Here is a 57,671-nt window from a genome sequence, read left to right on the forward strand (position 1 = left end):
CGACGACCCCGCCGGTGGCCTCGTCGCAGCAGAGCGTGTACTGCGCCCGACCGGGGGCGATCCGGCCCAGGTCGTTGCTGAGGCAGGCGTCGACGAACACGGCCGCGCCCGCCCCGGTGAGGCGCACCTTGCCCAGGTGCGACACGTCGAAGACACCCACCTCGGCGCGGACCGCGGTGTGCTCCTTCAACACGCCGCCGCCGGCGTACTCCAGGGGCATCTCCCAGCCGCCGAAGGAGGCGAACTTGGCGCCGAGAGCGGTGTGCCGCTCGTGCAACGGGGAACGACGCAGCCGGGTCGCGGCCGCGTCGGGGGTCACCTGGGTCATGGTCCAACGCTACCGGCCGCGGCGATCTGGTTAGCATCGGCGGGACCCGTTCCGGCCTGTGGGCCGGACGTGGCCACGCTCCGGCGGGTAGGTTGCGCCGGAGACAAACCCTCCGCCGGTACGCGACGAACCGCGACCGGCCTGGCCCGTCCGGAGTTGCCTTGACATCGTCCAGCACCAACCTGAGCCTGGTCGACACCGACCCCGCCGAACTCCCGGTCGACGCGATCGTGATCGGCCTGCACAGCCAGACCGGCGAGCAGGACGCCACCGACGGCCCCGCCGGCACCCTGCTGCTGGCCAGCGGCGCGGAGAGCATCGCCGCCGCGTTCGACGGCCGGCTCACCGAGACCCTGGCGCTGCTCGGCGCGACCGGTGCCCCCGGTGAGGTGATCAAGCTGGCCACCCTGGGCACGGTCACCGCCCCGCTGGTCGCCGCGGTGGGCCTCGGTGCCGAGCCGACCGGGGCCGCTCCGGCGCCGGAGACGCTGCGGCGGGCCGCCGGCGCGGCCGTCCGGTCGTTGGCCGGTGCGGCGCGGGTGGCGCTCACCCTGCCGCTGCCGGACGACGCCGACGCCCCGGCCGCGCTGCGGGCGGTGGCCGAGGGCGCGCTGCTGGGCGGCTACCGCTTCGCCGGCTACCGCACCCGGCCGCAGCCGAGCCGCCGGGAGCCGGTGGCCGAGGTGCTGGTGGCGGTGCCGGACGCCGGTGACGCCGGCGCCCAGGCGGAGGTCACCCGCGCGCAGGCGGTCGCCGGTGCGGTCCGGCTCACCCGGGACTGGGTGAACACCGCGCCGAACGAGAAGCGTCCGCCGGCCTTCGCCGAGGTGGTCGCCGATGCGGCGCGTTCGGCCGGGCTCGGCGTCGAGGTGCTCGACGAGGCGGCGCTGGCCGCCGGCGGTTACGGCGGCATCGTCGCGGTGGGTCAGGGTTCCGAGGCCCCGCCGCGCCTGGTCAAGCTCACCTACACCCCGGAGCAGGGCGGTTCGGGCAAGCGGGTCGCGCTGGTCGGCAAGGGCATCACCTTCGACACCGGCGGTATCTCCATCAAGCCGTCGCAGGGCATGTGGGAGATGAAGTCGGACATGGCCGGGGCCGCCGCGGTCGGCGCGACCATGCTGGCGGTGGCCGCGCTGAAGCCGGCGGTGGCGGTGACCGGGTACCTGCCGATGGCGGAGAACATGCCCTCGGGCACCTCGTACCGGCCGGGCGACGTGATCACCATGTACAACGGCAAGAAGGTCGAGGTGCTCAACACCGACGCCGAGGGCCGGATGATCCTGGCCGACGCGATGGCGCGGGCCTGCGAGGACGGCTGCGACTACCTCTTCGAGACCTCCACTCTGACCGGCGGTCAGGTGGTGTCGCTCGGCAAGCGGATCTCCGGCGTGATGGGCACCCCGGAGCTGTGCGAGCGGGTCCGCTCCGCCGGCGACGAGGTCGGCGAGCCGGCCTGGCCGATGCCGCTGCCGGACGACGTGCGCAAGGGCATGGACTCCGACGTGGCCGACATCTCCCAGGTCAACGCCGGGATGGACCGGGCCGGGCACATGCTGCAGGGCGGCACGTTCCTGCGCGAGTTCGTCACCGACGAGGTGGCCTGGGCGCACATCGACATCGCCGGGCCGAGCTACCACACCGGCGAGCCGACCGGGCACCTGACCAAGGGCGGCACCGGCGTCCCCGTCCGCACCCTGCTGGCCCTCATCGAGGACGTCGCCACCCACGGCTGACGTGTAAGGAAGGGCCCCTTGTTAACGCCTTCGGTATAGAAGGGTTCCCCTCTCACCCAGAGGTGTTAACAAGGGGCCCTTCCTTACCTCCGGAGGGGGTCAGTAGCGGTCGGGGCGGCGTTTGCGGCGCTCGTTGTAGTCGCGCATCCGCTGCGGGTAGCCCATGATGCGCACGTCGTAGACCGGGATGCCCAGCTGGTACGCGAAGCGTCGGGCGCCGTCCGGCCCGTCGATGCGCCGGCGGGTCCACTCGCCGTCGTCGGCGATGAGGATCACCGTGGTCTCGGTGACGGTCGTCTTCGGCTCGACGAACGCCTCGACCCCCCGCCGGCTGCGGACGAAGTTCGCCAGGTGCTCGAGATCGGCCCGGTCGGCGGTCCGGTCGCGGCTCTCCGGCCTGGCCTGCTTGCGTCGTCGGAACAGCGCCACCGACGGTATCCCTCCCCAGTTCGGTCACCACGGACCGGACCAAGCGTACGTGTCGTGGACGTGTCGTTGGGCACCTCACTACGCGCCCGGCAGCCGGTGGTGACAAGATGACCGAGGCGAGTATGCCCGTTTACCTGGCATGCCCCCTCGTAGCAGCGACGCGACCTGGGAGTTGAGTGTGAGCGAGCCGAACGACGCGACCTTCGACGTTGTCATTCTCGGAGGAGGCAGCGGCGGCTACGCGGCAGCGCTGCGCGCCGCCCAACTGGACCTGAAGGTTGCCCTGATCGAGAAGGGCAAGCTCGGCGGCACCTGCCTGCACAACGGCTGCATCCCGACCAAGGCGCTGCTGCATGCCGCCGAGGTCGCCGACCAGACCCGGGAGTCGGCGCAGTTCGGCGTCCAGGCGGAGCTGGTCGGCATCGACATGGCCGGGGTCAACTCGTACAAGGACGGGGTGGTCTCCCGGCTGTACAAGGGCCTGCAGGGCCTGGTGGGCGGTGCGAAGAACATCACCTTCGTGGCCGGCGCCGGCAAGCTGGTCGGCAAGGACACCGTCGAGGTCGACGGCAAGCGGTACACCGGCCGCAACGTGGTGCTGGCCTCCGGGTCGTACGCCAAGAGCCTGCCGGGCCTGGAGGTGGACGGTGAGCGGATCATCACCAGCGACCACGCGCTGACCCTGGACCGGGTTCCCGCCTCGGCGATCGTGCTCGGCGGCGGCGTGATCGGCGTCGAGTTCGCCAGCGTGTGGAAGTCCTTCGGGGTGGACGTGACGATCGTCGAGGCGCTGCCCCGACTGGTCGCCGCCGAGGACGAGGAGTCCTCGAAGGCGCTGGAGCGGGCCTTCCGCAAGCGGAAGATCAACTTCAAGGTCGGCAAGCCCTTCGAGACCGTCGAGAAGACCGACAAGGGCGTCAAGCTCACCATCAAGGGCGGGGAGACCGTCGAGGCCGAGCTGCTGCTGGTCGCCGTCGGCCGCGGCCCCAACACCGCCGACCTCGGGTACGAGGAGCAGGGCGTCAAGACCGACCGCGGGTACGTGCTGACCGACGAGCGGCTGCGCACCAGCGTGCCGAACGTCTACGCGGTCGGCGACATCGTGCCCGGCCTGCAGCTCGCCCACCGGGGCTTCCAGCAGGGCATCTTCGTCGCCGAGGAGATCGCCGGCAAGACGCCGGCCGTGATCGACGAGGTGGGCATCCCCCGGGTCACCTACTCCGAGCCGGAGCTGGCCTCGGTCGGCCTCACCGAGGCCAAGGCCAAGGAGAAGTACGGCGCTGACAAGATCAAGACCTACAACTACAACCTGGGCGGCAACGGCAAGAGCCAGATCCTCAAGACCGCCGGCTTCGTGAAGCTGGTGGGCGTCGAGGACGGCCCGGTGGTCGGCGTGCACATGGTCGGCGCCCGGGTCGGTGAGCTGATCGGCGAGGCCCAGCTCATCTACAACTGGGAGGCGTACCCGGGCGAGGTCGCGCAGCTCGTGCACGCCCACCCGACGCAGAACGAGGCCCTGGGCGAGGCGCACCTGGCCCTGGCCGGCAAGCCGCTGCACTCGCACGCCTGAACAATGCCAACCCGCGGCGTCCGGCGACGGGCGATGACCCCACCAGGGAACGAAGGAGTCTGAAGGATATGCCGGTATCGGTCACCATGCCCCGGCTCGGCGAGAGCGTCACCGAGGGCACCGTCACCCGCTGGCTCAAGCAGGAGGGCGACACCGTCGAGGTCGACGAGCCCCTGCTCGAGGTCTCGACCGACAAGGTCGACACGGAGATCCCGTCGCCCGCGGCGGGGGTGCTGAGCCGGATCGTGGTCGGTGAGGACGAGACCGCCGAGGTCGGCAGCGAGCTGGCCGTCATCGCCGGTGAGGGCGAGTCCACCGGCGGTGCGCCCGCGCAGCAGGAGGCCCCCGCCGAGCAGGAGGCCCCGGCCGAGCAGGCCGAGGAGGCCGCCGCCGAGCCGCAGGCCGAGGCGGAGCAGCCGGCCGTCGAGGAGCCGGCGGGCCAGGCCGCCCCGGCGCCGTCGGGCGAGGGCACCGCGGTGAAGATGCCGGCCCTGGGCGAGAGCGTCACCGAGGGTACGGTCACCCGCTGGCTCAAGCAGGTAGGCGACTCCGTCGAGGTCGACGAGCCGCTGCTGGAGGTCTCCACCGACAAGGTCGACACGGAGATCCCCTCGCCGGTCGCCGGCACCCTGCTGGAGATCAAGGTCGCCGAGGACGACACCGCCGACGTCGGCGCCGAGCTGGCCGTGATCGGCACCGCCGGTGCCGCCCCCGCCCAGGCGGAGCCCGAGGCCAAGCCCAAGGCGGAGACCAAGCCGGAGCCCGAGGCCAAGCCGGAGCCGAAGCCGGAGCCGGCCGCCGAGAAGCCGGTCGAGGAGCCCACCCCGGGCCTGTCGTACAACGAGCCGTCGGCCGAGGCCGAGACGTCGGCCCAGCCGGCCCAGGCCGAGCAGGCCGCGACCCCGCCCGCCCCGACGCCGGCGAAGACCGCCGGCGGCCAGGGCGGCGACGGCGAGGCCGCCGGTTACGTGACCCCGCTGGTACGCAAGCTCGCCGCCGAGCACGGTGTCGAGCTGTCCTCGCTCAACGGCACCGGCGTGGGTGGCCGGATCCGTAAGCAGGACGTGCTGGAGGCGGCGGAGAAGGCCAAGGCGGCGAAGGCCGCTCCGGCCCCGGCCGCCCAGCCGGCCGCCGCGGCGGCCCCGGCCAAGCCGGCGGCGAAGCCGCAGCCCAGCGCCAAGCGGGGCACCACGGAGAAGCTGCCCCGGATCCGGGCGACCATCGCCAAGCGGATGCAGCAGTCGCTGCACGAGATGGCGCAGCTCACCACCGTGGTCGAGGTGGACGTCACCCGGGTCGCCAAGCTGCGGGCCCAGGCGAAGGCGTCGTTCCAGCAGCGGCACGGCGTCAAGCTGTCGTTCCTGCCGTTCTTCGCTCTCGCGGCCATCGAGGCGCTGCAGACGTACCCGATCGTCAACGCCAGCATGGACCTCGACGCGGGCACGATCACCTACCCCGAGGGCGAGAACCTCGGCATCGCGGTGGACACCGAGCGGGGCCTGATGGTGCCGGTCATCCACGGTGCCGGTGACCTCAACCTGGGTGGTATCGCCAAGCGGATCGCCGACCTGGCCGAGCGGACCCGGACCAACAAGATCAGCCCGGACGAGATCGCCGGGGCGACCTTCACGCTCACCAACACCGGTAGCCGGGGTGCCCTCTTCGACACCCCGATCGTGCCGTCGCCGCAGTCGGCGATGCTCGGCACGGGTGCCGTGGTCAAGCGGCCGGTCGTGGTCAACGACCCGGAGCTCGGTGAGGTCGTCGCCGTCCGGTCGATGGTCTACCTGGCCATGTCCTACGACCACCGGCTGATCGACGGCGCCGACGCGGCCCGGTTCCTGGTCGCGGTCAAGGAGCGGCTGGAGGCCGGCAACTTCGAGGCCGAGCTGGGCCTGTAACACCCACGCACCGCCACGACGGGCGCCCCGGTCACACCGACCGGGGCGCCCGTCGCCGTCGCGGTGGGCCGGCCGGAAACCGCCCCGGAGACGGACCGGTCGCTGACAGACTCGTACGGTGGGCGGCAACCGGGGCTGGCGGAGCCTGGGTCCGGCGGTGGCGATCGCGCCCGGGGCCCGGGTGGACCGCTTCGAGATCTTCTTCGACCTGGTCTTCGTCTTCTCGTTCTTCGTCATCGTCCGCTCCACCGCCACCCACATCAGCGGCCACACCCTCCTGCACGCGCTGCTGGTGCTGGCGGTGCTCTGGTGGTGCTGGGTCATCCACAGCGTGGTCGCCACCCGGGTACGCCTCGGCGAGGGCTTCGTACCGGTGGTCATGGTGGTCGGGATGGCCGCCCTGTTCGCCTTCGCCCTGTCCGTGCCGCAGACCATCGACAACAAGGAGGAGGACGGGCTGGCCGGCCCGCTCACCGTCGCCCTGAGCTACCTGGTCCTGCGGGTCGTCCATCTCTGGGTGCTCTGGCACGTGAGCCGGGGCCAGGCGGCCGAGCGCCGACGCCTGCGGCGGCTCGCTCCGGAGCTGGTGGTCAGCACCGGCCTGCTGCTCGCCGCCGCGCTCGTGCCGCTCTACGTCGACGCATCGGAGACCGGCGGACTGGTCCGCGACGGCCTCTGGGCCACCGTGATCCTCATCCAGTACGGCACCGGCCTGCTGATCGGCACCGCCGGCGCCGGGGTGGCCTCGGCCGAGCACTGGACCGAACGGTACGAACTGATCCTGATGATCGCCCTCGGCGAGTCGGTGATCTCCGTGGGTGTCGGCAGCAACCTGGCCAGCCGGCCGGTCACCTGGCCGGCGATCGTCTCGGCGAGCCTCGGTCTGGTGCTGGCGGCCACGCTCTGGTGGCTGCACTTCGACGTGATCGGTCCGGCGGCCCGGATCGCCCTGCACGCCACCCTGGGACCGCCGCGGGTACGGATGGCCCGGGACGCCTACGTCTACTTCTTCCTGCCGATGATCGCCGGACTGGTGCTCTTCTCCCTCGGCGCCGAGGAGATGCTGAACTGGCTCGCCGCGCCACGCCCCTCACCGATCGGCGAGCCACTGCCCGGACCCGGCGTCCCGCTGCTCTACGGCGGGGTGATCTGCTACCTGGCCGGCAACATGCTCTTCCAGCTGCGTACCCTGCGCACCCTCACCTGGTTGCGGGCCGGCGCGGTAGTCCTGTTGGCGGTGTTGATCCCGGTCGCCGACCGGCTGCCGGCGCTGGCCGCCCTGGTGCTGCTGACCGTCGTCACGGTCGCCCTGGTGGCCCTGGAGGTGGTGACCATGGCCGACTCCCGTACCGCGCTGCGGGAGGCCGTGCTGGCCGAGCGCACCGCCCACGAGGCGCGGGAGGCCGAGTGGCGGCAACGCTGGCACGACGAACAGCGGTAAGGGCTCTGCCGTCGGCAGAAGGTCTGGGCGCTGGCCGCTCGGCGGCGCATGCTGATCCGATGGTCACCTTCTCCCTCCAGGTCAGGCCGGACAACGCCGAGGAACTGCTGACGTCGGCCCGCCGGGCCGAGGCCGCCGGCTTCGACACGCTGCACTGCGCCGACCATCCCGGGGCCATCGCCGCGCCCTTCGTCGCCCTGGCCGCCGCCGCAGCCGTGACCTCCACCATCGGCCTCGGCCCGTACGTGGCCAACACCGGCATCCGGGAGCCGATGCCGCTCGCGGTCGACGTGGCCAGCCTCGACCTCATCTCCGGCGGGCGGGCCCGACTCGGGCTCGGCGCCGGGCACAACCCGGCGGAGTGGCACGCCCTCGGCCGGGAGCGCCCCGACGTGGCCGGCCGGGTCCGCCGCTTCACCGCCGTCACCCGGGCCGTGCGGGAGCTGCTCGACGGCGCGGAGGTCACCGTGGACACCCCCGAGCTGACCGTCCGGGCCGCCCGGCTGACCGCACCGCGCCCGGTGCAGGAGCGCATCCCACTGACCGTGGGCACCAGCAACTCCAGGCTGCTGCGCTGGGCCGGCCGGCACGCCGACGTGGTCGGGCTGAGCGGTGCCGGCCGGACCCGACCCGACGGCTACCAGCACGACGTACGCTGGCGCGAGGCTGACATCGAGGCCCAACTCGCCCTGGTCGCCGAGGGCGCGGCCGGACGGAGCGTACCCCCGGCCATGGAGGCGCTGGTGCAGCTCTGCGCGGTGACCGACGACGCCGAGGCGGCCACCGCCGACTTCGCCCGGGACACCGGGCTGACCGTCGACGAGCTGCTCGCCTGCCCGTACGTCCTGATCGGCACCGAGGACGAGATCCTTTCGGCGGTACGGCGACACGAACGCCGCTGGGGCATCACCCGTTTCGTGGTCCGGGCCGACGCCCTCGACCAGCTCACCCCGCTCCTACCCCGCCTCTGAGCCCTCGGTCAGCGTCGGCGGCCCGAGGTGGCACGGCGCGGCCCGAGGTGCACCGGCAGCGCGATGTCTTCGTGATCGACTCGGTTGAGCCGATATGGCGGCATCAAACGGCCTCGGACACCGCCATTTCTACCCAACCGAGTCGATCAACCCCCGACGTCGACCCCGCCCCGGTCGGGCGGGTCCGGCGAGGGGCGGTCAGGTGTCGGATCGCTCGGCGACGAACACACCGAGCCCGTGCACCCCCTCGACCAACCCTTCGGTCTTCAACACGATCATCGCGTGGTTGACGACCCCGGCCGACACGCCATGCTCCTTGCACAGCTGCGCCGTCGACGGCAACTTGTCGCCGGGATGGAGTTCTCCGGACGCGATCTGCCCACGGATCAACTCCGCGAGCTGCGCCCACTTCGGTTTGGCGGGCATGGCGGCTCCCTGGTCTGCCCCGCCATCTGATCACGATTTCCCTTCTCCCGACAAGTAAGTGGTACTAGGTCGTTGACCTATGAGCAGTACTAAGTATAAGTTGGCTCCAAGCCGGCTCCCTGGTCTGCACACCCGGAGTTGGCCGTCCTGCAGGACGCACCCGGCCGGCCTCACCCCCGGGGTCGGCCGGGTGCCCCATCGACCACCCCGCGGTCCGCCACCCCCGCCCACCTACCCGGCTCCGGCGGCGGACCCGTCCGCGGCCAGGCCGAACGCACCACCCTCAGGCCACACGCACCACCTCAGGCCGAACGCACCACCTTCCGGAGGGAGAGCACCATGCGACCACGTCGGCGGCAGCAACCCGTACTCCTGGCTCCCATCCACCGACAGACCTGGCGGAACTGGCGGCGCTGGTGCTCGTGCGGACTGCGTTGGCGCACCTGCCCCGACCGGCACGCCGCCGTGCCGACCGAGCCACCGACCCCCGCGCCCCGTCCCCGGTGGCACCCGGGCCGGACGCCCCGGACCGGACGCCCGAACGAGGGTCACTGGTGACCGGGCACAACCGAGGGTCGCTGACGACCGGGCGCGCCGACGGAGGCGGGCACCTGCCACTGCGGCCGCTCTGGCTGTGCCGGTCCTGCGCCGCGCCGTGGCCCTGCGCCACCGCCCGCCTCACCCTCAGCCAGGAGTACGCCAGCGACCGGACCGCCCTGATCGTCTACCTGAGCCTGCTGCTGCACGAGGCGGACGAGCAGCTCTACACCCTCGATCCCGCCGGGGCACCCGACCCACGGCACCTCTTCGACCGCTTCGTCGGCTGGGCCCGCCGCCTGCCACCGGTGGCCGCTCCCCCACCGACACCTACCTCCGGAGCCTCGGACCAGCCCACCGACCAGTCCGCCACGCCGTGACAGCCTCGGGGAGCCGGCTCACCCGGCTGACTAAGCTCGGATCATGCTGACCCGGCTGGAGGTTCAGGGCTTCAAGAACCTACTCGACGTGACGATCGAGTTCGGCCCGTTCACCTGCATCGCAGGAGCCAACGGCATGGGCAAGTCGAACATCTTCGACGCTATCGAGTTCCTCAGCTACCTGGCCAGCGACACCCTCGTGGAGGCCTCCCAGCGGGTCCGGGGAGCGTCCGGGCTGCGCGGCGGCGACCCACGGGACCTCTTCTGGGACGGTTACCGCGATCATCAGCACCGGATAACGCTCGCCGCTGAAATGATCGTGCCGGAGCAGGTCGAGGACGATCTGGGCAGCCCGGCGCAGGCCAGCACGACCTTCCTGCGCTACGAGGTGACGCTGGGCTTCGAACCGCCCGCCCGGGAGGGCAGCATCGGCCGGCTGAGCCTTTTCGGCGAAGAACTGCGGCACATCACCCGGGGCGAGGCGCCACGTCACCTCCGTTTCCCGCACAGCGCCGGCAGGTTCCGCAACGCGGTCATTCGCGGCGAACGACGTGGCGGACCGTTCCTCTCCACCGAGTTCCGCGAGTCCGGCACCGTCATCAACGTGCACGGCGACGGTGGCAGTCGCGGCAAACCACAGCCGCGAGCTGCAGCTCGGGCCGGGCGCACCGTGTTGAGCACCGTGACGACGAACGACTACCCCACCATCCTGGCCGCCCGCCGGGAGATGCAGAGTTGGCACCGGTTGGCCCTGGAACCCTCCGCGCTACGGGCTCCGGACAGCTTCTCCGCGCCCCGATCGCTCGGCACCGACGGTGCCCACCTGGCAGCGACGCTGCACCGGATCGCCCAGGAATCCGGTGGCGACGACCAGAAGATCGACCCGGAAGCGGTGTACGCCAGGGTCGCCGACCGGTTGTCGGACCTGGCCGGTGTCGCGGTGGCCGGAGTCACCGTCGAACTCGACCAGATCCGCGAGGTGTTCACGCTCTTTCTCGAAGAACGGGGGGACCTGCGGTTGCCCGCCCGGGCGCTCTCCGAGGGAACGCTTCGTTTCTTGGCGCTCTGCGTGCTGTTGGAGGATCCCCGCTTCACGGGTCTGGTCTGCATGGAGGAGCCGGAGAACGGCATCCACCCCGCCAACGTTCCCGCCATGCTGGACCTGGTCCGCGATCTGGCGGTCGATCCCCGCCGGGCGCCTGGCGGGGACAACCCCTTCCGTCAGGTCATCGTCAACACCCACTCGCCCTGGCTGGTACGTCTCTGCGATCCCGCCGACCTGCTCCTGGCGGACGTGCGGCCGCGGCCCGGTCCGACCGGTCAGGTGACCCGCTCACTCGCGTTGCTCCCGTTCCACGGCACCTGGCGCGCGGCAGCGGACACGGCGACCTTCTCCAAGGCCGACGTCCTCGCGTACCTCGCCGCCCCGGTCGGTGCACAGCTCAGCCTCCCCCTGGACATCGCGGAATGACCGATCGCCCGTACTCCGGACTGTTCGTGTCCGAAGGCACCTCGGACCTGCCCCTGGCCGACCTGGTCGAGTCGCTGTTCGTCGGTGCCGGAGCAAGCGTGCGGCTGAGCAAACCGGACTACTCCCTGCTGCCCAAGGTGTCGAAGGACGTCAGGTCCCGGGTTCAGGCCGGGCTGAAACTGGTAGGTGGGACGGTCGACCTCATCGTCGTGCACCGCGATGCCGACAACGCCGGGCATCATGCCCGGCAGCAGGAGATCCGAACGGCGGTCCAGCCGATCGGTGGTACGGCGGCACTGGTACCGGTCATTCCGGTGCGGATGACCGAAGCGTGGCTCCTGCTCGACGAGACGGCCATTCGCCAGGTGGCCGGCAACCCCCGGGGCAGGGTCGATCTGGGACTGCCGAAGCACCACCAGGTGGAGTCGATCGCGGATCCGAAGGAACTGCTCCGCACCTGCCTGGTCAGGGCGTCGGAGGCCGGTGGAAGACGACGGGAGGCGGTGGGCAAGCGGTTCAACCAGCACCGTCGCCAGTTGTTGGAACGGCTCGACCCCCAGGGTCCGGTGGTACGGCTCGACAGCTGGGCCCGGCTGGTGGACGACGTCGACCGGACCATCAAGACGTGGGACTCGACCGTCCGCTGATCCCGAGCGCCCTCCCCACGGTGGGCATTCGGTCGACGGGGTTGGAGTCGCTGGCGCGGTCGACGCATCCGTCGGCGGTGTCGTGCACGAAGATGGAGACATGCGGATCCTGATGGCCGGTGCGTCCGGCTTCCTCGGCACCCGGCTGGTCGACCGGCTCGGCACGGACGGGCACCAGGTCACCCGGCTGGTCCGGCGGCCGGCCCGGTCCGGTGACGAGCGGCGGTGGAACCCGTCGGCCGGGCAGCTCGACCCGGCGGTGGTGGCCGAGGCGGACGCCGTGGTCAACCTGGCCGGCGCGGGGGTGGGCGACAGGCGCTGGACCGACGACTACCGGCGGCTGATCCGGACCAGCCGGGTGGACAGCACCGGTACGCTGGCCCGCGCCATCGCCGGGCTGCCCGCCGCCGACCGGCCGAAACTGCTGCTGAACGCCTCCGCCGTCGGCTGGTACGGCGACACCGGTGACCGGGTCGTCGAGGAGGACGCCCCGGCGGGTGAGGGCTTCCTGGCCGACGTCTGCCGGGTGTGGGAGGCCGCGACCCGACCGGCCGAGGATGCCGGGGTACGGGTGGTACGGCTGCGTACCGGGCTGCCGCTGCACCGCGACGGTGGCCTGCTCAAGCCACAGCTGCTGCCGTTCAAGCTGGGGGTCGCCGGCCGGTTGGGCAGTGGCCGGCAGTGGCTGCCGTGGATCTCGATGGCCGACTGGCTGGCGGTGGCGGTGTTCCTGCTGGACCGCGACGACCTGGCCGGGCCGGTCAACGGTGTCGGTCCGGCCCCGGTAACCAACGCCGAGTTCACCCGGGAGTTCGCCAGGCAGCTACACCGCCCGGCGATCGTCCCGATCCCCGCCCTGGCACTGAAGGTCGTCCTCGGCGGCTTCGCCCAGGAGGCGCTGACCAGCACCCGGGTCCTGCCCGGGGTGCTCAGCGGCGCCGGCTTCGAGTACCGCCACCCGGACCTCGCCTCGGCCCTGCACGCCGCCCTGCACGACGAGTGACGGTCCAGCCGAGGACGGCGAGGTCCCGGCCGACATCGATCTGAACAGTCAGCCCCGCCCGGACGTAGGGAGATCGTCCGATCATCCGACAGCGGGAGACGACGATGGCCCCACGGCAAGAGTCAGCGGATCGGCAGGAACTGGAAGCGCTCCTGCCGGATTCGGACAGGTACCTGGTCGCCAACCTGGAACCGGGCCAGGCGAGGACTGTCATGCGTGCAATCCTTAGTTTTTATGACCGGTTGACGATTGCCCGAGAAAACCTGGCCAACCTGGAGAACCGGGCCTACCTTGATCCCACGATCCCCTTCCACACCGTGATCGCGGAGCGGGCCGCGGTCGAACAGACCACCCGGCATTTCGTGGATCAGGTCCGCAACGCGATGAGAAACAACAGCATCCCCATCCCCTTCTCCACCGCTGAGGTGGCCGCCGCCAGGGCGAACGTGCCCCCGCCGCCTTCGCCCAACGCGGGACGGGCAGACGCCTGGAGAACCGAACACGGATACGCCTCGGATTCGGATTCGGAAAGCGCCTACCTTTCCGACGGGAACAGCTCACGCGCCGGCACCGAGTACACCGCGGCGTCCTCCACCGCTGGCCGCTACCGAATCGATCCTCAGTACGACGAGCGGCAGACCGAGCCCTCGCCCGCCGCCCAGGCGTTCTATGCGGAGATGGTCTCCTACGCGGTCAGCTCCGCCGGGGTCAGTGAGGAGAACCTGGCGGTGACCGACCCGTCCCGCCGTTCCCACCGACCCGGCGGCTCCTCGCACCGCCCCAGCGGCTCCTCCCACCGACCGGGCAGCTCCTCCCAGCGCCCCGCCGGCCGCCGGTAGGCAACGAGGACGGTCTGCCCGACGGCCACCACGCCACCCGGCTGGCCCTGTCCGCCGGGCAGCGCCGTCGCCACCGGATCGGCCGGGTCTGACCGGGCTGTCCAGCTCCGGTTGGTAACGTCCGCTGCGTGCCGACCTCCCCGTCCCTGGTCACCGACCCGTCGCCGCCGCCGGCCACCAGCACCCGGGACCGGCGGGTCGACCTGCTGGTGGTGCTCGTGGCGGTGGCGCTGGCGCTCTGGGTGACCAGCGGCCTGTGGCGCGGCCCGGACACCCGGGCGGTCACGGTGAACTCCAGCGACCAGGCGTTCTTCGAGTGGCTGCTCTCCTACGGCGCGCACGCGCTGACCCACGGGCAGAACCCGTTCTACACGTACCTGATCAACGTGCCCGACGGGGCCAACCTGGCGGTCAACACCTCGGTCACCGTGTACGCGGTGCTCTTCGCCCCGGTGACGTACCTGCTCGGGCCGTCGGTGTCGTTCCTGGTGATCCTGACGCTCAACCTGGCCGCCACCGCGCTCGCCTGGTACTGGCTGCTCGCCCGGCACCTGGTCGGCAGCCGGCTGGCCGCCGGGGTCGGCGCGCTGTTCATCGCCTACTCCCCCGGCATGGTCTCGCACGCCAACGCCCACCTGAACTGGACCGCCGGATGGCTGGTACCGCTGCTGATCTGGCGGTTGTTCGCGCTGCGGCGGCCGGAGCACCTGCTGCGCAACGGCATCCTCTTCGGCGTCACCGTGGCCGTCGCCTTCTCCATCGCCGCCGAGGGGCTCTTCTTCACCGCCCTGGCGCTGGGCGTCTTCGTCGGCGTCTGGGCGCTGCACCCGGCCCGCCGGGGCGAGGTGCGGATGGCGCTGCCGAACTTCCTACGCGGGCTGGGGATCACCGCCGTCACCGCCGGCGTGCTGCTCTCGTACCCCTTGTGGTTGCACTTCGCCGGGCCGCAGCGGTTCCACGGCACCGGCTTCGACCCGGTGATCCACGCCGAGGACATCGCGGCGTTCGGCGCGTACCCGCAACGGTCGGTGGCCGGCGCGGCCGGGCTGGAGACCGGGCTCGCGCCGAACCCGACCGAGGAGAACTCCTTCTTCGGCGTACCGCTGCTGGTGCTCGCGGTAGCCGCTTTCGTGGCCCTGTGGCGGCGGGCCACCCCGGCCCGGCGGGCCACCCTGACCGCGCTGGGCAGCACCGCCGTGGTCTTCACCGTGCTCTCCTGGGGGCCGCAGATCAAGTTCAACGGCCACCGGTACGACGTACCGCTGCCGTTCGACCTGCTCGGTCGGCTGCCGGTGGTCAACGCCGCGCTGCCGTCCCGGCTGGCCCTGGTGGTGGCCCCGGTGATCGGGCTGCTGCTGGCGTACCTGATCGACCAGCTGCGCACCGACCCCGGCCGGCACCGCTGGACCCGGCCGGCCTGGGCGGTGGGGTACGCGGTCGCGCTGCTGCCGCTGCTGCCCCTGCCGCTGCTGACCATCGAACGGGAGCCGATCCCGACCTTCATCACCGCCGGCACCTGGCGGGAGTACGTCTCCCCCGGCGGGGTGCTCACCCCGATCCCGCTGCCGCTGGACGTCACCCCCGACGGGCAGCGCTGGCAGGCGTACGCGCTGGCCCACCGGCAGGGAGAGTTCGCCCTGCCGGCCGGCTTCTTCCTCGGCCCCGGCGGACCCGACGGCCGGGGCCGGATCGGCCCGCCGCCACGCACCTTCGACACCCTGATGGACCAGGCCGGCCGGACCGGCCTGGTGCCGATCATCACCGAGGGCAGCGTCGAAATGTCCCGCGCCGACCTACGCTACTGGGGGGTGCAGGCGGTGGTGCTGCCCGACCGGGTACACGGCGCGAAGTACCCGATCGACGTGGACGCGCTGCGCCGCACCGCGACGGCACTGCTCGGCAAACCGCAACGCGTAGCCGACGTCTGGCTCTGGCAGGTGTAAGGAAGGGCCCCCTGTTAACGCATTCGGTATAGCGGGGAACCCCTCTCACAGCCGCGCTGCGGCGGGACGGCCGCAGGTGCAGTCGGATTCCCCGGTGGTGAGGCGGCTCACGGGTGGAGCCGGGCAGGTCGCGGACTAGGCTGGGCGGCGTGACCGTGACGTCTTCCGGCCTGACGGCCGTCCGTGTCGGGGAGCTCGACTACCAGGCCGCCTGGGACGAGCAGCGCCGGCTTCACGAGTCCGTGGTGGCCGGCACCAGCGCCGACACGGTGCTGCTGGTGGAGCACCCGAGCGTCTACACCGCCGGCAAGCGCACCGAGCCATGGGACCGACCGATGGACGGCACCCCGGTGGTGGACGTCGACCGGGGCGGCAAGATCACCTGGCACGGTCCCGGGCAGCTGGTCGGGTACCCGATCCTGCGGCTACCCGACCCGGTGGACGTGGTCGCCTACGTACGGCGTACCGAGCAGTTGTTGATCGATGTCTGTGCCGAGTTCGGGCTGGTCACCGACCGGATCGAGGGGCGCAGCGGGGTGTGGGTGCCGGCCGACGGGCGCGGCCCGGCCCGCAAGGTCGCCGCCATCGGCATCCGGGTGGCGCGCGGCGTCACCCTGCACGGTTTCTCGATCAACTGCGACTGCGACCTGACGTACTTCGACCGGATCGTGCCGTGCGGCATCCGGGATGCCGGGGTGACCTCGATCAGCGCCGAGCTGGGCCGCCCGGTCACCATCGCCGACGCGCTGCCGGTGGTCGAGCGTCACCTGCCCACTCTGCTCGCCTGAGCCTCCCCCGGATACCACCCCGCCCGTGCACTCCCCGCCCGTCCGCTGGGACATCCCGGGCGGCATCCGCCCCGCGCCTGTCCGCTAGGGCGTCCGAGGGCCATCCGCCCCCGCCCGCCCCGCGGACGTCCGTCCCCGCTATTCCGCCAGGGACGCCCCACGGACGTCCGCCCCCGCCTGCCCGCCAGGGGCGACTCGCGAACGTCGCCCCCGCCTTCCCGCCAGGGTGCCCCATCGACGTGAGAGGGGTTCCTTTCTCTACTGAATGCGTTAACAGGGGGCCCTTCCTTACTGCTGGGGGGTGGTGGGGGTCACAGGGGGTGGGAGGTGATGGCCGTCGCCCGACGTGCATTGACGGCCGCCGACCGGCGTAGGCTCGGTTTTGTGACGATCTCGCACTCCACGCCGACGACCGAGCAGGCCGCGCGCACCGCGACGGTCGCCCCCGAGGGGCGGCGGATGCTCCGGATCGAGGCACGCAACGCAGAGACCCCGATCGAACGCAAGCCGCCGTGGATCAAGGTCAAGGCGAAGATGGGCCCGGAGTACACCGAGCTGCGCGGGCTGGTCCAGCGCGAGGGGCTGCACACGGTGTGCCAGGAGGCCGGCTGCCCCAACATCTACGAGTGTTGGGAGGACCGGGAGGCCACTTTCCTCATCGGCGGTGACCAGTGCACCCGACGCTGTGACTTCTGCCAGATCGACACCGGCAAGCCGGCCGAGTTCGACGCCGACGAGCCCCGCCGGGTCGCCGAGTCGGTGGCCGCGATGGGTCTGCGGTACGCCACGATCACCGGGGTCGCCCGTGACGACCTGCCCGACGGCGGTGCCTGGTTGTACGCCGAGACCGTCCGGCAGATCCACGCCCTGCGGTCCGGTTGCGGTGTGGAGCTGCTGATCCCGGACTTCAACGCGGTCCCCGAGCAGCTCGCCGAGGTCTTCGGGTCCCGGCCGGAGGTGTTGGCGCACAACGTCGAGACGGTGCCCCGGATCTTCAAGCGGATCCGGCCGGCGTTCCGGTACGAGCGGTCGCTGGACGTGATCCGGCACGCCCGCGCCGACGGGCTGGTCACCAAGAGCAACCTGATCCTGGGCATGGGCGAGGAGCGGGCCGAGATCTCCCAGGCCCTTCGGGACCTGCACTCCGCCGGTTGCGAGCTGATCACCATCACCCAGTACCTGCGCCCCACCCCCCGGCACCACCCGGTGACCCGCTGGGTCAAGCCGGAGGAGTTCGTGGAGCTTCGCGAGGAGGCCGAGGAGATCGGCTTCGCCGGGGTGATGAGCGGGCCGTTGGTGCGCTCGTCGTACCGGGCCGGTCGGCTGTACCGCCAGGCCCTGGACGCCCGCGAGGGCAGCCCGGCCGTCTCCGCCTGAGCACCGCCGGATCCGACCCGCCGGGCGAAGGGACAACCGGGAGACTCACTCCCTGTAATGATCACCCCCATGAGTACGGGGGTACGCCAGCAGGCGTCCGAAGTGTCGTCCGACCGGTGGTCGGCGTACCGGTCGGCGCTGCCGACAGTGCTGGCCCTCGGCGTGGTGGTCGCCGGCCTCGGGTACCGGGTCGGCCTGGTGCTGCACGGGGCACCGCCGACCAACAGCGACGAGGCGACGATGGGCCTGGCCGCGTTGCACATCGGGCAGGGCCGGCACTTCCCGGTGTTCTTCTACGGCCAGGCCTACATGGGCACCCTGGAGGCCTGGCTGGCCGCGCCGCTGCTCGCGCTGACCGGCCCGTCGGTGCTCGCCCTGCGGCTGCCCACCCTGGCGGCGTACCTGCTGCTGCTCGTGCTCCTGTGGCGGCTGACCTGGCGGTTGACCGGTGACCGCTGGTTCGGGGTGCTGGTGTTGGCGCTGCTCGCCCTGGGCTCCGACCGGGCGGTCAAGAACCAGCTGATCGCCGGCGGCGGTTATCCGGAGCTGGGGCCGGCGGTGGCGGCGTTGGCGCTGCTCACCTTCGGTCTGGTCGCCGGGGACACCGGTCGCCGGCTGCCGCGCTGGGCGGCCTGGGGGTTCGTCGCCGGGCTGATGATCTGGGTGGATCCGCTGCTGCTGCCGTACCTGGTGGCCTTCGGGGTGGTCCTGGCGGCCCGCTGCTGGCGGGAGCTGCGCGGGGCGGCCGGCGCGGTGCTGGTCGCCGCCGTGCTGGCCGGTGCCGCGCCGCTGCTTGTCGACAGCGTCCGGGCCGGCCGGAATCCGCTGGCGGCCGTGTTGACCGCCGGCGGCGCCGGTCAGGCCGCCGGCTGGGTCGACCGGCTGCACGGCGGGCTGGTGCTGGGGCCACCGTTGGGCATGGGGTTCTGCTCGCCGGGTCACTGCGCGCCGTGGCAGCTGTGGTGGACGGCGGCCTTCCCGGTGCTGCTGGTGGTCGCCGCGGTCAGCGCCGGCCGTACGCTGCGCCGTGCCGGGGACCCGGCGGTCCGGGCCGCGGCGGCGCTCTGGTTGGCGCTGCTGGCGGGTGCGGTGGGCACCCTGGCGGCGTACACGGTCAGCAGCGCGGCCGGACTGACCCCGGTGGAGAGTTCCCGGTACCTGTCCTGCCTGCTGGTCTCGCTGCCGGCGCTGCTCTGGCCGGTGTGGACCGCGGCCCGCCGCCCCGGCACCCGGAAGGCACGGCGGCCGACCGGCCGGGACACCTGGCGACCAACGGCCGGCCGGGACGTATGGCGGCCGGCGGCCGTCCGCGACGTATGGCGGCCGGCGGCCGTCCGGGGGGTCGCGGTCGTCGTGCTGGGGGCGACCGTGGGTAGCGCGGCGGTGGCCACGGTCGGCGCGGTGGCCACCGTGCCGGCGGCCCGTGCGGAGGCCCGGCGGCACGACCGGCTGGTCGCCACCCTACGGGACCTCGGGGTACGGCACGTCCTCGCGCCGTACTGGACCTGCAACCGGTTGACCTTCGCCACCGGCGAGCAGGTGGTCTGTGCCGTGGTGGCCGACGACCTGTCGCCGGGGATGGACCGTTACCGGCCGTACCGGCGGCTCGTGGCGGCGGCGGCCCGACCCGCCTTCGTCGCCCCGGTCGGCTCGCCGGTCGCGGCGGCCCTGGACCGCCACCTGGCCGACCCGGCGGAATCTGCGGCGAGCCACCCGGCCGGGCGACCGGGCGAGCCGGAGGGGCACCCCGCCGAAGAGCCGGGGCAAGGGCCGGTCGGACCGGCGGGGCGGCTGCGGCTGGTCGAGGTGGACGGATACCGCATCTATCTCAAGATCGCGTGACGCGTCCCACTCCTCGATCTACCGGTTGCCGGCATGTTTCGAAGATGATGAATTTAGTCATGGCCCAGCAACATACCGTCGTCATCGGAGCCGGCCCCGCCGGTCTGACCGCCGCCTACGAGCTGACCCGACGCGACGCCTCGGTCGAGGTGGTCGAGTCGGACGACGTGGTCGGCGGGATCAGTCGGACCGTGGAGCGCGACGGCTGGCGCTTCGACATCGGTGGACACCGGTTCTTCACCAAGGTGCCACAGGTGGCGGCGCTCTGGCACGAGATCCTGGCGGCGGAGGACTTCCTGCTGCGGCCCCGGATGAGCCGGATCCACTACCGGGGGCGGCTGTTCGACTATCCCCTCAAGGCCGGTAACGCCCTGCGCAACCTGGGCGTCGTCGAGGCGACCCGCTGCGTCGGGTCGTACCTCTGGTCCCGGCTGCGGCCCCCGGCGGACCAGAGCCACTTCGAGGGGTGGGTGTCGGCGCGGTTCGGCGCCCGGCTCTACCGGATGTTCTTCAAGACCTACACCGAGAAGGTCTGGGGAATCCCGGCCACCGAGCTGCAGGCCGACTGGGCCGCGCAGCGGATCAAGAACCTGTCGCTGGCCGGCGCGGTACGCAACGCGCTGCTGCCCAGCCGCGACCGGACCGCGATCACCAGCCTGATCGAGGAGTTCGAGTACCCGAAGTACGGCCCCGGCATGATGTGGGAACGCTGCGCCGAGCTGGTCACCCGGGCCGGTGGCCGGGTGACCCTGAACGCACCGGCGCAGACCGTGCACCGCGCCGGCGGCCGGGCGGTGGCGGTGACCGTCACCGACGCCACCGGCACCCGGCGGATCGCCGCCGACCACGTGGTCTCCAGCATGCCGATCTCCGCGCTGGTCCGGGCGATGGACCCGCCCGCGCCCGAGCCGGTCCGGGCCGCCGCCGACGCGCTGCGCTACCGCGACTTCCTCACCGTCGCCCTGGTGGTGCCCTCGACCGCCGGCTTCCCTGACAACTGGATCTACGTGCACACCCCCGGGGTACGGGTCGGCCGGATCCAGAACTTCGGCTCCTGGTCGCCGTACCTGGTGCGGGACGGCTTCACCTGCCTCGGCCTGGAGTACTTCGTCAACGTCGGTGACGAGCTGTGGTCGGCCGACGACGACGCGCTGGTCGCCCTCGGCACCGCCGAGCTGGCCCGGCTCGGCCTGGTCGACCCGGAGGCGGTCAGCGCCGGGTACGTGGTCCGGATGCCCAAGGCCTATCCGGTCTACGACGAGGGGTACGAGCAGGCGGTGGAGACCATCCGCCGGTGGCTGGCCGAGGCGGTGCCGAACGTCTACCCGGTCGGCCGCAACGGCATGCACCGCTACAACAACCAGGACCACTCGATGCTCACCGCGATGCTCACCGTGTCGAACATCCTCGACGGCACCGCCCACGACGTCTGGACGGTCAACGTCGAGGAGTCGTACCACGAGGAGAGCGGCCACGAGCAGACCGGCGCGGGCCAGCACGGCACCGGCCGGGCCGCCCCCGTCCTCCCCCACCGCGCCGCCGCCTGAGGTGTAAGGAAGGGCCCCCTGTTAACGCATTCGGTAGAGAGGGAGCCCCTTCTCACACCCCGGTGGCCGGGGAGGGCGGAGCGCGGGCGGGGGCGCGGGGCGGACGGCGTACGGCGGGAGCGGGACAGGCCCTGGGCACGGGACAACGGCTTGTGGGGCGCCCACTAGAATCAGCCGCATGGCAAAGCCCCCGCAGGAGAAGGTCTCGTTCGGCCAGCGGCTGAAGCAGATCGGGATGGTGTTCCGGTTCACCGCCAAGCAGGACCGTTGGTTCGCGCCGATGGCCACCGGTGCGGTGCTGATCCCGCTCGCGCTCACCGTGGTCGCGGTGATCCTCTGGGGCTGGATCTGGCTGCCGCTGGGCATCCTGCTGACCCTGCTCGCCGTGTTGATCGTGCTGAACCTCCGGTCGAACAAGGCGATGATGAACGCCGCCGAGGGCCAGCCCGGCGCGGCGGCCCAGATCGTGGAGAACATGCGCGGTGACTGGCGGGTGACCCCGGCGGTCAGCTCCACCACCCAGATGGACATGGTGCACCTGGTCATCGGCCGGCAGGGGGTGATCCTGCTGGCGGAGGGCAACCCGCAGCGGGTCCGTGGCCTGCTCGGGCAGGAGAAGCGGCGGCTGGCCAAGGTGATCGGCTCGGCACCGCTGCACGACTACGTGATCGGTCAGGACGAGGGTGAGCTGCCGATCCGCAAACTGCGGATGACCCTGATGCGGCTGCCCCGCGACCTCAGCGGCAAGGACGTCAACGCCCTGGACAAGCGGCTCAAGGCCCTCACCGCCCGCCCGCAGCTACCCAAGGGCGCGATCCCGAAGAACATGCGGCCGCCGAAGGGCGCCTTCCGCCAGTCCCGGGGCCGCTGACAACCCCTCGGGGGTACGCCGACAGCAGCCGGGTCCGTCGTCGACGGACCCGGCTTCGTCGTTACCGGGGGCGCGACGGGTCCGCCGCCAGCCACCGACGGGCCGGACGGGCACGCCGCCAGCCACCGACGGGCCGGACGGGCACGCCGTCAGCCACGGCGCGGGTTAGGACGAGCGGGACGAGGCGGTGCGAGGTCGGGCGGTGCGCCGGTCAGCTTCGACGGGCGGGGGCGGACACGATCACCGAGTCGCTGAGCCGGTCGTGGACACCCCGACGCTGGGAGTCCATCAGCACGGCGGGCACCACCAGGGCCAGCAGCAGCCCGCGCAGCAGCGCCCGGGGCACCCCGATCCGGCCGCCGTGGGTGTGGGAGACGCAGGCGATCCGGCAGATGAACATGCCGGGGGTCTGGCCGAAGAGGCCGAGGAAGAAGCCGTACTCGCCGATCAGCACGGCCACCGGTGGCCAACCGTCGCGCAGCGGGTCGGCGAAGAGGGTCGCGACCAGCAGGCAGAGCACCCAGTCGATCATCAGGGCCCCGAACCGACGGCCCAGGCTCGGCGGGACGAACGACGGGTCCGCCGAGGGCGGCACCGGGGGCTGCGGCGTGGTCACAGCGATCAAGGGTATCCGGCCACGCTGAACCGTCGGCGCACGGCCGTCCCGGGGTGCGGGGCCGACGCCCGGACGCACCCCGGGACCGGCGGCTGGCCTTCGCCGGTGGCAGCCTGCCGAGGTGCGCTGGGTACGTCGTCACGGTGAGCCGTGACGACGCTGTCGTAGCGGCGTCGACCCGATCGGCACCTCCGCCGCGCGCCCCCAGGTTACGGCCGGTATCGTCGGAACGGACAGTGAACAGTGCCTGAGCGGCGCAGATGACCCTCCGCGAGCGACGTAACACGGCAGAAACAACCAGGACACGGTCGAGCAACCGTACGGTCATAGCGTCGCCAGGAGCCCAGCCCCGTGGACGAGCCAGGAGGACGTGTGTTCGCCAATCCCGAGGAACTCCTGCGATACCTCAAGAACGAGGACGTAAAGTTCGTCGACGTACGTTTCTGTGACCTTCCCGGCGTGATGCAGCACTTCAACCTGCCGGTGGAGTCCTTCGACGACAGCGTCTTCACCGACGGCCTCGCCTTCGACGGCTCCTCGATCCGCGGTTTCCAGGCGATCCACGAGTCGGACATGCTCCTGCTCCCGGACGTCGCCTCCGCCTTCGTGGACCCGTTCCGGGCGCAGAAGACCGTCGCGATCAACTTCTTCATCCACGACCCGTTCACCCGTGAGGCGTACTCGCGGGACCCGCGCAACGTGGCCAAGAAGGCCGAGGCCTACCTCGCGGCCAGCGGCATCGCCGACACCGCGTACTTCGGCGCCGAGGCGGAGTTCTACATCTTCGACTCGATCCGCCACGAGACCTCCGCCCACCAGTCGTTCTACTACATCGACTCGATCGAGGGCGCGTGGAACACCGGCCGCGAGGAGCCGGGCGGCAACCGCGGTTACAAGACCGCGTACAAGGGTGGTTACTTCCCGGTGCCGCCGGTCGACCACTACGCCGACCTGCGTGACTCGATCGTGCGTCGGCTGGTCGACACCGGCTTCACCGTGGAGCGCTCGCACCACGAGGTGGGCACCGCCGGCCAGTCGGAGATCAACTACAAGTTCTCCACCCTGCTACACGCCGCCGACCAGCTCCAGCTCTTCAAGTACATCGTGAAGAACGAGGCCTGGGCGAACGGCAAGACCGCGACCTTCATGCCGAAGCCGCTCTTCGGTGACAACGGCTCCGGCATGCACACCCACCAGAGCCTCTGGCTCGGTGGCGAGCCGCTGTTCTACGACGAGACCGGGTACGCCGGCCTGTCGGACACCGCCCGCTGGTACATCGGCGGTCTGCTGCACCACGCCCCGTCGCTGCTGGCCTTCACCAACCCGACGGTCAACTCGTACCGTCGGCTGGTGCCGGGCTTCGAGGCGCCGGTCAACCTGGTCTACTCGCAGCGCAACCGCTCCGCCTGCACCCGGATCCCGGTCACCGGCAGCAACCCGAAGGCCAAGCGGGTCGAGTTCCGCGTGCCGGACCCGTCGGCCAACGTCTACCTCGCCTTCTCGGCGATGATGATGGCCGGCCTGGACGGCATCAAGAGCAAGATCGAGCCGCCGGCGCCGATCGACAAGGACCTGTACGACCTCCCGCCGGAGGAGTGGGGCGACGTCAAGCAGGTGCCGGGCTCGCTGTCGGCCGTGCTCGACTCGCTGGAGGCCGACCACGACTACCTGCTCGACGGCGGCGTCTTCACGCCCGACCTGATCTCCACCTGGGTCGAGTGGAAGCGGACCAACGAGGTCGACCCGGTGCGCCTGCGCCCGACCCCGCACGAGTTCGCGATGTACTTCGACTGCTGACACACGCTGCGACGGAGCAGGCCCCCCGCGTTCCGCGGGGGGCCTGCTCCGTCTCTCGCGCGAAGGAAGGGCCCCTTCTTAACGCATACGGTCGAGAAGGGTCCCCTGCTCACATCTTGCGCCGCCTCGGGCAGCGCTCAGCACGGCCCGGGGCGTCGCAAGCGCACCGTCGGCCCTCGACCTCATGCCCGCACGGGTCACCCGCCTGCAGATCACGCGGGCACGGATCACGCGGGCACGGATCACCCGCCCTCAGGTCGCGCCGGTACAGGTCACCCGGTCACAGCGGCCCGAGGACCACGTGTGGGTCGGCGTCCAGGGCGAGCGTCTCCAGCACCGACAGGAGCTGGCGTTCCTCGTACCGGAAATGGCTTTCCATGATCGCGGCGACCCCCTCCAGATGTCGGCCGATCTCGGCGGGGGTAGCGGCTCGTTCCACGGTGGCCCGCAGCCCGGCGAGCAGGTGCCCGATCATCGAGTGGTCCTGCTTGAGGTACCGCAGGGTGTCGCGCAGTTCGGGGTACGCCGCCGCGATCGCGGGGAACAGATGCTGGTCCTCGCCCTCGTGGTGGCCGGTAAGCGCGGCACAGAACCCGTGGCAGAACAACAACAGATCCCGGGTGGCCGGCTCGGCGTCCACACCGTCGCGTACCGCGTCCTGAGTCACCCGCAGCGCCTCGCGCAGCCGATGGTGGACGGAACGCATTTCCTGACTCCAGGCGATCAGCCTGGCCCGCTCGCCCTCAGACACGGGAGGGCGAAGGGAACGACGGCATCATCGTCGTGCTCCTTCTCGTTCGACGCCTCCATGCCTGACACGGTCTGCCACCGGCACGCGACGTTGCCGGTACCCTACCCGAAACGACCCGCCCGATCAGTCCCGCCGTCTGGTCGAATAGATTCATGACGGGCTACGTTCCGACCTTTCGCGTGATCATCGAGGACATCCGCAGGAGCGTGGCGACCGGGCAGCTCAAGGAGGGCGACAAGCTGCCGTCCCTACCGGAACTGGTCGAGAGGTACGAGTGCTCAGTGGGCACGGTCCGCCGCGCGATCGAGTTCCTCCAGATCACCGGCGAGCTACAGAGCCGGCAGGGCAAAGGCACCTACGTCACCGGCCGAACGTCACCCACCCAGGGCTGACCCGATGTCCCAGCGTCGAGGCCCCAGCCCTCAAGGTCGGACAGAATCCAGGAAATGGTGGCCTCGGGCCGCCCGGACCCCACCACTTCCACGATCCTGCGCCATCGCCCGAGTTAGGGACGGGGTGGCGAGATCGGGGGCGGTAGCGCTCGCTTACCTCGGTGGCACGATAGATCTTGGAAACGGGAGGCCCCGATGGAGGGGCCATTTCCCTCCAAGATCTATTACGCTGGCCCGTCCTCTCCGCCCGGTGCGGCCCCAGTCTGGCGGGTGCCGTGCGGATGGGTTCCGGCAAGAAGGGAACCCTTCTATACCGAAGGCGTTAAGAAGGGGCCCTTCCTTACCCGGGGGCGGCGGGTTGCCCAGACCAGGCCGGCGAGCACCAGGACGGTCATCGCTACGGCGCCGGGGGCCTTGGTGTACCGGGCCAGCGTGGTGCCGTCGGGCAGGGTGAGGAAGCACGCCACTGCGGCCGGCAGCACGAACCAGGTGGTCCGGGTCGCCACCACGGCGAGCACCGCCAGCGGCCAGGTGGCGTACCAGGGGTGGAAGACCGGAGCCAGGACGACCGTGGCGGCCAACGCCAGCCCCGCCCCGAGCAGCGCCAGCCGGGCCCGCGTCACGTCGCGCGGGACCGTCGCCCGGTCCCGGCTCGACCGTTGCGGCACGGCACCCGACCGGCCGCCGTCCGCATCTGGCCGGGCCGCAACGGCACCCCGCCGCCCGCCCTCGCCCCGCCGCCGGTTCTTGCCCCGCTGCCGACCCTCGCCCGGCCGCCCGCTCTCGCCCGGCCGCCCGCCCTCACCCCGCCGCCGGTCCTCGCCCCGCTGTCCACCGCTGTCCAGCCGGCGCAGCGAGCGCCAGGCCCGCCACCAGAGGCCGATCAGGAACGCGGCGAGCAGGAGCATCGCCACGAACCGGATCACCGGTACCGCGCCGGCCGCAGCCCCGGCGGCCTCCAGGCCGTAGTCGATCACGAAACCGATCGCGGTCGGCGGGGACGTCCACTGCTCGGAGTCGCCGCTGCGCGCCAGCCCGGCCACCCAGCCCAGGCCGAGCCCGGTCAGCAGGGAGATGCCGACCAGGGTGGCCAGCACCCCGGCGGCCAGCCGGCCACCGTCGCGCAGCAGCGCCCGCCAGGTGTACCGGCCGCCGACGGCGGCGAGCGCGGCGAACGGCAGCACCACCAGGGCGGTCGCCTTGACCGCCACCGCCAGCCCGAGCAGCACCCCGGCGGCCAGCAGCGGGACCGGCCGACCGGGGCGGCGGACCAGCACCAGCAGGCCGGCCAGGAGCAGGCCGACCAGGACCGCGTCGTTGTGTGCGCCGGCCACCAGGTGTACGCCGACCAGCGGGCTGGCCAGCGCCAGCCAGGCCGCCCGTCGGGTGGGCACGCCGGCGGACCGGGCCAGGCCAGGCAGGCAACGCGCGGCCAGCAACACCCCGACCACGGCCAACACCCGCAGGCCCACGAGTACGCCGACCAGGCCGCCGCCGAGGGTGGCCGCCGCCGCGAGGAGCAGGAAGAACGGGCCGTACGGTGCGGGGGTGTCCCGCCAGATCGGGGCGACCGAGTCGAGCCACGGACAGCCGGCCGCCGCCACCCCTGTCGTGTAAGGGTCGTGCCCGGCGGCGTACGCCCAGCCCTGGCAGGCGTACGAGTAGATGTCCCGGCTGGCCAACGGCGGCGCGAACAGCAGCGGTACGAGCCAGAGCCCGGCGGTGCGGTACGCCCACCCGGTCGACGGCGCCCCCGCCCGCAGTGACCACCAGGCGCCGACCAGCAGTACGGTGCCGGCCGCCCAGCAGCCCACCGCCGCCCAGCCGGCCGGTGTGCCGACGGGTCCCGGCGGTGGTGGACCGGGCAACGCACCGCCCAGCCAACCGGCACCGGTCAGCAGCACCGCGCCGACCAGCCCGGCCCAGCGCGCCGACCGGGCCCGAGCCGACCGGGCCCGAGCCGACCGGGCCCGACCGGCCGTCGGCGGACCGGGGTCGGTGCTCACCGGCGGGGTGTGGGCGCGGGGCGGGCGCGGACGTGCAGCCGCTCCCCCTGCGGCCCGAACAGGCTGAGGATCTCCAGCGGTTCGTCGTACGGGTTGCCGAACCAGTGCGGGGTACGGGTGTCGAACTCGGCGACCTCCCCCTCGGTCAGGACCAGCTCGTGCTGGCCCAGCCGCAGGCGGCACCGGCCGGCCAGCACGTACAGCCACTCGTACCCCTCGTGCACCTGCTGTTCGACCTCGCCCATCCCCGACCGGGCCGGGTAGATCATCTTGTAAGCCTGCACTCCGCCGGGGCGACGGGTCAGCGGCAGGATGGTCACCCCGTGCCGGCGGATGGCCCGGGGTCGTACCCGGGGGTCGCCGGTGTCCGGGGCGCCTACCAGGTCGTCCAGCGGCACCCGGTGGAACCGGGCCAGCGGCAGCAGCAGTTCGAGGGTGGGCCGCCGCCCTCCAGACTCCAGCCGGGAGAGCGTGCTTACCGAGATCCCGGTGGCCGCCGCGAGCTGGGTCAGGGTGACGCTCCGCTGCTGGCGCAGGGCCCGCAGGCGCGGCCCGACCGCCACCAGCACCTCGTCCGAATCAGTTTCGTCCACCCTTGGGAGTTTGCCATCCCGGCAACTTTCTTTGTCATTCCATCGGTAATCAGCGCAGGATCCACCGCAGTGATACCGAGGTGAGGGAGACAGCGATGCGAGACGGGTACGACGTGGTGGTGATAGGTGGTGGGGCGGCCGGGCTCAGCGGCGCGCTGGCCCTGGGCCGGTCCCGCCGGTCGGTGCTGGTGGTGGACGACGGTACGCCGCGCAACGCCACCGCCGGCCGGATGCAGAACGTCCTGACCAACGACGGGGTGCCGCCGGCCGAGCTGTCCGCCACCGGGAGGGCCGAGGTGGCCCGGTACGGCGTCGAGGTGGTCGACGCCACGGTGGTCTCGGCCGTCCGGAGCGACCCTCCGACGGGTGGGATCGGGTTCACCGTGGCGCTGGCCGACGGACGGTCGGTGGCCGCCCGGCGGCTGCTGCTCACCACCGGGCTGGTCGACGAGCTGCCCGAGGTGGTCGGGTTGGCCGGGCGGTGGGGCCGGGACGTGCTGCACTGCCCGTACTGCCATGGTTGGGAGGTCCGGGACAGCGCGGTCGGCATCCTCGCCACCGGGCCGACCGCCGCGCACCAGGCGTTGTTGTTCCGGCAGCTCACCGACGACGTGGTGTTGTTCACGCACACCGGGCCGGCGTTGTCGCCGACCGACGCCGAACGGCTCGCCGCCCGGGGGGTCACGGTCGTCACCGGTGAGGTCACCGAGGTGGTGGTGACCGACGACCGGCTCACCGGCGTCCGGCTGGCCTCCGGCGAGGTGGTCGCCCGGCAGGCCCTGGCGGTTACTCCCCGGCTGCGGGCCCGCGCCGACCTGCTCGCCGGGCTCGGCCTGGCTCCCGAGGAGTTCGAGGTGGCCGGCACGGTCTTCGGCGACCGGGTACCGGCCGATCCCCGGGGGGCGACCGCGCTGCCCGGGGTCTGGGTGGCCGGGAACGTGACCGATCCGGTCGCGACGGTGACCGTCGCCATCGCGGCGGGTACCACGGTCGGCGGGCAGCTCAACGCGGACCTGGTCACCGAGGACACCGACCGCGCCGTGGCCCGGAGGAACGCCGCCGCCCAGGAGGACGCGGCGGGGGCAATCGATCCGGAGACCGCGCGGTACTGGGACGCGCTCTACGCCGAGCAGAAGCGGCGGTGGAGCGGGAAGCCCAACGTCCGGTTGGTCGAGGAGGCGGCGGAGCTGCCGGCCGGTACCGCGTTGGACCTGGGTTGCGGGGAGGGCGCCGACGCGATCTGGCTGGCCCGGCGGGGCTGGCGGGTGACGGCGGTCGACGTGTCGATCACCGCGCTGCGACGCTCGGCAGCCGAGGCCGTACGGGCCGGGGTGGCCGATCTGATCGACTTCCAGCGGCACGACCTGGACCGGACCTTCCCGGCGGGCGAGTTCGACCTGGTGAGCGCCCAGTTCCTGCAGACACCGCTGGAGTTCTCCCGCCAGCGGGTGCTGCGCGCCGCCGCGCGGGCGGTGGCCCCGGGTGGGCGGCTGTTGATCGTCGAGCACGGCGCGTTCCCGCCGTGGGCCCGGGGACACCATCCGGAGCACCGGTTCCTGACCCCGGAGGAGATCCTGGCGCTGCTCGACCTGGACCCGGCCGACTGGGTGACCGAACGGCTGGACGCACCGTCGCGGGAGGCCACCGGCCCGGACGGTGAAACCGGCACCCTGCTCGACAGCCGGGTGCTGGTCCGCCGGAGGGGCCCGGCCTGACCCGGCCCCACGCCGGCCAGGCAACGCTCCGCCCGGGCACTCCGCCCAGGCACTCCGCCCAGGCACTCCGCCCGGGCAACGCCGGCCAGCGGAGCGGGCAGGGGTCAGGACGGGGTGGCCGGTTCGGCCCGGCGTCGGTCCTCGACGCGCTGCCGGTCCTCGGCGCGGAACATCCGTACCAGCGCGACCGCGCCGAGGATCAGCGCCAGCGTCATCAGCGGCGCTCCCGGGATCTTGGTGTACCGGGCCAGCCCGATCCCGTCGGGCAGGATCATGAAAAGACTGACCAGCGCCACCAGGGCGGCCCAGTTCGACCGGACGGTGGTCGCGGCGATCACCGCCAGCGGCCACGTCCAGTACCAGGGGTGCACCACCGAGGCCAGTGCCACGGTGACCGCCAGGGCCAGGCCGGCGTAGCGCAGCGGGTCCTGGTGCCAGGCCCGGAACCACATCCACACCAGCGTGCCGGCCAGCAGCACCACGCCGACCCCCCGGGCGGCCGGGATGGCGTCGATGCTCGCCCCGAAGAGCTGGGCCACCGAGTTGACGGTCTGCCCGACGGCCGTCGGCGGTGAGGTCCAGGCGACGGCGACGCCACCGGTGGTCAGCCCGCCGATCCAGCCGAAGTCCAGCCCACCGCCGAAGGTGATGCCGACCATGGTGGCGGCGGCCCCGAGCGCCACCGGAAGCCCGTCCCGGAACAGCGCACGGAGGGTGATCGGGCCAGCGACCGCGGCGAGCACAGCGAACGGCACCACCACCACCGAGGTGACCTTGACCGCGACGGCCAGCCCGAGCAGCACGCCGCCGCCGAGCAGCGGCCACCGTCGTCCCCGGTTGCTGGCCACCACCGCCAGGCCGCCGACCAGGGGGGCGATCATCAGCGAGTCGTTGTGTGGGCCGCCGACCAGGTGGATCGCGACCAGCGGGCAGGCCAGCACCAGCCAGAGCGCCCGCCCCACCGGTACGCCGCAGCGGCGGGCCAACGGCGGCACGGCGTACGCGGTGGCCACCACCCCGAGCAGGCAGAGCACCCGGAAGATCACGATGCTGGCGGTCAGCGAGTCGGTGATCCCGACCACCGCCCCGGCGATGATCACGAAGAGCGGTCCGTACGGGGCGGGGGTGTCCCGCCAGATGTAGGACATGGTCTCCAGCCAGGGGCAGGGCAGCGCGGAGACCCCCTGCTCGTACGGGCTGATCCCGTTGATGAAACTGGCCCCCTGGCAGGCGTACGCGTAGACGTCGCGGCTGCCGAACGGCGGCGCGACCGCCATCGGCAACACCCACAGCGCGGCGGTGACCAGCACCCAGCGCGGCGACAGCTCCCGGTTGCGCAGCGACCACCAGGCCCAGGCCAACAGGCCGGTACCGACCAGCCAGGCGATCAGGACCAGCGGGCCGTACCGGGCCTGCCAGATGACGACCGGCGAGCTGCGCAGCGGCGCCGACGGCAGCGCGCCGCCGAGGAACGCCGAGAGCGCGAGCAGGACGGAGCCGGCCAGGCCGGTCCAGCGTACGAGGTGGTGAGGCACACCCGTCATGCTGCCAGCTACGCCGGCGGCGGTGTCGAGGTGGGCGTACGCCACCGGGCCGGCACCGGCCGGACGGCCCCGACGGGCAGCCCCGGCCGGCCCGGGTACGCCGGTCAGGGGTGCGCCGGTCGGCAGTGGCCGGTCGGGCGGAGGGCGCTGCTCAGCTCGTACTCTCCGGTCGTGGGGGCGCGGACCGTCACCGACGACGCGTCGCCGGGGGCCACGCAGCCGGCCGGACCGGACAGGCTCAGCCAGCGCGACCATCGTACCCGGACGGTCACCTCGCCCGGGGTGTCCACGGTGAACCGGACCGCGGCCTGGTCGGCGGAGAGCAGCCGGCCGGGCGCGGCGACCAGCGGCGTCGGGTCGACCACCGCGTAGAGCCGCCACGTCGGGTCACGCCACACCTCCCGCAGGTACGGCAGGTCACCCTTGATCAGCGCCGCCTCGGTACGCCCCCACCGGTCCGGTGGGCTGTCCGGGGCGAGCGCCACATGGCTCACCGCCTCCCGGCGCAGCCATTCGGCGTACCGGTCGGCGGTCAGCTCGCCTGCGTAGAAGATCGCGTTACGGTCGCTGTCGACCTGGCGTTCCCAGCCCCGGGCGAGCGGGACCTCCGGCGGCAGGTACGTCGACTCCCAGTGGTCGCGCAGCGGCACCACCTCGATCCGGCCGACCGGCTGGCGGCGGGCCAACTCGTCGACCAGCGGCTGGTAGAACCGGGCGGAGGTCTCCACCGAGCCGGCCCGGCCGAGGTCGTCGAGCATCACCGGCGGCTGCCACCACACCAGCGCGGCCAGCAGGGCGGCCAACCAGACCGGCGAGCGGGCACCGCCCCGCCCCAGCCGGGGCGGCAGCACGGCGAACGCGGCAACCAGCGGCACCGCGAAGAGCATCGTCAGCCGCAGCGAGTTGGAGCCGATCGGACTCGGCAGGTGGTAGGCGGCGACCAGCAGCAACACGGTCAGCAGCGCGCCGATCCGCAGCACCCGCAGCCGGCGGGGCAGCACGAGGAGGACGACCACCGCCAGCGCCACGTTCGCCTTCATCGACTCGACCGAGAACGGCTGGGTGCCGCCGTTGCCGAACAGCAGGGCCATCGGCACCAGTGCCAGCGCGGGCGCCAGGCAGAGCACCAGGCTCTCCGCCAACGGCCGGTCGCTCCACCAGCCACCCACCAGCCGCCTGCCCGGCGACCCGGCCGGCTGCCCGGCCGGCCGGCCCATGCCAGCCCGGTCCACGTCGGCCGGATGCGCCTCGTCCTGATCCGCGTCGGCCGGATGCGCGTCGTCCTGATCCACGTCGGCCGGATGCGCGTCGGTCGCACGTGCTGGCGGCGGGTCGGCGCGGCGCAGGCCGGCCAGCAGGATCGCCCCGCCGGCCAGGCCGACGAAGAGCCCGGCGACCGGGCTGGCCCAGGTCGCGGTGGCGGCCAGCAGCGCCGCCAGGGCCAACCTGAGCAGCCGGCCGGGACGCTCCGCCGAGATCGCGCAGAGCGCCAGCAGACCCAGTGCCAGTCCGACGGCGAAGGTGATCCGGCCGCTGACCAGGTTGCCGACCAGCACGACCGCGCCCAGTACGCCGCCGAGTACCGGCCGCGGGGCCCGGTGCCGGGCCAGCAGCCACCCGAACGCGGCGGTGCCGACGAGCGCGGCGAGCACCCCGAGCACCGGTACGCCGAGGGTCGCGCCGAGGCCGGCGGTGAGCAGGCTGTAGCCGAACTGGTTGACCCCGCCGTACCAACCGAGGTCGATCGGGAGGTAGCCGTGCCGCTCCACGAAGGCGGCCCGGGCCACCTGGGCGGCCAGGTCGGTGCCCATCGGCGGGGCGGCCAGGAACGCCGCGCCCAGCAGCAACGCGACCCCGACCGCCGGCAGCGTCGTTAGGAAGGGGCCCCTGCTATACAGAAAGCGATAAGAGGGGGCCCTTCCTTTCTCGTTAGGCATCTAGGACGCGTTCCATGGCGCTGCGGCTGCGGCGGGCCGTGCGCAGGTACTCGTCGAGGAACTCGCCGGGGTCGTCGCGGCCGAGGATGCGGGTCACCCCGGCCAGTTCCACGCCGTGCCGGGGCAGCTGGTCGCCGGCCCGGCCGCGCACCAGCATCAGCGCGTTGCGCGCCTGGGCGGCCATGGTCCAGCCGGCGGCCATCTCGGCGGCGTCGGCCTCGTCGACGAGTTTCGCGTCGCGGGCGGCGGCCAGGGCGTCGAGGGTACGGGTGCCCCGCAGCGCCGGGTACTGCCCGGCGTGCCGCAGCTGGAGCAGCTGCACCGCCCACTCGACGTCGGCGAGCCCGCCCCGGCCCAGTTTGGTGTGGGTGGCCGGGTCGGCGCCCCGGGGCAGCCGCTCGCTCTCCACCCGCGCCTTGATCCGCCGGATCTCCACCACCTGCTCGCGGGTCAGCCCGTCGGCCGGGTACCGCACCGGGTCGACCATCGCCTCGAACTCCGCACCCAGGTCGGCGTCGCCGCAGACGAACCGGGCCCGCAGCAGCGCCTGCGCCTCCCACACCTTCGACCAGCGGGAGTAGTACTGCGCGTAGGCGGCGAGGCTGCGTACCAGTGGACCCTGCCGGCCCTCGGGACGCAGGTCGGCGTCGACGCCGAGCGCCGGGTCGGGGGCGGGCATGCCGAGCAGCCGGCGCAGCTCCTCGGCGACGGCGTGGGCGGCGGCACTGGCCGCGCGCTCCTCCACGTCGGCGGGCCGGTCGTAGACGAAGAGCACGTCGGCGTCGGAGAGGTAGTTCGACTCGTACCCGCCGAGGCGGCCCACCCCGATCACCGCGAAGCGCAGTCCCTCCGGTCCCGGCTTGGCGGCGCGGGCGATGCGCAGCGCGGCGGTGAGGGTGGCGTCGGTGACCGCGGCCAGGGCGGTGCCGGCGGTGATGACGTCGGCCATCGCCGCCGGACGACGGGGGTTGCCCTCGAACCGGGGCGGCCGGGGGGCGATGCCGTCGGCCCGGCTCAACACGTCGGCGCAGGCCAGCCGGAGCAGTTCCCGCCGGCGCAGGGCCCGGACCGCGTGGGTGGCCTGGACCGGGTCGCCGTGTCGGCCGGCGGCGGCGAGGAAGCCCTCGCTGAGGGTCTCCCGGGTACGCGGGGCCAGCTCGCTCTCCTCGGCCAGCAGCCGCAGCGCCTCCGGCTCCCGGGCCAGCAGGTCGGTGGCGTACCGCGACAGCGACAGCACCCGGGCCAACCGGCGGGCCACCGGGCCGGAGTCGCGCAGCAGGCGCAGGTACCAGGGGGTGCTGCCGAGCTTGTCGGAGACCTGCCGGTAGTTGAGCAGCCCCCGGTCCGGCTCGGGTGCGTCGGCGAACTCGCCGAGCAGCACCGGCAGCAGGGTCCGCTGGATGGCGGCGGTGCGGCTCACCCCGCCGGTGAGGCGTTCCAGGTGCCGCAGCGCGCCGGCCGGATCGGCGAAACCGAGGATCTCCAGCCGGTTGCGGGCCGCCTGCGGGGTCAGCCGCAGCCCGTCGGCAGGCACCCGGGCCACCGCCTCCAGCAGCGGGCGGTAGAGCAGTTTGGCGTGCAGCCGGCGTACCTCGGTGGCGTGCGCGACCCAGTCGGCGCGGAACGCCTCGACGGCGCTGCGCCCCGGCGTGGCGGTGTAGTCCAGCGCGGCGGCCAGCCAGCGCAACCCGGCCGGGTCGGTCGGCACGGTGTGGGTCCGGCGCAGGCCCTGCAACTGGAGGCGGTGCTCGACGGCGCGCAGGAAACGGTACCCGCGTAGCAGGCCCTCGCCGTCGGCGCGACCGACGTACCCGCCACCGACCAGGGCGCGCAGCGCCGGGATGGTGCCCGGCACCCGCAGCTTCTCGTCACCCCGGCCGTGTACGAGTTGCAGCAGCTGGACGGCGAACTCGATGTCGCGCAGCCCGCCGGGGCCCCGCTTGATCTCGCGTTCCTGCTCCCGGGGCGGGATGTTCTCGATGATCTTCTTGCGCATGGAGCGGACGTCCTCGACCGCCTCGGGCCGCTCGGCGGCCCGCCACACCAGCGGCGCGAGCGCGTCGATCCACTCCTGGGCCAGCGGCAGGTCCCCGGCGGCCGGGCGGGCCTTGAGCAACGCCTGGAACTCCCAGGTCCGCGCCCACCGCTGGTAGTAGGCCAGGTGGCTGGTGAGGGTACGCACCAGCGGGCCCCGGTTGCCCTCGGGCCGCAGCGCCGCGTCGACCGGCCAGGCGACCAGCCCGCAGATGTGGATCAGCCGGGTGGCGACCGTGGTGCCGGCGGTCAGGTCGGCGTCGTCGGCGGCCACGAAGATCACGTCCACGTCGGAGACGTAGTTCAGCTCGTCACCGCCGCACTTGCCCATCGCCACCACGCCCAGCCGGGGGCGCGGCGTGCCCTCGGGCAGCTCGGCGACGGCGATCTCGTACGCCGCGGCAAGGGTCTCGTCGGCAAGCGCGGAGAGCGCCGCCATGGTCTGCTCCAGGCCCCGGCCGCCGGTCAGGTCGGCCGCCGCGATCCGCAGCAACGCCAACCGGTACGCCCGCCGCAGCTCGGCGATGCGCGGACCGCTGCCGACCGGCCCGCCGCGCCGGTGCCCGGCCACCCGGGGCCGCTCCCGCCCACCGGCGCGGGTCGGTTGCGCTTCGGCGGCCGGGGTGCCGGCGGGACCGCTGCCGGCGGCCGGAGTGCCGGACGCCGCTCCGGTGCCGGCGGCGGGTCGTAGGCTGCCGGCGGTCGTGCGCGCGGTGTCGGCGACCGACCGGGCGGTGCCGGTGTCGACGTCGGTCAGGTGCAGGTGGCCGTCGGCCAGTGGGGCGAGCCCGTCGGCCTCGGTGGCCAGGGTGGCCCACTGGTCGGGGTTGGCGACCAGGTGGTCGCCGAGCGCCGACGAGGCACCGAGTACGGCCACCACCCGGCGGCGCAACCCCGGATCGTCACGCATCGCCGCCAGCAGGGCCGAGGGCGCGTCCCCGGCGGTACGCCGCTCGGCCTCGACGATCCGGTGCAGCTGACGCAGGGCGAGATCCGGGTCGGCGGCCCGGGAGAGGCCGGTCAGCAGCTCGGCGGCGCGGGCGTCGACCGGCTCCTGGCTGGCCGCCCGCCACAGGTCCAGCCCGTCCGGGCCGAGCAGTTCGGCGGCGCGCGTGACGTCCTCGCCCTCGGCGGTGCCGAAGCCGTACCGGGCGAGTCTGGTGTTGGGTCGGTTCATCGTCGGCTCAGTGCCCGAGCAGCGGCAGGCTGGGCCGGATCGGGGCGTCGTCCAGCTCGCCCAGGGCCAGCGCGGCGAACCGGGCGGCGAAGGGCTGCCAGACCTCCTCGACGTCGGCCATCACCTCGGCGCAGGCGCTCACCACCACCTCCGGGTCGTAGCCCAGCTCGGCCAGGAGATCCGCGTCGGCGGCGGCCCACTCGGCGACCATCGCGGTGTCGCACCCGATGTGGAACTGCAGCCCCCAGGCCCGGTCGCCGAGGCGGAACGCCTGGTGCGGGTAGCGGGTGGAGGCGGCCAGCAGGGTCGCGCCCCGGGGCAGCTCGGTGACCTCGGCGGAGTGCCACTGGAACACGTCAGGCATCAACGGCACGTACCGGAACAGCGGGTCCCGCTCGGCGGCGTCCCGCTTGCCGGCCACCGTCGGCCCGATCCCCGGCCCGGCCGGGCTGGGCTCGACCAGTCCGACGTGCGCGGTGGCGAGCAGGTGCGCGCCCAGCCCCACGGCGAGGGTGGGCACCCGGTGCCGCACCGCCTTGCGCAGCAGCCCCTCGACAGCGGGGAACCAGGAGGGCTGCGCGCCCGTGCCGACGTGCCGGTCACCACCGAGCACCACCAGGGCCACGAACCCGGACAGGTCGGCCGGCAGGTCGTCACCGGCGTACGGGCGCAGCACCCGCAGCTCCAGCCCGGCCTCGGTCAGCCACTCCCCCAGTCGACGGGGGTCGTCAAACGTATCGTTCTCGATCACCAACGCAGTTCCCACGCGTCGAGGCTATCGGGTCCCACCCCCTCCCCCCGCGCCCCGCCCAAGGTGTAAGGAAGGGCCCCCTGTTAACGCATACGGTCGAGAAGGGTCCCCTCCTTACATCTGGCGGGGTGGCACGAGCGGCGATGGGGGCGGGTTAGGCTCGGCCGCTGTGAGCACGGATCGCACCCCGTCGAGCGAGGCGGCCGACCGCGCCGGGGATGAGGCGGTACGGCCGCCCGCCCTGCGCCCCGGCGACACCGTGCTGCTGGTCTCCCCGTCCGGGCCCACCCGCCCGGAACGGGTCGCCCGGGGCGTCGAGCTGCTCACCGGCTGGGGCCTGCGGCCGGTGCCCGCCCCGAACGCGTACGCCCGACAGGGCTACCTGGCCGGTGCGGACGCGCTGCGGGCGGCGGACCTGAACGCCGCCTTCGCCGATCCCGCGATACGCGGGGTGATCTGCACCCGGGGCGGGTACGGCGCACAACGGATCGTCGACGCCATCGACATGGCTGCCGTACGCCGGGATCCGAAGGTGGTGGCCGGCTTCTCCGACATCACCGCGCTGCAACTCGCCCTCTGGCGGGGCGCCCGGCTGGCAAGTGTGCACGGGCCCGGGGCGGCCTGGCTGGACGAGCGGACCCCGCTGCGCTCGGCCGAGTCGCTGCACGCCGCCCTGACCAGCACCGCACCGGTGACCCTGACGGCCGACCCGGCGGCCGAGACCGGCCCGGTACGGGTGCCCGGCCGGGCCACCGGCACCCTGCTCGGCGGCAACCTCTGCCTGCTCGCCGCCTCCGTCGGCACCCCGGACCTGCCGGACCTGACCGGGGCGATCCTGCTCGTCGAGGAGGTGCAGGAGCCGCCGTACAAGGTCGACCGGATGCTCACCCACCTGCGGCGGGCCGGCGCGCTGGCCGGGGTGGCCGGGGTGGCGGTCGGCCAGTTCACCGGCTGCGCGGACGGCTGGGCCACCACGGTCGCCGACGTGCTGACCGAGCGCCTCGGCGACCTGGGCGTGCCGGTGCTCGGCGGGTTTCCGGTCGGCCACGGCGAGGGGCAGCTCACCGTCCCCGTCGGCACCCCCGCCACCCTCGACACCGCAACCGGCACCCTGACCGTCGCCGCCGCCGTCCGCTGAGGTCGCGCCACCCCGTCCGCCGCCGCCAGGTCAACCGGACGTCAGCGGGTGCCACCGCGCTGGCACCGGGTCAGCCAGACCTCAGGTGCGCCACCGCGCGCTGACACCAGGTCAACCGAGCGCGGGGTACGCCACCCCGTCCGCTGACACCGCGCCACCCCGCGCGCCGGCACCGGGTCAGCCGGGCGTCAGGTGGGCCAGCGCGCCGGATTCCAGGGCAGCCCAGACGGTACGGTCGCCGGCCACGGTAAGGCCGTGCGGTTCGCTGCCCGGCGTCGGCAGGTCGTACCCGTCGATCGTGCCGTCGGGGCGGACGTGGCCGATCCGGTTGCCGGCCCACTCGGTGAACCAGCAGCCGCCGGCCGGGTCGGCGACGATCGCGTGTGGCCGGGCCGCGCGGTCCGGCAGCGGGTACTCGTCGATCCGGCCGTCGGGGCTGATCCGGCCGACCTGACCGGCGGCGATCTCGACGAACCAGAGCGCCCCGTCGACGCCGGGGGTGATGCCCACCGGTGCGGCCTGCGCCGTCGGCAGGGCGTGCAGGGTCACCTCGCCGGCCGGGTCGATCCGGCCGATCGCGTGCGCCTGGTTGAGGGTGAACCAGACGGCGTCGTCGCCGCCGGCGGCCACCATCGACGGCATCCCGCCGGTCACCGGCAGCGCAAACTCGGTCACCTGGCCGTCGGTGGTGAGCCGGCCGACCACGTCGCTGGCCATCCCGGCGTACCAGAGGGCCCCGTCGGGACCGGCGGCGATCCCGCCGGGTGCGGTTCCGGCCGGCAGCGGGTACGACGTCTGCTCGCCGTCGACGGTGAGCCGGCCGATCCGGTGGTCGCCGGAGCGGGTGAACCAGAGCGCCGCGTCCGGCCCGGCGGTGATGACCAACGGTCGGGCCCCGACGTCGACCGGGTACGTGCGCAGCCCGCCGTCGGTGGTGAACCGGCCGACGGCGTCCGAACCGACCAGGGTGAGCCAGAGCGCCGCATCGGGCCCGACGGTGATCCCGTACGGGCCGACGACCCCCGGAAGGGAAATCTCCCGGATCGGGGTGTTTGTCATCGGGGCACCTCCATTGGTGGCAATCGGCACCACCCTGACCGACCCGACCGGCCCGTTCAACGGGTTTTCCCAGCCGGGCGGAGAAACTTTCAGCTGGGTGACAGGGTCGCCACGGGTCCCGTCCAGCCCGGGAGGTCACGTTGGGTCAGTCAGATCATCACCGACAGTTGGAGGACTACATGTCCCGCACGATGTCGAAGAAGCACGTCCTGGCCAGCATCGCCGCCGCCGGCGTACTCGGGGTGGGGATCGCGGCCCCGACCATGGCGTTCGCCAACGACCCCAGCCCGTCACCCAGCGCGAGCGCCGACGCCGGCACCGACCGGGAGCAGCGGCACGCCGACCGGCAGGCCGAGTTCGCCGAGGCGCTGGCCAAGGAGCTGGGGGTGGACACCGACAAGGTCACCGCGGCGCTGGAGAAGCTGCGCGAGGAGCACCAGGGCGACCGCCCCGAGTGGCCCGGCAAGGGCGAGCGCGGCGAGCCTGGCGAGAAGGGCGAGCGCGGCGGGGACGCCGCCGACCGCCAGGAGAAGCTGAAGGAGCGGCTGGCCACGGCGGTCGAGGAGGGCAAGCTCACCCAGGAGCAGGCCGACGCGATCACCAAGGCCGTCGAGTCCGGCGTCTTCCCCGGCGGCGGGGGACCGGGTCGCGGCGGTCACCCCGGCGCCGGTGCCGACAAGACCGGCGAGTGACCCCACGGCCGCTGGCGTACCGCTCGCATCCGGTACGCCAGCGGCTGGCCCGTCCGTCCGCCGGAGACGGGCACCCGGATCGCTGCCGTCAGAGTCCGGAGACGGGCACCCGGAGCACTGCCGTCAGAGTCCGGAGACGGCACCCGGAGCACTGCCGTCAGGGTCTTCCGGCCTGGGCGATGTCGGTGTCACCGTCGGACCGGCGGCCTGACGCCGACTCGCCCGCACTGCCGGCCAACTCTGCCAGGCGCACGACCAGATCGGGCCGGCGGTGGCCGTACCGCTCCCGGAAGCGAGCGGCTTCGTCGGGGTCGATCCTCCTCCGGTGGAGGCCGAGTTCCCTGAACCGCACCAGCATCTCGATGGAGAGCTCGTCCCGCGAAACAGGGTTCCAGTGGTGGAACAGCTCGGCCAACCGGACATCGACCAGGTGATCCTTGCCGAGGGTTGCCAGGACGCAGCGGAAGGCAGCCCGCTCCGAACTCAGATCGAACGAGACGTCGCACGCCTCGAGAACGTCGGCCACCACCCCTGGTTCCACCTGCGGATCGACCGACAGGCGGTCGAGCAGCAGCCGCACGTACTCAACGGTCTCGCGTCTACCAAAGGCGTCCCGCGCCAGGTTGACGATGGCCGCGCACCGGTAGTACGCCGCCGATCGTTCCTCCGGGGTGGTGGCATGCCGGGGCAGCAACCAGACGTCGAGCAGAGCGTGGGCCACCGAGGGCATGACATCCGGCCAGCGCCCGACCATCTGCTCCAGCGCCGACGGCAGCCGCTCCACCAGCGGTTCGAGGGCGTGCCGCAGCGTGTCGTCGGCCACCCCGCACTCCAGGTGCACCCCTCGCGCAGACCGCGCGCCGAGGTCGGTAACGACGTGGACGAACGGCCCGGGCTGGTGGCGGTCGTAGGGCTGGTCGCGGTCGTAGGTCCAGTGCAGGTCGACCGGGGGGACGACGAAGGTGCCGTCGTCGCGGGACACCACCACGTACCGTCCCTGGTCGTCGCGGCGCCGGTCGAGGGCGAGCCAGTCGGCCATGCTCTGCCAGCCCTCCTTGCCGAGCTGCGAGCGCCAGAGCCGCACCTGGGCCCGCCACGCCTCGACCACCTCGGTGGTGTCCGGGTACAGACTCCGGGCGGAGACCTCGCCGGCCGCGCAGATGGTCAGCAACAGCAGGTTCGCCTCGTAGGCGGCGTAGCGCGCGGTGACCCGCAGCGGCCGCGGGCGGTAGGTGTCGTACCGCCGGGCGGCGGTCACGTACGGGGCCTGGCGGAACAGTCCCAGCAGTACCTGGGTCCAGGCCGCCCGCCCGTCCTCGCCCCGGGTGTCCAGCCGCTCGGTCAGAAAGGCGAGCACCGGGGCGCGGACGGTCAACACCGTGTGTGACAGCAGGGCGTGCAGCAGATCGTCGACCGGAGCGTCGGTCACCCCGAGGCTGCTCACGGTCTCCCGGGCCACGATGTCGTCGACCACCGTCCAGGTGAACTGGGCCACCAGGTACTCGCCGAAGGTGGCGTGCAGGAACTCGTAGGTCTCCCGCCGGTCGTCGCCGGCCGAGGCCCGCGAGCGGTGGACGAAGAAGAACCGGCCGAGCAGCAGTTCGGCCGCGCGCAGCGGAGTACGCAGCCCGGCCCGCTCGCCCACGCTCCGGCCGCCGAAGGGCAGCGCTGCCAGGTCGACCTCCAGCTCCCGCTCGGTGACGTGCTGGGCCCGCCGGTTGAACATGGCGAACGCCACCACCGCCAGCCGACGCAGCTCCTCCTCGACCGCGAGGTCCAGCTCCCGCTCGGGTAGCCCGACCCGGTGCTTGGCCACCTCCCGGCGGACGAACCGGCGCAGCAGCCGCTCGTACAGCTCACCCCTGCGCAACTCCCCGGCGGCCCGCAGCGCGTTGCCCTCGACGTCGTACAGGGCCAGCATCAGCAGCAGCAGGGGCTGCTCGGCCAGGTCCGGATGGGCCAGGACCAGCTCCGGATCCAATGGCTGCACACCGACCTGCCGGAACGCGGTGTGGTTGGTCCGGTTCCAGGTCCGTACCCAGGCGCGGACCCGCTGCTCGTCGAAGGGTTCCAGCCGCACCGCCACCGTGCCCGGCGGTGCCTGGGCCCGGTCGGCGACGGTGGTCCGGCTGGTCACCAGCACCGCGACCGGACGTCCCTGGTCGGCCTCGCGGCGTTGGAAGGCGGCCACCCGCAGGAGATAGTCGGTCTGGCTGACCCCGGTCGCCTGGAGCAGCTCGTCGAAGCCGTCCAGCAGCACGACCGGCAGGGCGTCCCCGGCCGACCGGGACAGCGCCGGCCACTCGACCCGTTCCCCGGTGTCCTGACGGACGGCCTGCTCGATCTGGTCCTGCACCTCGCCCTCGGCGGACACCTCCCGCAGGACCACCCGTACCACCAGGAAGTCGGCGGCCGGCAGCTGGGCGGCCAGCACCCGGGTCAGCACCGACTTGCCCGAGCCGGGCTGGCCGAGCACCAGCAACGGCGCGTGTACGGCGCCGGGTGCGGTGAGGTGCACCACGAGGGCCTGCCACAGGTCGTGGCGCAGCGGTGGCTCGGCCCACCAGGAGTCGTCACTCGGCCGGGACCCGGGGTCCAGCGCGACGATCCGGCACAGCGGCGGCAGGTACGCCGCACCGAGGGTCGGTACCCGCAACCCGGCGGGGACCTCACCTGAGGAGATGACCGGGCGGTCCAGCTCGGCGCTGTACGCGGCGGCGAGCGCGGCCCGCATCTGCTCCGCCGGGCCTCCGGTGGAGATCTCCCGCAGCAGCCGGCCCATCTCGTGCAGACCTGCGGCGAGCACCCGCACCTGCTCCCGGGTGGCCTCGACCTGCTCCCGGGTCGCCTCGACCTCCTCCCGGGTGGCCTCGTGCTCGTGCAGCCCGAGCCAGAAGCCCACCTCGGGAAAGTCCACGGCGAGCTGGGTCAGTAACTCCCGGTGCCGGTCGGCGGCCCGCTCGGGCAGCCCGGCCAGCCGCTCCTCGGTCTCCCGCCAGCGCGCCGGGCCGGCCTCATCCCTGACCACCAACCCGGACAGGAAGTGCCGCAACCGCTCCACCAGCGTCCGGTGGAAGGCGGTCACCGCCGTGCGGAACCGCGGGTACGGCAGGTGCGGGCCGGGCACCGGCGCGGCGGTGGCGAAGAGCGCCTCGGTGAACGCCTGCGGGTCGGCCCGCCCCGCCCCCGCCAGCGACAGCTGCTCCGCGGCGGTGATCCGGGCCCGGGTCAGGTCGATCGGCAGCTCGGCCTGCTCCAGTGCCTCGAAGAAGGCGGTCACCACGATGACCGCGTGCGCCGCCGCCAGCCGTTGCGTGCGCCCGTACCGGGACAGGCCGGAACGTTGCTCGGCGACGGTACGGACCAGGTCGTGGCCGAACCGGACCAGCTCGACCTTGGCGTCGAAGATGCCCAGGGCGTCGGAGACCCCGGCGGCCGACGATCCCAGCAGGGTCCACCCGACCACCTTGTCGGCCCAGTCGACGAACCTGCTCTTCCCTCCGCCGAGCAGACGTACCGCGTCGGCGTAGCTGAGCGTGTCGGGCACGGGTCCTCCCAGAGAACGGCGGACCCGCCATGATCACCGACCGACGTCCGGAACGCAGTCGGGTTTCAGACCCGCCTGCGCCGCAGGAGGGCCTACAGCGACAGGTAGCGCTGGCGCTCGTAGGGGGTGACCTCGCGGCGGTACTGCTCCCACTCGGCCCGCTTGTTGCGCAGGAAGAAGTCGAAGACGTGCTCGCCGAGCACCTCGGCGACCAGCTCGGAGCCGGCCATCACGTCGATCGCCTCGGCGAGGTTCTCCGGCAGGGCTTCGTACCCCATCGCCTTGCGCTCGGCGTTGGACAGCGCCCAGACGTCGTCCTCGGCGCCCGGCGGCAGCTCGTAGCCCTCCTCGATGCCCTTGAGGCCGGCACCGAGCATGACCGCGAAGGCGAGGTACGGGTTGGTCGCCGCGTCCAGCGAGCGGACCTCCACCCGGGCCGAGTTGGGCTTGCCGTAGGCGGGGACGCGGACCAACGCGGACCGGTTGAGGTGACCCCAGCAGACGTACGCCGGGCTCTCGGTGATCCGGTCCGGCAACGCCTGCGGGAAGAGCCGCTTGTACGAGTTGACCCACTGGTTGGTGACGGCGGTGTACTCCCGGGCGTGCATCAGCAGGCCGGCGATGAACGACTTGGCCACCTTGGACAGCTTCATCGGGTCGCCACCGTCGTGGAACGCGTTGCGCTCGCCCTCGAAGAGCGACAGGTGGGTGTGCATGCCGCTGCCGGGCTGGTCGGTGAAGGGCTTCGGCATGAAGCTGGCCTGCACCCCGGTGGAGAGCGCCACCTCCTTGACCACGTGCCGGAAGGTCATGATGTTGTCGGCGGTGGTCAGCGCGTCGGCGTAGCGCAGGTCGATCTCCTGCTGGCCGGGGGCCACCTCGTGGTGGCTGAACTCCACCGAGATGCCGATCCGTTCCAGGGCCAGCACCGCCTGTCGGCGGAAGTCCCGGGCCACCGCGTGGGTGGTGTGCTCGAAGTAGCCGCCGGTGTCCACCGGGATCGGCACCGTGCCGTCGGCCGGGCCGTTCTCCAGCAGGAAGAACTCGATCTCCGGGTGGGTGTAGAAGGTGAAGCCCTTGTCGGCGGCCTTGGAGAGCATCCGGCGCAGCACGTGCCGGGGGTCGGCCCAGGAGGGCCCGCCGTCGGGCAGCAGGATGTCGCAGAACATCCGGGCGCTCTCGCCGCTGACCCCGCCCTCGAAGGGGAAGACCTGGAAGGTGGTCGGGTCGGGCATGGCCACCATGTCCGACTCGAAGACCCGGGCGAAGCCCTCGATCGCCGAACCGTCGAAGCCGATGCCCTCGTCGAAGGCCGACTCCAGCTCGGCCGGTGCCACCGAGACGCTCTTGAGGGTGCCCAGCACGTCGGTGAACCACAGCCGGACGAACCGGATGTCGCGCTCTTCCAGCGTACGGAGGACGAACTCCTGCTGACGGTCCACTACCACTCCTCCGCGACACACTTCTCCGCCACCGGCTGGGTCGGCGCGACTGACCGCCCAGTCTCCACTGACCCCGTTAAGCAGACGTTACGCGACCCCGTGGCACCCCGTCCCGCCGTGTCCCATCCGCCGGTCGGCACCCCCGCCCCGGGTGCACCGGGGCGCGGCGAGCCGTCGTCGTCGGACTGCCCGGCCCCGGTGGCGGGCAAACCTGGCCGAGGGTGTTTGGGTCCGGCGGCTGGGGCAAGATGAGGGTCATGCCCACCCTGCGTCTCGCTCTCTGCCAGGTCAACCCGAGCGTCGGCGACCTCGCCGGCAACGCCGAGCTGATCCGCTCCTGGACCGCTCAGGCCGCCGGGGCCGGCGCCCAGCTCGTCGCCTTCCCGGAGATGGTGCTCACCGGGTACCCGGTCGAGGACCTGGTCTTCCGGCGGTCGTTCGTGGCGGCGTCGAAGGCGGCGCTGGAGTCCCTGGCCGCCGCGCTGGCCGCCGACGGCCTGGGCGAGGTCGCGGTGGTGGTCGGCTACCTGGACGCCGACGGGCCGCCGCAGGTGAGCGGGGACGCCCAGCCTGGCCGGGGGGCCCGCAACGCCGCCGCGCTGCTGCACGGCGGTGCGGTGGTGGCCACCTACTTCAAGCACCACCTGCCCAACTACGGGGTCTTCGACGAGGACCGCTACTTCGTGCCCGGCGACACCCTCACCGTCATCCGGTTGGGTGGGGTGGACGTGACCCTGACCATCTGCGAGGACCTGTGGCAGGCCGGCGGCCCGTTCGCCGCCGCCCGCGCCGCCGGGGTCGGGCTGGTGGTCAACATCAACGGCTCGCCGTACGAGTTGAACAAGGACGACCTGCGGCTGCCGATGGTCCGCCGCCGGGCCGCCGAGGCGGGGGCCACCATCGCGTACGTCAACCTGACCGGCGGCCAGGACGAGCTGGTCTTCGAGGGCGACTCGATGATCGTGACCGCCGACGGCACGCTGCTGACCCGGGCCCCGCAGTTCGTCGAGCACCTGCTGGTGCAGGACCTGGAGCTGCCGGCGGCGGGCGCGGCGGCCACCGGTGACGGTGCGCTGCCCGACGGGATGCGGCTGACGCGGGTCACGGTCGACGCCGAGCTGCCGGCACCGGGCCAGCCCACCGACGCCGGCGGTGTCATCGAGCCGGTCGCCGACGAGGCCGAGGTGTGGCACGCCCTGGTGCTCGGGCTGCGCGACTACGTCGACAAGAACCGGTTCCCGTCGGTGGTGCTCGGCCTCTCCGGCGGCATCGACTCGGCGGTGGTCGCCGCCCTGGCCGTCGACGCGCTCGGCCCGCAGCGGGTGGTCGGGGTGTCGATGCCCAGCCAGCACTCCTCGGAGCACTCCCGAGAGGATGCCGCCGACCTGGCCAAGCGCACCGGACTGGACTTCCGGGTGGAGCCGATCCAGCCGATGGTGGACACCTTCCTGGCCAACCTGTCGCTGTCCGGGGTGGCGGTGGAGAACCTCCAGGCCCGGGTCCGTGGGGTGATCCTGATGGCCCTGTCGAACCAGGAGGGCCCGCTGGTGCTGACCACCGGCAACAAGAGCGAACTGGCGGTCGGCTACTCCACCCTGTACGGCGACTCGGTAGGCGGGTTCAACCCGATCAAGGACGTCTGGAAGACGCTGGTCTGGCGGCTGGCGAAGTGGCGCAACGCCGAGGCCACCCGACGTGGCGAGACCCCGCCGATCCCGGAGAACTCGATCGGCAAGCCGCCCAGCGCCGAGCTGAGCCCGGGTCAGCTGGACAGCGACACCCTGCCCGACTACGACGTGCTCGACCCGATCCTGATCGGCTACGTCGACGGCGACCTGGGGCGCGACGGCCTGGTCCGGGCCGGCCACGACGCGGCGGTGGTGGACAAGGTCCTGCGGATGGTGGACACCGCCGAGTACAAGCGCCGGCAGTCCGCCCCGGGTACGAAGATCTCGATGAAGGCGTTCGGCCGGGACCGCCGGCTGCCGATCACCAACCGGTGGCGCGAACGCGGCGAGTGACATCCTGCACTGTCGCCTGTCCGTCGGGCCCGCCCCGGTGCAACGATCGGGGCGAAGCCCGGGGACCGCGCCAGCGGCCTCGAGGAGAGGAGACAGTCATGGTGGAGTCCACGCCCACAGCCGACCCGACACCGGCGGAGGTGACCGCCCTGTACGGCGGTCCGGCGACCCGCCGGGTCCGTACCCGCGACCTGTTCGCCGCCAAGGAGCGCGGCGAGCGGTGGTCGATGCTCACCTCGTACGACCAGTACACGGCGTCGATCTTCGACACCGCCGGGGTGCCGGTGCTGCTGGTCGGCGACTCGGCGGCGAACAACGTCTTCGGGTACGAGACCACGGTGCCGGTCACCGTCGAGGAGCTGCTGCCGCTGGTGCGTGCCGTGGTCCGGGCCACCCGGCAGACGATGGTCGTCGGCGACCTGCCCTTCGGCTCGTACGAGGAGAGCCCGACGCAGGCGCTGCGCACGGCCGTACGGTTCATGAAGGAAGGCGGCTGCCACGCCGTCAAGCTGGAGGGCGGCCGGCGCTGCGCGGCCCAGATCGAGGCGATCACCGGCGCCGGCATCCCGGTGATGGCACACATCGGGTTCACCCCGCAGCGGGAGCACACCATCGGCGGGTACCGCGTGCAGGGGCGCGGTGACAGCGCCGAGGAGGTGCTCGCCGACGCCCGCGCGGTGGCCGGGGCGGGCGCGTTCGCGGTGGTGCTGGAGATGGTCCCCGGCGAGGTGGCCAAGCGGGTCACCGCCGAGCTGGCCATCCCCACCGTGGGCATCGGCGCCGGCCCGGAGACCGACGCCCAGGTGCTGGTCTGGCAGGACATGGCCGGCCTGCGCACCGGGAAGGCCCCGCGCTTCGTCAAGCGCTACGCCGACCTGGCCGGCACCCTGTCCCAGGCCGCCCGCACCTTCGCCGACGAGGTCCGCGACGGCACCTTCCCCGCCCCCGAACACACCTTCTAAGGTGCAAGGAAGGGCCCCCTGTTAACGCTTCCGGTATAGCGGGGAGCCCTTCTCACCCACCTCCGGCAGCGCCCGGCGGGCGGCGGCGCGCCAGCAGCCGGGCGGCGGCGCGCCAGCAGCGGCGGGCGGCAGAACAACCAGCAGCGGCAACCGACGTCGTCGGATGGCCCCCGTGCGGGTGTCCAAACATCTCAAGTTGATCAAGGGGGCCGTTCGGGGGACACGGACCTGAGTGGACCCGCTAGAGTTCCGGCCCGTGAATCAACTGCGCCTCGTTCCTGTCGTACTCGCCTGCGTCTCTCTTCTTGCCCTCAGCGCCTGTGGTGGGGAGGACTCCACCTCCTCCGCCGGCTCCACCTCGTCCGACACCACGTCCGCCGCTCCGGCCGCCTCGTCCCCTGCTCCCGCCGCCCCGGCGGACCCGGCCAGCGACAAGGAGGTCTGCGAGGAGGCGGCGAAGGCCAGCACCGAGATGAAGCAGGCCATCATGAAGATCGCGATGGACAGCGGCAACGACCCCTCGGCCGACGATGCCAAGAAGGTCATGACCGAACTGGCACAGAAGATGTCCGCCGCGGCCGCCACCGGCAGCCCCGACAGCCCGGTGGTCACCGCGCTCACGGCGTTCAACGCGGAGGTCACCAAGGCGGCCTCGGCGGCGGACCCGGCGACGGCCATCGACAACGAGGCCATCGAGAAGGCCAGCAAGGACCTCGGCACCGCCTGCGAGAAGGCCGGCGTCAAGGCGACCTTCTGATCTCCGGTACCCGTCGGACGGGCCCCTTCCCACCCGGGAAGGGGCCCGCTGCCATCCCGGCACACCAAACGCCGCTGCCCCACCACCGCAGCCCCAGCCGCAGCCCGGCGGACACAGAAACAACGTTGTAGTGGCCTGCCCCGCAGGAGCAGACGCAGAATCAACGTTCTAGTGGCCCGCCCCGCACAGTAACTCCACTACAACCCGGAACGGGGCGGCCGGACGCAGGAACAACGTTGTAGTGGCCTCTCCCGCAGCAGCGGACGCAAAATCCACGTTGTAGTGGCCTGGCCCGGACAGCAACCCCACTACAACGTGGATCGGGTGGGCGGAACAGGGCACGCAATGGGCGACGCGGGACCAGAGCGACCCCGGGACCAGAGCGACGTGGGACCAGAGCGACCCCGGGACCAGGGCGACGTGGGACCAAAGCGACGTGGACCAGGGTGCGGTGTCAGAGGTCGGTGACGCGGATCCCGGCGTGGGTCTTGTAGCGCTTGTTGATGGCGATCAGGTTGGCGGTGAACGCCTCGATCTGGTGGGCGTTGCGCAGCCGGCCCGCGTACACCCCGCGCATGCCGGGGATGCGGGCGGCGAGCGCCGCGACCACGTCGACCAGGTCGCGGTCCTCGGTGCAGATGAGCACGTCCAGCTCGATCCGGTCGACCTCCGGGTCGGCCAGCAGGGGCGCGCTGACGTGGTTGAACGCCGCGCAGACCCGGGAGTCGGGCAGCAGTCGGGCGGCCTGCTGCACGGCGCTGCCCTCGGCGACGGTGAGCGCGTACGGGCCCTGCTTGTCGAAGCCGAGCGGGTTCACGCAGTCGATGACGATCTTGCCGGCGAGTGGCTCGGCCAGCGAGGCGACGACGGTCTCGTGGCCGTCCCACGGCACCGCGACGACGAGCACGTCGCTGCGCCGGGCCACCTCGACGTTGTCCGCGCCGTCGATCCTCGCCCCGGCGGGCATCCCCGGCAGGGCGGCGATCTCGCGGGCGGAGTCGGCGGCCCGCTCGGCGGACCGGGAGCCGATCAGCACGCTCTGTCCGGCCCGGGCGAACCGGTAGGCCAGCCCCCGCCCCTGGTCACCGGTGCCACCGATGATGCCGACGGTCAGTCCGGATACGTCGGGCAGCCTGCTCGCGTCGTGTGCCATGTGACCATCCTCGCAAAGTCGTCCCACCGACGGCAGTCACGCACCCCTGTGACAAACCCCGCCGCCGGGTCTCAGGCGCGTTCGAAGAGCACGGTACGACGGGTCGGGTCGGCGGTGACCAGCCGGACCCGGACCCGTTCACCCAGGGGCAGTTCGCCTGCGCAGCGGGCCCGTACCGGCGGGTCGTCCACCGCCACCGTGCCGCCGGGCGGACGCGGTCGCCCGTTCGACGACGGCACGGTCACGTCCAGCACCGCCGCGTCGAAGACCTCACCCACCCGGTGTTCCAGCAGCACCGCCTCGGCCAGTTCGATCGCGCCCCGGCTGGCCGCCCCGGCGGTCCGGTCGGTGGCCGTCATCACCTCGGGCAGCCGTGGCAGCGCCGCGCGGACCTGGTCGGGCACCGGCCGGCCCGCGTGCAACGCCAGGCACACCTCGGTGGCGTACCGGTCGGCGAGGCGCCGCAGCGGCGCGGTGACATGGGCGTACGCGGCGGCCACCCCGCCGTGGGCGGGCTGCTCGGGCAGTTCGCCGTCGAAGGCGGTGTACGCGGCCCCGCGCATCAGGTCGGCCGCCTGGTCGACGAAGGCGGCCTCCCGGGGCCGGGCCGGGTCCAGCCCGGCGAGGATCTCCCCCACGCCGACCCCGTCCGGCCAGGACACCCCCAGCGGTACGGCGGCGGCGCGCAACCGGAGCACCGCCTCGGGTTTCGGCGCCGGCATGGTACGCAGCAGTCCGATCCGCCCGGCCAGCATGATCTCGGCGGCGGCCATGCCGGTGAGCAGGGAGATCTGCGCGTTGTGCTCCTCCATCGGCACCGGCGGGCGCAGGACCAGCCGCCAACCGTCGCCGTCGGGCTCGACGTCCTGCTCGGGCAGGGGCAGGTTGACGGCACCCCGGCGCAGGCCACGGGCGGTCAGCAGGGCGCCGAGCCGGGGCAGCAGGGCGATCGGCTCGGGTAGCCGACCGGCGTCGGCGTCGGCCTGCACCCGGACGTAGTCGAGCTGGGCGCGGCTGCGTACCCGGGCCCGTTCCAGCTCGACCGCGACGGTGCCGCCGTCGGCGTCCAGGTCGATGGTCCACAGCACGGCCGCCCGGTCGACGTCGGGCAGCAGGCTGGCCGCGCCCTCGCTGAGGGTGTGCGGGTGCAGCGGCACGTTGCCGTCGGGTAGATAGATGGTCTGCCCCCGCCGCCAGATCTCCGCCTCCAGGGCACCACCGGCGGGTACGTGCGCGGCGGTGTCGGCGATGGCGTACCGCACCCGGAAACCGCCACCGGGTCGACGGGCGAGATGCATCGCCTGGTCGAGGTCGCGGGAGCCGGCCGGGTCGACGGTGACGAACGGCACGTCGGTCCGGTCGACGGCGGGCGTGGGCGGTGCCGCGGCGGCCTGCTCGGCCTCACGCTGCGCCTCGGGCGGGAAACTCTCGGGCAGACCCAGCTCACGGCGGAGAGCGCCGAAGTCGATGCGGGGCGCCAGCACGCGTCGGATGACCACGGACCAATCCTGGCAGCGTACGGCGCGTTCCGCTCACCGGCGCGGGGTCGGGGAACCGACCCGTCCCGGCGGGGTTCGGCGCCGACCGGTCAGATCGACGTCGAGCCCCCGCCGGGACGTACCCGGGTCTCCGGGGTGGTGCGGGTCGCCCGATCAGCCGGCGGCGCGGCGGGCGGTCGTGCGGGCGGCGGTCGCCCGCGCCGTGCTGGGCTTGGCCGGTGCCCGGCCTGCGGTGGTGCGGGTCGTGCCGGTGCGCGCGGTGGTCTTGCGGACACTGGCCTTCTTCGCCGTGGCCTTCCTGGCCGGTGCCTTCTTGGCCGTGGCCTTCTTCGCCGGTGCCGTTCTCGCCGTGGTCTTCTTGGCCGGGGCCTTCTTCGCCGTGGACTTCGCGGCCGTGGTCCGCTTCGCGGTGGTCTTCTTCGCCGTGGAGCTCGTGGCCGTCTTCTTCGCCGGGGCCTTCTTCGCCACCGCCGAGGTGGTGCGTGTGGCCGCCGCCGTGGTCCGCTTCGCCGCCGAGGTGACCTTCCGGGCGGCGGTCGAGGCCTTGGCGGGGGCCTTCTTCGCCGTCGTCGTGGTCTTCCTGGCCGGCGCCTTCTTCGCGGCGGCGGAGGTCGTCTTGCGGGTGGTGGTCTTCTTCGCCGGAGCCTTCTTGGCGGTGGTCTTCGTCGCCGGGGAGCGGCCGGCGGCCCCGGCGGTCTTCTTCGCCGGTGAGCGGCTCGCCCCGGTGGCTGCCTTCTTGGCCGGCGCGCGGCCGGTGGCGGTCTTGCGCGCAGGCGCCTTGGCCCCGGCCGTGGTGGACCGTGCCGTGCCCGTGGACCGCTGCGCCGTGGTGGTCTTCGTCGCGGTCGTACGTTTGGCGGCCGGGCGGGTGGTGGCCTTCTGTGCTTCGGCCATCTCGGTTCCCTCCTTGGGGACATGCTCTCGCGTGGCTCCGCACGGAGCACGGAGTTCCTCGACGCGGGCAGTCCCGCGCCGTCTATTCGTCCTCCCCGGCCCATCGGGCGTCCTCGGCCTCCCACGCCTCGTTGCGCTCCCGCACGGTCTGCAGGGCGTTCTCGGCGTCGGCGGCGGAGGCGTACGGGCCGAGAACATGGCGCGCGGCACAGAGGTCCGCATCCGTCTCGACCCGGTGGTGTCGGGTGCACCAGTAGTAGCGCCCACCACGCCCGCTGTCGCTCATGGGATCACTGTGCACCGGGAACCGCCCGGCCGCCACCGGTTCCGCAAAAGTCTCCGAGGATCTCCACAGTAGAGCCGCTGGCGGCCACCCGTGGCGAAACGACGGAACCGGCCCTCAACCTGGCGCTTTAGCAGGTGGACCGAGGCCCGGCCATCCTTCGGCCGGCGCTTCTGCCCCGGCCGGGAGTCGACCGGGATCAAACCGGTCAGACCCTAACGTGCCGTGCAAGATGCGGACGGGCCGGTAGATGTGCGAACCTCGGCCGGGATTCCCGCGAGATCGCCAACGGCGTCACCGCGTGCTCACCCTACGCTTCGCGGGCGTGAACCGCCTGCTCACCCTGGAGGCAACGTGGCCAACCTCGACACGGCACTGAAGGACATCATGACCATCGACGGCGCCATCGGTGCCGCCCTGGTCGACTACACCAGTGGGATGACCCTCGGGGTGGCCGGCGGCACCCCGGAGATCGACCTGACCGTCGCGGCGGCCGGCAACACCGACGTGGTCCGGGCCAAGATGCGCACCATCGAGATGCTCAAGCTCAACGACGAGCTGGAGGACATGCTGATCACCCTCGGCAACCAGTACCACCTCATCCGGCCGCTCACCAGCCGTACCGGCAAGGGGTTGTTCCTCTACCTGATGCTCAGCAAGACCCGGTCCAACCTGGCCCTGGCCCGGCACCAGCTGCGCACCATCGAGGGGCAACTGGAACTGTGAGCATCGGCGACACGGCCCTGCCCCGGCGGGTCGCACAGCGGCCGGAGACCCCGCCGCCCAACCGGTACCCGCCGTCACTGGCCGGCAACCAGTCGTTGCCGTACCCGGCGATCGGGGCCGAGCTGACCGACCTGCGCCTGCAGATCCCCGGCGTACACGGCAGCGTGCTCGGTGGCGTGGACGGCCTGCTCATCACCCACGACGCCCCGGCCGACCTGAACCCCGAGGACCTGGCCGCGCTCGCCGCGACCACCTACGGGCTGGGCCGGCAGGTCGGCCTGCGGCTGGGCCAGGGACACTTCCAGCAGTCGACGGTCCGCAACCAGTACGGCTACCTGAGTGTCTACGCGGTCAGCAGCCAGGCGCTGCTCGCCGTGGTCGGCGGCGACACGGTGAACGTGGCCCGGCTGCACCTGCACGCCCCACCGGTCGCCGAACGCCTCGCCACCCTCCTGGCCCAGCCGTAAGGAAGGGCCCCCTCCTAACGCATACCGTCGAGCGGGGCACCCCGCTCACCCCACCCCCACGGCGGCACGGCCGGGGGCCGGGTGGGCGGCGGGAGTCCACACGGCCACGCTATGACCCAACCGATATATATTCTTTGGTTTAGATTGATCGATAGTCTCTCCTCAGGATCAGGGCTGTTGTGCCGTGGCCACCGCCACGGGCCGGCCCGGTGGACAGAGGAGAACAGATGCCCCTCCCCCGCAGACTGGCCGCTCTCGGCGTACTGACCGCCTCGGCCATGGCCACCACGATGATCGGCACACCGGTGTCCGCCGCACCGGCGACCGGCGAGATCCGGCACGCCGGCGGCGCCACCGCCATCTCGTCCAGCTACATCGTCGTACTCAAGGACAGCGCCGTGGGTGGCCGGGCCGGCACCCGGCAGGCCGCCGTCGGCCGCTCGGCCGACAGCCTGGCCAAGCGGTACGGCGGCACGGTGGCCCAGGTGTACGGCAGCGCGCTCAACGGCTTCGAGGCGAGCCTGACCGAGCGGGCCGCGAAGCGGCTGGCCGCCGACCCGGCGGTCGAGTTCGTCGAGCAGAACCACACGGTCACCGCCGACGTCACCCAGGTCAACCCGCCCTGGGGACTGGACCGGATCGACCAGACCGCCCTGCCGCTGAACAACGCCTACAGCTACGTCAGCACCGGCAGCGGGGTGGACGCCTACATCATCGACACCGGCATCCTGACCAGCCACACCGACTTCGGCGGCCGGGCCATCGACGGCTACGACGCGGTCGACAACGCGCTGCCGGCCGCCGACTGCAACGGCCACGGCACGCACGTCGCCGGCACCACCGGCGGCCTGCGCTACGGGGTGGCCAAGAGCGTCCGACTGATCGCGGTACGGGTGCTCAACTGCGCCGGCAGCGGCACGAACGCGGGCGTCATCGCCGGCGTCAACTGGGTCACCTCGCACCACCAGCCGGGCCGGCCGGCGGTGGCGAACATGAGCCTCGGCGGTGGCCTGAACACCTCGCTGAACACGGCGGTGGCCAACTCGATCGCCGACGGCGTCACCTACGCGGTGGCCGCCGGCAACTCCAACGCCAACGCCTGCAACTCCTCGCCGGCCGCCGTCGGCGCGGCGATCACCGTCGGCGCGACGCAGAGCAACGGGGCGCGGGCCTCGTACTCGAACTACGGCACCTGCGTGGACATCTTCGCCCCGGGCTCGTCGATCCTGTCGGCCTGGTACACCAGCACCACCGCGACCAACACGATCAGCGGCACCTCGATGGCCTCGCCGCACGTGGCCGGTGCCGCCGCCCGGGTGCTGAGCAACAACCCGAGCTGGACCCCGCTCCAGGTGCGCAACTACCTGGTCAGCACGGCCACCCCGAGCACCATCAGCAACCCCGGCAGCGGTTCGCCGAACCTCCTGCTGTACGTCTCCCCGACCAGCTGACCCGAACCCACCGTACGGCCCCGGGGCACCTCCCCCGGGGCCGTACCCGTGTCCGGGTACGACCCGACCCCGCAGGTGTTCGGCGCACCCGGCCGTAACCGATCCCCGCACGGCGAGTTTGACCACACGACGTCGCCGTGTGGTGGCGCGAGCAGCCGTCTCGACCTGGGGGTGAGCGGTGCGGCGCAGATTCCTCGCCAGCGGGCCCCTGGTCGTCTGCGCGCTGCTGCTGCACGTCGGGATGCCCTACCACCCGCCCACCGACGCCACCGGCACCCGGCCCGCGACGGGCACTCCGGCCGGGCAGGTCGGCAGCCCCGAGGTGCCCCCCGCCAGGACGCCACCGGTCACCGCGCTCCACGCCGCCACCATCGCCCACACCGCACCGGCCGCCCCCACCGGCGACACCGCCCACACCGCACCGGCCGCCGGCACCTCATCGGCCGCCGGCACCGACGACACCGCCCACACCGCACCGGCCGCTCGAACCGACGACACCGCCCGCACCGCACCGGCCGCGGGGGTACCCGCCGGTCGGTCCCGAAGCAGCCGGTGGATGACCGGCTGCGGAACCGAGGCGTACGGGTTGCTCGTGCGGACCGGGCGGGGCGGCCAAGGCACCGAGCGCCGGGCCGATCCGACGGCCCCACCGAGGACGATCCGGTACGTGCAGTCGGGGCAGGGCGGCACCAGCGCCGCCCCAGGGGCGTCGCACCGACGGTCCGGCTCCGGCCAGGACCGGTCGACCGTGCTGCGCTGCTGAGCCGGCCGCAACCTCCGACACACCGCCACACCGCCGTTCCGACGGTCGCCGAGCCGCGACCGGGACCCTTCACCCCTCCCGCCGGCCCGATCCCGTGATCACCGGCCACCGCCGCACCGGCCGGCCCCGCAGCCCGGCAACACCACACCGGCCGGCCCCGCAGCCCGGCAACCACCACATCGGCCGCACCAGCAGGCCGGCAACCACCACACACCGGCTACCAGCACACCGGCAGCCAGCAGGCCGGCACCAGCACACCGGCCGGTCCGGTCCTGACCGGGCCAGCCTCGGGCCGTCTCGGCGGTACCACCGCCGACACGTCGCGACATCCCACCCGAGTCACCACCCGACCGTCGCCGGCCGGCACATCCGCGTCGCCGCACGACGCCTTCGTCCGTACCCGAAAAGTCTCTTCTACCGGAGGTGCACCGTGACCGCTTCCGTCGCGAACCTGCGTACGCTCCGCGCCGACCTGCCCGCCTCGCTGGTGGTCTTCCTCGTCGCGCTGCCACTCTGCGTCGGCGTCGCCGTCGCTTCCGGCGTACCGGCCGAACTGGGGCTGGTCACCGGCGTGGTCGGCGGCCTACTGGTCGGATTCCTGCCCGGCAGCAGCCTGCAGGTCAGTGGCCCGGCGGCCGGGATGACCGTGCTGGTCGCCGAGGCGGTGGACAGCTACGGACTGGCCGGGCTCGGCACGATCGTGCTGGTCTCCGGGCTGATCCAGATCGCCCTGGGGCTGTTCCGGCTGGGCCGCTGGTTCCGGGCCATCTCGGTCGCGGTGGTGCAGGGCATGCTCGCCGGCATCGGCCTGCTGCTGATCGCCGGGCAGCTCTACGTCCTGGCCGGCAGCGCCACCCCGCACTCCGGGCCCGGCAAGTTCACCGGCCTGCCCGGCCTGGCCGCCGACCTGGTCACCAGCACCACGGCCCAGCTCGCCCTCTCGGTCGGTCTGGCCACGCTGGTGATCATGGTGCAGTGGGACGCCCTGCGCGTCCGGGTACGCCAGCTGCGGATGGTCCCCGGCGCGCTGGTCGCCGTGGTCGTGGCGGCGGCCCTGACCGCCCTGCTCGACCTGCCGGTGGACAAGATCAAGGTGGCCGGCCTGATCGCCGCGATGGAACCCTCGTTCGGGCACTGGCGGCAGCTCACCGAGTTGGGGGTGCTCGCCACCATCGTCACGTTCACCCTGGTCGCCTCGGCGGAGAGCCTGTTCAGCGCGGCGGCGGTGGACCGGCTGCACAAGGGTCCACCCACCGACTTCGACAAGGAACTCGTCGCGCAGGGCACCGGCAACACCGTCTGCGGCCTGCTCGGCGCACTGCCGTTGACCGCCGTGATCGTCCGCAGCTCGGCAAACGTGCAGGCCGGGGCGCAGACCAAGGCGTCCCGGGTACTGCACGGACTCTGGCTGCTGCTCTTCGTGGCGGCCGTACCCGGGCTGATCGGGCTGATCCCGCTGC

The 57,671-nt window shown here is 72.7% G+C and carries 46 protein-coding genes and 1 pseudogene (2 of these 47 cut by a window edge); 29 read left to right on the forward strand and 18 right to left on the reverse strand.

Annotated elements, in window-relative coordinates:
• Window positions 1-328 carry the start of a glycine cleavage system aminomethyltransferase GcvT gene (gcvT, locus tag ACN28G_RS17165; protein ID WP_421479673.1) on the reverse strand. It extends 797 nt beyond the left edge of the window, so the window shows 328 of its 1,125 coding nt (coding positions 1-328); its start codon is at window positions 326-328; its stop codon lies off the left edge, out of view.
• Between the two features lie 161 nt (window positions 329-489).
• Here gcvT and ACN28G_RS17170 point away from each other — a divergent pair, with 161 nt between their 5' ends.
• On the forward strand, window positions 490-2,061 hold the full coding sequence (locus ACN28G_RS17170) for a leucyl aminopeptidase (RefSeq protein WP_421479675.1): 1,572 nt from the start codon (window positions 490-492) through the stop codon (window positions 2,059-2,061).
• A 99-nt stretch (window positions 2,062-2,160) separates the two neighbouring features.
• Here the strand turns inward: ACN28G_RS17170 and ACN28G_RS17175 are convergent, their stop codons facing one another.
• Window positions 2,161-2,490, reverse strand: a complete 330-nt coding sequence (locus ACN28G_RS17175) for a hypothetical protein (RefSeq protein WP_091441423.1) — start codon at window positions 2,488-2,490, stop codon at window positions 2,161-2,163.
• A gap of 139 nt (window positions 2,491-2,629) precedes the next feature.
• Between ACN28G_RS17175 and lpdA the strand changes: the two genes are divergently transcribed.
• From lpdA to ACN28G_RS17195, 4 genes are all read left to right on the forward strand, one after another.
• Window positions 2,630-4,060 carry a dihydrolipoyl dehydrogenase gene (lpdA, locus tag ACN28G_RS17180; protein ID WP_175440607.1) on the forward strand — a complete coding sequence of 477 codons (1,431 nt, stop codon included), beginning with the start codon at window positions 2,630-2,632 and terminating at the stop codon, window positions 4,058-4,060.
• 68 nt (window positions 4,061-4,128) lie between these two features.
• On the forward strand, window positions 4,129-5,961 hold the full coding sequence (gene sucB / locus ACN28G_RS17185) for a 2-oxoglutarate dehydrogenase, E2 component, dihydrolipoamide succinyltransferase (RefSeq protein WP_421479678.1): 1,833 nt from the start codon (window positions 4,129-4,131) through the stop codon (window positions 5,959-5,961).
• A 118-nt stretch (window positions 5,962-6,079) separates the two neighbouring features.
• Window positions 6,080-7,402 (forward strand): low temperature requirement protein A, encoded by a 1,323-nt coding sequence (locus tag ACN28G_RS17190; RefSeq protein ID WP_091441433.1) that lies wholly within the window; start codon window positions 6,080-6,082, stop codon window positions 7,400-7,402.
• 59 nt (window positions 7,403-7,461) lie between these two features.
• Window positions 7,462-8,373, forward strand: a complete 912-nt coding sequence (locus ACN28G_RS17195) for an LLM class flavin-dependent oxidoreductase (RefSeq protein WP_091441436.1) — start codon at window positions 7,462-7,464, stop codon at window positions 8,371-8,373.
• 198 nt (window positions 8,374-8,571) lie between these two features.
• On the opposite strand, the pseudogene ACN28G_RS17200 reads toward ACN28G_RS17195, so the two are convergent.
• Window positions 8,572-8,825: pseudogene (locus ACN28G_RS17200) on the reverse strand (winged helix-turn-helix domain-containing protein).
• A 528-nt stretch (window positions 8,826-9,353) separates the two neighbouring features.
• Here ACN28G_RS17200 and ACN28G_RS17205 point away from each other — a divergent pair.
• The 11 genes from ACN28G_RS17205 (at window position 9,354) to ACN28G_RS17255 (ending at window position 22,044) form a co-directional block, all read left to right on the forward strand.
• Window positions 9,354-9,716, forward strand: coding sequence for a hypothetical protein (locus ACN28G_RS17205; RefSeq protein WP_229688214.1), 363 nt, complete (start codon window positions 9,354-9,356; stop codon window positions 9,714-9,716).
• A gap of 43 nt (window positions 9,717-9,759) precedes the next feature.
• Window positions 9,760-11,187, forward strand: a complete 1,428-nt coding sequence (locus ACN28G_RS17210; RefSeq protein ID WP_091441442.1) for an AAA family ATPase — start codon at window positions 9,760-9,762, stop codon at window positions 11,185-11,187.
• Entirely contained in the window at window positions 11,184-11,834 is a 651-nt protein-coding gene (locus ACN28G_RS17215) for a DUF4276 family protein (RefSeq protein WP_217628852.1), read from the forward strand. The genes ACN28G_RS17210 and ACN28G_RS17215 overlap by 4 nt, the downstream gene beginning before the upstream one ends.
• Before the next feature lie 100 nt (window positions 11,835-11,934).
• The gene (locus tag ACN28G_RS17220) at window positions 11,935-12,837 is read left to right on the forward strand and encodes a TIGR01777 family oxidoreductase (RefSeq protein WP_091441447.1); all 903 of its coding nucleotides are present in this window, start codon (window positions 11,935-11,937) and stop codon (window positions 12,835-12,837) included.
• Between the two features lie 212 nt (window positions 12,838-13,049).
• Window positions 13,050-13,676, forward strand: a complete 627-nt coding sequence (locus ACN28G_RS17225) for a hypothetical protein (RefSeq protein ID WP_139135726.1) — start codon at window positions 13,050-13,052, stop codon at window positions 13,674-13,676.
• Between the two features lie 128 nt (window positions 13,677-13,804).
• Window positions 13,805-15,619, forward strand: a complete 1,815-nt coding sequence (locus tag ACN28G_RS17230) for a DUF2079 domain-containing protein (protein ID WP_421479682.1) — start codon at window positions 13,805-13,807, stop codon at window positions 15,617-15,619.
• 149 nt (window positions 15,620-15,768) lie between these two features.
• On the forward strand, window positions 15,769-16,407 hold the full coding sequence (gene lipB / locus ACN28G_RS17235) for a lipoyl(octanoyl) transferase LipB (RefSeq protein WP_091441455.1): 639 nt from the start codon (window positions 15,769-15,771) through the stop codon (window positions 16,405-16,407).
• A 330-nt stretch (window positions 16,408-16,737) separates the two neighbouring features.
• Window positions 16,738-17,784: a lipoyl synthase gene (gene lipA / locus ACN28G_RS17240; protein ID WP_421479684.1), complete on the forward strand. Its 1,047-nt coding sequence runs from the start codon at window positions 16,738-16,740 to the stop codon at window positions 17,782-17,784.
• A 69-nt stretch (window positions 17,785-17,853) separates the two neighbouring features.
• Complete coding sequence (locus ACN28G_RS17245) at window positions 17,854-19,626, forward strand: hypothetical protein (RefSeq protein ID WP_421479686.1); 1,773 nt, start codon at window positions 17,854-17,856, stop codon at window positions 19,624-19,626.
• A gap of 59 nt (window positions 19,627-19,685) precedes the next feature.
• The gene (locus ACN28G_RS17250; RefSeq protein WP_091441462.1) at window positions 19,686-21,173 is read left to right on the forward strand and encodes an NAD(P)/FAD-dependent oxidoreductase; all 1,488 of its coding nucleotides are present in this window, start codon (window positions 19,686-19,688) and stop codon (window positions 21,171-21,173) included.
• Between the two features lie 178 nt (window positions 21,174-21,351).
• Window positions 21,352-22,044 (forward strand): DUF4191 domain-containing protein, encoded by a 693-nt coding sequence (locus ACN28G_RS17255; RefSeq protein WP_091441469.1) that lies wholly within the window; start codon window positions 21,352-21,354, stop codon window positions 22,042-22,044.
• 211 nt (window positions 22,045-22,255) lie between these two features.
• Here the strand turns inward: ACN28G_RS17255 and ACN28G_RS17260 are convergent, their stop codons facing one another.
• Window positions 22,256-22,660 (reverse strand): RDD family protein, encoded by a 405-nt coding sequence (locus ACN28G_RS17260; protein WP_229688215.1) that lies wholly within the window; start codon window positions 22,658-22,660, stop codon window positions 22,256-22,258.
• A 372-nt stretch (window positions 22,661-23,032) separates the two neighbouring features.
• On the opposite strand from ACN28G_RS17260, the gene glnA (ACN28G_RS17265) reads away from it, so the two are divergent.
• The gene (gene glnA, locus ACN28G_RS17265) at window positions 23,033-24,457 is read left to right on the forward strand and encodes a type I glutamate--ammonia ligase (protein ID WP_091441472.1); all 1,425 of its coding nucleotides are present in this window, start codon (window positions 23,033-23,035) and stop codon (window positions 24,455-24,457) included.
• Between the two features lie 280 nt (window positions 24,458-24,737).
• Here glnA (ACN28G_RS17265) and ACN28G_RS17270 read toward each other — a convergent pair whose 3' ends face one another.
• Window positions 24,738-25,163: a hemerythrin domain-containing protein gene (locus tag ACN28G_RS17270; protein WP_229688216.1), complete on the reverse strand. Its 426-nt coding sequence runs from the start codon at window positions 25,161-25,163 to the stop codon at window positions 24,738-24,740.
• Between the two features lie 197 nt (window positions 25,164-25,360).
• Here ACN28G_RS17270 and ACN28G_RS17275 point away from each other — a divergent pair, with 197 nt between their 5' ends.
• Window positions 25,361-25,600, forward strand: a complete 240-nt coding sequence (locus ACN28G_RS17275) for a GntR family transcriptional regulator (protein ID WP_091441480.1) — start codon at window positions 25,361-25,363, stop codon at window positions 25,598-25,600.
• A 308-nt stretch (window positions 25,601-25,908) separates the two neighbouring features.
• Here ACN28G_RS17275 and mptB (ACN28G_RS17280) read toward each other — a convergent pair whose 3' ends face one another.
• Window positions 25,909-27,606 carry a polyprenol phosphomannose-dependent alpha 1,6 mannosyltransferase MptB gene (mptB, locus tag ACN28G_RS17280; protein WP_421479690.1) on the reverse strand — a complete coding sequence of 566 codons (1,698 nt, stop codon included), beginning with the start codon at window positions 27,604-27,606 and terminating at the stop codon, window positions 25,909-25,911.
• Window positions 27,603-28,199, reverse strand: a complete 597-nt coding sequence (locus tag ACN28G_RS17285) for a helix-turn-helix domain-containing protein (protein WP_091441484.1) — start codon at window positions 28,197-28,199, stop codon at window positions 27,603-27,605. The genes mptB (ACN28G_RS17280) and ACN28G_RS17285 overlap by 4 nt, the downstream gene beginning before the upstream one ends.
• A gap of 95 nt (window positions 28,200-28,294) precedes the next feature.
• On the opposite strand from ACN28G_RS17285, the gene ACN28G_RS17290 reads away from it, so the two are divergent.
• Window positions 28,295-29,914: an FAD-dependent oxidoreductase gene (locus ACN28G_RS17290; RefSeq protein WP_421479692.1), complete on the forward strand. Its 1,620-nt coding sequence runs from the start codon at window positions 28,295-28,297 to the stop codon at window positions 29,912-29,914.
• 104 nt (window positions 29,915-30,018) lie between these two features.
• Here the strand turns inward: ACN28G_RS17290 and mptB (ACN28G_RS17295) are convergent, their stop codons facing one another.
• The 4 genes from mptB (ACN28G_RS17295) to ACN28G_RS17310 form a co-directional block, all read right to left on the reverse strand.
• A complete protein-coding gene (gene mptB / locus ACN28G_RS17295; RefSeq protein ID WP_175440609.1) occupies window positions 30,019-31,449 on the reverse strand; it encodes a polyprenol phosphomannose-dependent alpha 1,6 mannosyltransferase MptB in 1,431 nt (476 codons plus the stop codon).
• Window positions 31,450-31,562: 113 nt separating this feature from the next.
• Entirely contained in the window at window positions 31,563-33,305 is a 1,743-nt protein-coding gene (locus ACN28G_RS17300) for a hypothetical protein (protein WP_421479694.1), read from the reverse strand.
• 82 nt (window positions 33,306-33,387) lie between these two features.
• Window positions 33,388-36,606, reverse strand: coding sequence for a bifunctional [glutamine synthetase] adenylyltransferase/[glutamine synthetase]-adenylyl-L-tyrosine phosphorylase (locus ACN28G_RS17305; protein WP_421479696.1), 3,219 nt, complete (start codon window positions 36,604-36,606; stop codon window positions 33,388-33,390).
• Between the two features lie 7 nt (window positions 36,607-36,613).
• Complete coding sequence (locus ACN28G_RS17310) at window positions 36,614-37,372, reverse strand: type 1 glutamine amidotransferase (protein WP_421479698.1); 759 nt, start codon at window positions 37,370-37,372, stop codon at window positions 36,614-36,616.
• 154 nt (window positions 37,373-37,526) lie between these two features.
• On the opposite strand from ACN28G_RS17310, the gene ACN28G_RS17315 reads away from it, so the two are divergent.
• Window positions 37,527-38,495 carry a S66 peptidase family protein gene (locus ACN28G_RS17315; RefSeq protein WP_421479699.1) on the forward strand — a complete coding sequence of 323 codons (969 nt, stop codon included), beginning with the start codon at window positions 37,527-37,529 and terminating at the stop codon, window positions 38,493-38,495.
• A gap of 177 nt (window positions 38,496-38,672) precedes the next feature.
• Here ACN28G_RS17315 and ACN28G_RS17320 read toward each other — a convergent pair whose 3' ends face one another.
• The gene (locus ACN28G_RS17320; RefSeq protein WP_421479701.1) at window positions 38,673-39,554 is read right to left on the reverse strand and encodes a virginiamycin B lyase family protein; all 882 of its coding nucleotides are present in this window, start codon (window positions 39,552-39,554) and stop codon (window positions 38,673-38,675) included.
• A gap of 179 nt (window positions 39,555-39,733) precedes the next feature.
• Here ACN28G_RS17320 and ACN28G_RS17325 point away from each other — a divergent pair, with 179 nt between their 5' ends.
• Window positions 39,734-40,246 (forward strand): hypothetical protein, encoded by a 513-nt coding sequence (locus ACN28G_RS17325; protein ID WP_421479703.1) that lies wholly within the window; start codon window positions 39,734-39,736, stop codon window positions 40,244-40,246.
• A gap of 157 nt (window positions 40,247-40,403) precedes the next feature.
• Here the strand turns inward: ACN28G_RS17325 and ACN28G_RS17330 are convergent, their stop codons facing one another.
• Window positions 40,404-43,793, reverse strand: a complete 3,390-nt coding sequence (locus ACN28G_RS17330; RefSeq protein ID WP_421479705.1) for an NACHT domain-containing protein — start codon at window positions 43,791-43,793, stop codon at window positions 40,404-40,406.
• A gap of 92 nt (window positions 43,794-43,885) precedes the next feature.
• Window positions 43,886-45,235, reverse strand: coding sequence for a type I glutamate--ammonia ligase (glnA, locus tag ACN28G_RS17335; protein ID WP_091446891.1), 1,350 nt, complete (start codon window positions 45,233-45,235; stop codon window positions 43,886-43,888).
• 257 nt (window positions 45,236-45,492) lie between these two features.
• Between glnA (ACN28G_RS17335) and ACN28G_RS17340 the strand changes: the two genes are divergently transcribed.
• From ACN28G_RS17340 to ACN28G_RS17350, 3 genes are all read left to right on the forward strand, one after another.
• Complete coding sequence (locus tag ACN28G_RS17340; protein WP_421479706.1) at window positions 45,493-47,256, forward strand: NAD+ synthase; 1,764 nt, start codon at window positions 45,493-45,495, stop codon at window positions 47,254-47,256.
• A 98-nt stretch (window positions 47,257-47,354) separates the two neighbouring features.
• Window positions 47,355-48,218 carry a 3-methyl-2-oxobutanoate hydroxymethyltransferase gene (gene panB / locus ACN28G_RS17345; RefSeq protein WP_421479708.1) on the forward strand — a complete coding sequence of 288 codons (864 nt, stop codon included), beginning with the start codon at window positions 47,355-47,357 and terminating at the stop codon, window positions 48,216-48,218.
• Between the two features lie 256 nt (window positions 48,219-48,474).
• Entirely contained in the window at window positions 48,475-48,975 is a 501-nt protein-coding gene (locus tag ACN28G_RS17350) for a hypothetical protein (RefSeq protein ID WP_175440611.1), read from the forward strand.
• Between the two features lie 454 nt (window positions 48,976-49,429).
• Here ACN28G_RS17350 and npdG read toward each other — a convergent pair whose 3' ends face one another.
• From npdG to ACN28G_RS17370, 4 genes are all read right to left on the reverse strand, one after another.
• On the reverse strand, window positions 49,430-50,128 hold the full coding sequence (gene npdG, locus ACN28G_RS17355; RefSeq protein WP_091441538.1) for an NADPH-dependent F420 reductase: 699 nt from the start codon (window positions 50,126-50,128) through the stop codon (window positions 49,430-49,432).
• 71 nt (window positions 50,129-50,199) lie between these two features.
• Window positions 50,200-51,627: an RNB domain-containing ribonuclease gene (locus ACN28G_RS17360; protein ID WP_421479710.1), complete on the reverse strand. Its 1,428-nt coding sequence runs from the start codon at window positions 51,625-51,627 to the stop codon at window positions 50,200-50,202.
• Window positions 51,628-51,780: 153 nt separating this feature from the next.
• On the reverse strand, window positions 51,781-52,521 hold the full coding sequence (locus tag ACN28G_RS17365) for a histone (protein ID WP_421479712.1): 741 nt from the start codon (window positions 52,519-52,521) through the stop codon (window positions 51,781-51,783).
• An 82-nt stretch (window positions 52,522-52,603) separates the two neighbouring features.
• Complete coding sequence (locus ACN28G_RS17370; protein WP_091446894.1) at window positions 52,604-52,807, reverse strand: hypothetical protein; 204 nt, start codon at window positions 52,805-52,807, stop codon at window positions 52,604-52,606.
• Between the two features lie 351 nt (window positions 52,808-53,158).
• On the opposite strand from ACN28G_RS17370, the gene ACN28G_RS17375 reads away from it, so the two are divergent.
• The 5 genes from ACN28G_RS17375 to ACN28G_RS17395 all read left to right on the forward strand — a co-directional run.
• A complete protein-coding gene (locus tag ACN28G_RS17375; RefSeq protein ID WP_091441545.1) occupies window positions 53,159-53,530 on the forward strand; it encodes a hypothetical protein in 372 nt (123 codons plus the stop codon).
• Complete coding sequence (locus ACN28G_RS17380; RefSeq protein ID WP_091441548.1) at window positions 53,527-53,997, forward strand: roadblock/LC7 domain-containing protein; 471 nt, start codon at window positions 53,527-53,529, stop codon at window positions 53,995-53,997. The genes ACN28G_RS17375 and ACN28G_RS17380 overlap by 4 nt, the downstream gene beginning before the upstream one ends.
• 227 nt (window positions 53,998-54,224) lie before the next feature.
• The gene (locus ACN28G_RS17385; RefSeq protein ID WP_091441550.1) at window positions 54,225-55,448 is read left to right on the forward strand and encodes a S8 family peptidase; all 1,224 of its coding nucleotides are present in this window, start codon (window positions 54,225-54,227) and stop codon (window positions 55,446-55,448) included.
• A 178-nt stretch (window positions 55,449-55,626) separates the two neighbouring features.
• A complete protein-coding gene (locus tag ACN28G_RS17390; protein ID WP_421479715.1) occupies window positions 55,627-56,211 on the forward strand; it encodes a hypothetical protein in 585 nt (194 codons plus the stop codon).
• A gap of 430 nt (window positions 56,212-56,641) precedes the next feature.
• On the forward strand, window positions 56,642-57,671 hold the 5' portion of the coding sequence (locus tag ACN28G_RS17395; protein WP_421479717.1) for a SulP family inorganic anion transporter. Its footprint extends 446 nt past the window's final position; 1,030 of the gene's 1,476 nt are visible here — the first part of the coding sequence; the start codon lies at window positions 56,642-56,644; the stop codon falls past the right edge of the window.

Source organism: Micromonospora sp. WMMA1923, assembly GCF_049179195.1.
GTDB classification, from domain to species: Bacteria; Actinomycetota; Actinomycetes; order Mycobacteriales; family Micromonosporaceae; genus Micromonospora; species Micromonospora yangpuensis.

Bases quoted from the DNA above. Each gene is read 5' to 3' on its own strand.
- ACN28G_RS17225 (WP_139135726.1), top strand. From the start codon at position 13,050: ATGCGTGCAATCCTTAGTTTTTATGACCGGTTGACGATTGCCCGAGAA.
- ACN28G_RS17270 (WP_229688216.1), bottom strand. From the start codon at position 25,163: ATGCGTTCCGTCCACCATCGGCTGCGCGAGGCGCTGCGGGTGACTCAG.
- ACN28G_RS17255 (WP_091441469.1), top strand. From the start codon at position 21,352: ATGGCAAAGCCCCCGCAGGAGAAGGTCTCGTTCGGCCAGCGGCTGAAG.
- ACN28G_RS17215 (WP_217628852.1), top strand. From the start codon at position 11,184: ATGACCGATCGCCCGTACTCCGGACTGTTCGTGTCCGAAGGCACCTCG.
- ACN28G_RS17220 (WP_091441447.1), top strand. From the start codon at position 11,935: ATGCGGATCCTGATGGCCGGTGCGTCCGGCTTCCTCGGCACCCGGCTG.
- panB (WP_421479708.1), top strand. From the start codon at position 47,355: ATGGTGGAGTCCACGCCCACAGCCGACCCGACACCGGCGGAGGTGACC.
- lipA (WP_421479684.1), top strand. From the start codon at position 16,738: ATGGCCGTCGCCCGACGTGCATTGACGGCCGCCGACCGGCGTAGGCTC.
- sucB (WP_421479678.1), top strand. From the start codon at position 4,129: ATGCCGGTATCGGTCACCATGCCCCGGCTCGGCGAGAGCGTCACCGAG.
- npdG (WP_091441538.1), bottom strand. From the start codon at position 50,128: ATGGCACACGACGCGAGCAGGCTGCCCGACGTATCCGGACTGACCGTC.
- ACN28G_RS17245 (WP_421479686.1), top strand. From the start codon at position 17,854: ATGAGTACGGGGGTACGCCAGCAGGCGTCCGAAGTGTCGTCCGACCGG.
- ACN28G_RS17325 (WP_421479703.1), top strand. From the start codon at position 39,734: ATGTCCCGCACGATGTCGAAGAAGCACGTCCTGGCCAGCATCGCCGCC.
- lpdA (WP_175440607.1), top strand. From the start codon at position 2,630: ATGCCCCCTCGTAGCAGCGACGCGACCTGGGAGTTGAGTGTGAGCGAG.
- ACN28G_RS17340 (WP_421479706.1), top strand. From the start codon at position 45,493: ATGCCCACCCTGCGTCTCGCTCTCTGCCAGGTCAACCCGAGCGTCGGC.
- ACN28G_RS17365 (WP_421479712.1), bottom strand. From the start codon at position 52,521: ATGGCCGAAGCACAGAAGGCCACCACCCGCCCGGCCGCCAAACGTACG.
- ACN28G_RS17385 (WP_091441550.1), top strand. From the start codon at position 54,225: ATGCCCCTCCCCCGCAGACTGGCCGCTCTCGGCGTACTGACCGCCTCG.
- ACN28G_RS17275 (WP_091441480.1), top strand. From the start codon at position 25,361: ATGACGGGCTACGTTCCGACCTTTCGCGTGATCATCGAGGACATCCGC.
- ACN28G_RS17370 (WP_091446894.1), bottom strand. From the start codon at position 52,807: ATGAGCGACAGCGGGCGTGGTGGGCGCTACTACTGGTGCACCCGACAC.
- ACN28G_RS17305 (WP_421479696.1), bottom strand. From the start codon at position 36,606: ATGAACCGACCCAACACCAGACTCGCCCGGTACGGCTTCGGCACCGCC.
- ACN28G_RS17195 (WP_091441436.1), top strand. From the start codon at position 7,462: ATGGTCACCTTCTCCCTCCAGGTCAGGCCGGACAACGCCGAGGAACTG.
- ACN28G_RS17320 (WP_421479701.1), bottom strand. From the start codon at position 39,554: ATGACAAACACCCCGATCCGGGAGATTTCCCTTCCGGGGGTCGTCGGC.
- ACN28G_RS17290 (WP_421479692.1), top strand. From the start codon at position 28,295: ATGCGAGACGGGTACGACGTGGTGGTGATAGGTGGTGGGGCGGCCGGG.
- ACN28G_RS17210 (WP_091441442.1), top strand. From the start codon at position 9,760: ATGCTGACCCGGCTGGAGGTTCAGGGCTTCAAGAACCTACTCGACGTG.
- ACN28G_RS17250 (WP_091441462.1), top strand. From the start codon at position 19,686: ATGGCCCAGCAACATACCGTCGTCATCGGAGCCGGCCCCGCCGGTCTG.